General features: G+C 66.3%; 46 protein-coding genes and 1 riboswitch. Of the genes, 17 read left to right on the forward strand and 29 right to left on the reverse strand.

Annotated features, from left to right (window positions below):
- Positions 1-331: 331 nt before the first annotated feature.
- Together EPN59_RS08195 and argC are read left to right on the forward strand one after the other, a co-directional pair.
- Positions 332-922: a YbhB/YbcL family Raf kinase inhibitor-like protein gene (locus EPN59_RS08195; RefSeq protein WP_293036358.1), complete on the forward strand. Its 591-nt coding sequence runs from the start codon at positions 332-334 to the stop codon at positions 920-922.
- 156 nt (positions 923-1,078) lie between these two features.
- On the forward strand, positions 1,079-2,026 hold the full coding sequence (gene argC, locus EPN59_RS08200; protein WP_293036360.1) for an N-acetyl-gamma-glutamyl-phosphate reductase: 948 nt from the start codon (positions 1,079-1,081) through the stop codon (positions 2,024-2,026).
- Between the two features lie 346 nt (positions 2,027-2,372).
- Here the strand turns inward: argC and EPN59_RS08205 are convergent, their stop codons facing one another.
- Both EPN59_RS08205 and EPN59_RS08210 read right to left on the reverse strand, forming a co-directional pair.
- Positions 2,373-2,738: a response regulator gene (locus tag EPN59_RS08205; protein ID WP_293036362.1), complete on the reverse strand. Its 366-nt coding sequence runs from the start codon at positions 2,736-2,738 to the stop codon at positions 2,373-2,375.
- A gap of 277 nt (positions 2,739-3,015) precedes the next feature.
- The gene (locus EPN59_RS08210) at positions 3,016-3,900 is read right to left on the reverse strand and encodes an NAD(P)-dependent oxidoreductase (RefSeq protein ID WP_293036364.1); all 885 of its coding nucleotides are present in this window, start codon (positions 3,898-3,900) and stop codon (positions 3,016-3,018) included.
- 101 nt (positions 3,901-4,001) lie between these two features.
- Here EPN59_RS08210 and EPN59_RS08215 point away from each other — a divergent pair, with 101 nt between their 5' ends.
- The 3 genes from EPN59_RS08215 (at position 4,002) to EPN59_RS08225 (ending at position 6,284) form a co-directional block, all read left to right on the forward strand.
- Positions 4,002-4,772 carry a Mut7-C RNAse domain-containing protein gene (locus EPN59_RS08215; protein WP_293036366.1) on the forward strand — a complete coding sequence of 257 codons (771 nt, stop codon included), beginning with the start codon at positions 4,002-4,004 and terminating at the stop codon, positions 4,770-4,772.
- Positions 4,773-4,850: 78 nt separating this feature from the next.
- Positions 4,851-5,132, forward strand: coding sequence for a hypothetical protein (locus EPN59_RS08220; protein WP_293036368.1), 282 nt, complete (start codon positions 4,851-4,853; stop codon positions 5,130-5,132).
- Positions 5,133-5,339: 207 nt separating this feature from the next.
- Positions 5,340-6,284 (forward strand): DMT family transporter, encoded by a 945-nt coding sequence (locus tag EPN59_RS08225; protein ID WP_293036369.1) that lies wholly within the window; start codon positions 5,340-5,342, stop codon positions 6,282-6,284.
- A 60-nt stretch (positions 6,285-6,344) separates the two neighbouring features.
- On the opposite strand, the gene EPN59_RS08230 is transcribed toward EPN59_RS08225, so the two are convergent.
- From EPN59_RS08230 to norV, 3 genes are all read right to left on the reverse strand, one after another.
- On the reverse strand, positions 6,345-7,091 hold the full coding sequence (locus tag EPN59_RS08230) for a Sir2 family NAD-dependent protein deacetylase (protein ID WP_293036371.1): 747 nt from the start codon (positions 7,089-7,091) through the stop codon (positions 6,345-6,347).
- 436 nt (positions 7,092-7,527) lie between these two features.
- Entirely contained in the window at positions 7,528-8,670 is a 1,143-nt protein-coding gene (norW, locus tag EPN59_RS08235; protein ID WP_293045873.1) for an NADH:flavorubredoxin reductase NorW, read from the reverse strand.
- Positions 8,667-10,199 (reverse strand): anaerobic nitric oxide reductase flavorubredoxin, encoded by a 1,533-nt coding sequence (norV, locus tag EPN59_RS08240; protein WP_293045876.1) that lies wholly within the window; start codon positions 10,197-10,199, stop codon positions 8,667-8,669. Before norV ends, norW begins: the two co-directional genes overlap by 4 nt.
- 161 nt (positions 10,200-10,360) lie before the next feature.
- Here norV and norR point away from each other — a divergent pair, with 161 nt between their 5' ends.
- Positions 10,361-11,887 carry a nitric oxide reductase transcriptional regulator NorR gene (norR, locus tag EPN59_RS08245; protein ID WP_293034366.1) on the forward strand — a complete coding sequence of 509 codons (1,527 nt, stop codon included), beginning with the start codon at positions 10,361-10,363 and terminating at the stop codon, positions 11,885-11,887.
- Positions 11,888-11,913: 26 nt separating this feature from the next.
- Here the strand turns inward: norR and glmS are convergent, their stop codons facing one another.
- The 7 genes from glmS to EPN59_RS08280 all read right to left on the reverse strand — a co-directional run bounded on the left by glmS (position 11,914) and on the right by EPN59_RS08280 (position 18,427).
- Positions 11,914-13,731, reverse strand: a complete 1,818-nt coding sequence (gene glmS, locus EPN59_RS08250) for a glutamine--fructose-6-phosphate transaminase (isomerizing) (protein ID WP_293034365.1) — start codon at positions 13,729-13,731, stop codon at positions 11,914-11,916.
- Positions 13,732-13,778: 47 nt separating this feature from the next.
- Positions 13,779-15,152 carry a bifunctional UDP-N-acetylglucosamine diphosphorylase/glucosamine-1-phosphate N-acetyltransferase GlmU gene (glmU, locus tag EPN59_RS08255; protein ID WP_293034364.1) on the reverse strand — a complete coding sequence of 458 codons (1,374 nt, stop codon included), beginning with the start codon at positions 15,150-15,152 and terminating at the stop codon, positions 13,779-13,781.
- Positions 15,153-15,279: 127 nt separating this feature from the next.
- Positions 15,280-16,191, reverse strand: a complete 912-nt coding sequence (ttcA, locus tag EPN59_RS08260) for a tRNA 2-thiocytidine(32) synthetase TtcA (RefSeq protein WP_293045882.1) — start codon at positions 16,189-16,191, stop codon at positions 15,280-15,282.
- Between the two features lie 126 nt (positions 16,192-16,317).
- Positions 16,318-16,713, reverse strand: a complete 396-nt coding sequence (locus tag EPN59_RS08265) for a dihydroneopterin aldolase (RefSeq protein ID WP_293034363.1) — start codon at positions 16,711-16,713, stop codon at positions 16,318-16,320.
- A gap of 155 nt (positions 16,714-16,868) precedes the next feature.
- Positions 16,869-17,738, reverse strand: coding sequence for an SDR family oxidoreductase (locus tag EPN59_RS08270; protein ID WP_293034362.1), 870 nt, complete (start codon positions 17,736-17,738; stop codon positions 16,869-16,871).
- Between the two features lie 96 nt (positions 17,739-17,834).
- On the reverse strand, positions 17,835-18,149 hold the full coding sequence (locus EPN59_RS08275; protein WP_293034361.1) for a type II toxin-antitoxin system RelE/ParE family toxin: 315 nt from the start codon (positions 18,147-18,149) through the stop codon (positions 17,835-17,837).
- A complete protein-coding gene (locus EPN59_RS08280) occupies positions 18,149-18,427 on the reverse strand; it encodes a type II toxin-antitoxin system ParD family antitoxin (RefSeq protein WP_293034360.1) in 279 nt (92 codons plus the stop codon). The genes EPN59_RS08275 and EPN59_RS08280 overlap by 1 nt, the downstream gene beginning before the upstream one ends.
- A 116-nt stretch (positions 18,428-18,543) precedes the next feature.
- Here EPN59_RS08280 and EPN59_RS08285 point away from each other — a divergent pair, with 116 nt between their 5' ends.
- The gene (locus EPN59_RS08285; protein WP_293034359.1) at positions 18,544-19,764 is read left to right on the forward strand and encodes an SAM-dependent methyltransferase; all 1,221 of its coding nucleotides are present in this window, start codon (positions 18,544-18,546) and stop codon (positions 19,762-19,764) included.
- A gap of 5 nt (positions 19,765-19,769) precedes the next feature.
- A complete protein-coding gene (locus tag EPN59_RS08290; protein WP_293034358.1) occupies positions 19,770-19,964 on the forward strand; it encodes a DUF2905 domain-containing protein in 195 nt (64 codons plus the stop codon).
- Positions 19,965-20,018: 54 nt separating this feature from the next.
- Here EPN59_RS08290 and EPN59_RS08295 read toward each other — a convergent pair whose 3' ends face one another.
- The 4 genes from EPN59_RS08295 to EPN59_RS08310 form a co-directional block, all read right to left on the reverse strand.
- On the reverse strand, positions 20,019-21,257 hold the full coding sequence (locus tag EPN59_RS08295; RefSeq protein ID WP_293034357.1) for a multifunctional CCA addition/repair protein: 1,239 nt from the start codon (positions 21,255-21,257) through the stop codon (positions 20,019-20,021).
- A complete protein-coding gene (locus EPN59_RS08300) occupies positions 21,254-21,901 on the reverse strand; it encodes a glutathione S-transferase family protein (protein ID WP_293034356.1) in 648 nt (215 codons plus the stop codon). The genes EPN59_RS08295 and EPN59_RS08300 overlap by 4 nt, the downstream gene beginning before the upstream one ends.
- Before the next feature lie 36 nt (positions 21,902-21,937).
- Complete coding sequence (locus tag EPN59_RS08305; RefSeq protein ID WP_293034355.1) at positions 21,938-22,885, reverse strand: complex I NDUFA9 subunit family protein; 948 nt, start codon at positions 22,883-22,885, stop codon at positions 21,938-21,940.
- Between the two features lie 130 nt (positions 22,886-23,015).
- Positions 23,016-24,998 (reverse strand): lytic transglycosylase domain-containing protein, encoded by a 1,983-nt coding sequence (locus EPN59_RS08310; RefSeq protein ID WP_293034372.1) that lies wholly within the window; start codon positions 24,996-24,998, stop codon positions 23,016-23,018.
- Between the two features lie 32 nt (positions 24,999-25,030).
- On the opposite strand from EPN59_RS08310, the gene EPN59_RS08315 reads away from it, so the two are divergent.
- From EPN59_RS08315 to pxpA, 4 genes are all read left to right on the forward strand, one after another.
- Positions 25,031-25,645 carry a 5-formyltetrahydrofolate cyclo-ligase gene (locus EPN59_RS08315; RefSeq protein WP_293034371.1) on the forward strand — a complete coding sequence of 205 codons (615 nt, stop codon included), beginning with the start codon at positions 25,031-25,033 and terminating at the stop codon, positions 25,643-25,645.
- A gap of 176 nt (positions 25,646-25,821) precedes the next feature.
- Positions 25,822-26,481, forward strand: coding sequence for a 5-oxoprolinase subunit PxpB (pxpB, locus tag EPN59_RS08320; protein WP_293034354.1), 660 nt, complete (start codon positions 25,822-25,824; stop codon positions 26,479-26,481).
- The gene (locus EPN59_RS08325) at positions 26,478-27,575 is read left to right on the forward strand and encodes a biotin-dependent carboxyltransferase family protein (protein WP_293034353.1); all 1,098 of its coding nucleotides are present in this window, start codon (positions 26,478-26,480) and stop codon (positions 27,573-27,575) included. The genes pxpB and EPN59_RS08325 overlap by 4 nt, the downstream gene beginning before the upstream one ends.
- An 81-nt stretch (positions 27,576-27,656) precedes the next feature.
- Positions 27,657-28,409 carry a 5-oxoprolinase subunit PxpA gene (gene pxpA, locus EPN59_RS08330; RefSeq protein WP_293034370.1) on the forward strand — a complete coding sequence of 251 codons (753 nt, stop codon included), beginning with the start codon at positions 27,657-27,659 and terminating at the stop codon, positions 28,407-28,409.
- Positions 28,410-28,481: 72 nt separating this feature from the next.
- Here pxpA and EPN59_RS08335 read toward each other — a convergent pair whose 3' ends face one another.
- The 13 genes from EPN59_RS08335 to EPN59_RS08395 all read right to left on the reverse strand — a co-directional run bounded on the left by EPN59_RS08335 (position 28,482) and on the right by EPN59_RS08395 (position 41,864).
- Entirely contained in the window at positions 28,482-29,705 is a 1,224-nt protein-coding gene (locus tag EPN59_RS08335; protein WP_293034352.1) for a TraB/GumN family protein, read from the reverse strand.
- Positions 29,698-30,711 carry a peptide ABC transporter ATP-binding protein gene (locus tag EPN59_RS08340; protein WP_293034351.1) on the reverse strand — a complete coding sequence of 338 codons (1,014 nt, stop codon included), beginning with the start codon at positions 30,709-30,711 and terminating at the stop codon, positions 29,698-29,700. Before EPN59_RS08340 ends, EPN59_RS08335 begins: the two co-directional genes overlap by 8 nt.
- A complete protein-coding gene (locus EPN59_RS08345; RefSeq protein WP_293034350.1) occupies positions 30,708-31,787 on the reverse strand; it encodes an ABC transporter ATP-binding protein in 1,080 nt (359 codons plus the stop codon). The genes EPN59_RS08340 and EPN59_RS08345 overlap by 4 nt, the downstream gene beginning before the upstream one ends.
- A gap of 1 nt (position 31,788) precedes the next feature.
- Positions 31,789-32,706 carry an ABC transporter permease subunit gene (locus EPN59_RS08350; protein WP_293034349.1) on the reverse strand — a complete coding sequence of 306 codons (918 nt, stop codon included), beginning with the start codon at positions 32,704-32,706 and terminating at the stop codon, positions 31,789-31,791.
- 51 nt (positions 32,707-32,757) lie between these two features.
- Positions 32,758-33,771 carry an ABC transporter permease subunit gene (locus EPN59_RS08355; protein WP_293034348.1) on the reverse strand — a complete coding sequence of 338 codons (1,014 nt, stop codon included), beginning with the start codon at positions 33,769-33,771 and terminating at the stop codon, positions 32,758-32,760.
- A gap of 136 nt (positions 33,772-33,907) precedes the next feature.
- The gene (locus tag EPN59_RS08360; RefSeq protein ID WP_293034347.1) at positions 33,908-35,539 is read right to left on the reverse strand and encodes an ABC transporter substrate-binding protein; all 1,632 of its coding nucleotides are present in this window, start codon (positions 35,537-35,539) and stop codon (positions 33,908-33,910) included.
- Positions 35,540-35,929: 390 nt separating this feature from the next.
- The gene (gene metF, locus EPN59_RS08365; protein ID WP_293034346.1) at positions 35,930-36,760 is read right to left on the reverse strand and encodes a methylenetetrahydrofolate reductase [NAD(P)H]; all 831 of its coding nucleotides are present in this window, start codon (positions 36,758-36,760) and stop codon (positions 35,930-35,932) included.
- A gap of 21 nt (positions 36,761-36,781) precedes the next feature.
- Positions 36,782-37,135: a phage holin family protein gene (locus tag EPN59_RS08370; RefSeq protein WP_293034345.1), complete on the reverse strand. Its 354-nt coding sequence runs from the start codon at positions 37,133-37,135 to the stop codon at positions 36,782-36,784.
- A gap of 106 nt (positions 37,136-37,241) precedes the next feature.
- On the reverse strand, positions 37,242-38,660 hold the full coding sequence (gene ahcY / locus EPN59_RS08375) for an adenosylhomocysteinase (RefSeq protein ID WP_293034344.1): 1,419 nt from the start codon (positions 38,658-38,660) through the stop codon (positions 37,242-37,244).
- A 33-nt stretch (positions 38,661-38,693) separates the two neighbouring features.
- Positions 38,694-38,810: riboswitch (S-adenosyl-L-homocysteine riboswitch) on the reverse strand.
- Positions 38,811-39,016: 206 nt separating this feature from the next.
- Positions 39,017-39,835 carry a glycosyltransferase family A protein gene (locus EPN59_RS08380; RefSeq protein WP_293034343.1) on the reverse strand — a complete coding sequence of 273 codons (819 nt, stop codon included), beginning with the start codon at positions 39,833-39,835 and terminating at the stop codon, positions 39,017-39,019.
- A 231-nt stretch (positions 39,836-40,066) separates the two neighbouring features.
- On the reverse strand, positions 40,067-40,498 hold the full coding sequence (locus EPN59_RS08385; protein ID WP_293034369.1) for a DUF29 domain-containing protein: 432 nt from the start codon (positions 40,496-40,498) through the stop codon (positions 40,067-40,069).
- Positions 40,499-40,607: 109 nt separating this feature from the next.
- Positions 40,608-41,330: an LrgB family protein gene (locus tag EPN59_RS08390; RefSeq protein ID WP_293034342.1), complete on the reverse strand. Its 723-nt coding sequence runs from the start codon at positions 41,328-41,330 to the stop codon at positions 40,608-40,610.
- 57 nt (positions 41,331-41,387) lie between these two features.
- Positions 41,388-41,864 (reverse strand): CidA/LrgA family protein, encoded by a 477-nt coding sequence (locus EPN59_RS08395; protein WP_293034341.1) that lies wholly within the window; start codon positions 41,862-41,864, stop codon positions 41,388-41,390.
- 111 nt (positions 41,865-41,975) lie between these two features.
- Here EPN59_RS08395 and EPN59_RS08400 point away from each other — a divergent pair, with 111 nt between their 5' ends.
- The 5 genes from EPN59_RS08400 to EPN59_RS08420 all read left to right on the forward strand — a co-directional run.
- The gene (locus tag EPN59_RS08400; protein WP_293034340.1) at positions 41,976-42,905 is read left to right on the forward strand and encodes a LysR family transcriptional regulator; all 930 of its coding nucleotides are present in this window, start codon (positions 41,976-41,978) and stop codon (positions 42,903-42,905) included.
- Between the two features lie 106 nt (positions 42,906-43,011).
- The gene (locus tag EPN59_RS08405; RefSeq protein ID WP_293034339.1) at positions 43,012-43,266 is read left to right on the forward strand and encodes an AbrB/MazE/SpoVT family DNA-binding domain-containing protein; all 255 of its coding nucleotides are present in this window, start codon (positions 43,012-43,014) and stop codon (positions 43,264-43,266) included.
- Complete coding sequence (locus EPN59_RS08410; protein ID WP_293034368.1) at positions 43,266-43,628, forward strand: type II toxin-antitoxin system PemK/MazF family toxin; 363 nt, start codon at positions 43,266-43,268, stop codon at positions 43,626-43,628. The genes EPN59_RS08405 and EPN59_RS08410 overlap by 1 nt, the downstream gene beginning before the upstream one ends.
- 53 nt (positions 43,629-43,681) lie before the next feature.
- Positions 43,682-45,424 carry an isovaleryl-CoA dehydrogenase gene (locus EPN59_RS08415; protein ID WP_293034338.1) on the forward strand — a complete coding sequence of 581 codons (1,743 nt, stop codon included), beginning with the start codon at positions 43,682-43,684 and terminating at the stop codon, positions 45,422-45,424.
- A gap of 70 nt (positions 45,425-45,494) precedes the next feature.
- Positions 45,495-46,537, forward strand: a 1,043-nt coding sequence (locus EPN59_RS08420) for an aldehyde dehydrogenase family protein (RefSeq protein ID WP_293045879.1), incomplete at its 3' end; no start/stop codon positions are given.

Consider the following 46,537-nt stretch of genomic DNA (forward strand, 5'->3'; position numbering starts at 1 on the left):
CAGGCCAACCCCATCACGCAGGTGCCTGTCGACCAGCTTCTGTTTGAACCGCTCATCGTACTTCGTCATGAAAAACACCCCAAAGGCTGGATCGGCGTCCAACTTTTGGGGTGCAGTTCAACAGTGGGTTTTTTATTCGCTTCCCGTTGCGGCCAGGCGCGCCTACGCACACCCGCCGATAACGATTCCCGCCCACGCGCCATACTCTGCAAAGCGAGACGGCACTACGGGATAGCGCTCTATCGAAGCGGTCCCGATCTGGAACACAATTCGAAACGTCACCTCGGCGGTTCGCGGGCGGCATTCGATGAACACACGGGAGAACGGGTCAATGGATCGCGCCCACGCCAGCACGCCACTTTCACGCTGCCTTCGGCTCGTACTCGGCTGCGCGCCGCTGGCGCTCGTCGCTCATGCGGATGTCGCGGCTCATGCAGGCGAGGCGTTCTCGGTTTCGAGCACGACGATGCATGACGGCGGGCACGTCGCCGCAGCGCAGGTCTTCAACAAGGGCGGCTGCGACGGCGGCAACCGCTCGCCGCAGCTGACGTGGCGCAACGCCCCGGCCGGGACGCGCAGTTTCGCCATCACGATGTTCGATCCCGATGCGCCCGGCCCCGGCTGGTGGCACTGGGCCGTCGCAGACATACCGGCGCGCGTGACGGCGCTGCCGGAGAACGCGAGCGCGTCGGGCGAACTGAAGGCGCTCGGCGCCATCGAAGCCCGCAACGACTTCGATGCCGACGGTTACGGCGGCCCCTGTCCGCCGCCGGGCAAGCCGCATCGCTACGTGATCACGGTGTACGCGCTCAGCATCGACCGGCTCGGCATTCCACAAGGACGCCCCGCTGCCCTGTTCGATCACGAAATTTCGGGGGCCAGGCTCGGCAGCGCGCAGCTCACGGTCACGTACGGACGCTGAAGGCCGGTGAATCGGTGGTCGTGCGCGACGCGCCATTTTTTTCCGGGACGGCCTGCACCTCGATGCGCATCAAGTCTTAAAATACCGTTCCGGCGCCCGACGGGTCAGCACCCGTTGCGCGAGCGCCCCGAACCACCCGCGTTCAGAGAGACTGCAATGAGCACGAAAGTTTTTGTCGACGGACAGGAAGGCACGACCGGCCTGAAGATTTTCGAGTACCTGTCAGCGCGCGCCGACGTCGAGATCCTGCGTATCGACGAAGCGAAGCGCAAGGATGTCGAGGAACGCCGCCGTCTCATCAACGCCTCGGACGTGACGTTCCTCTGCCTGCCCGATGCCGCCTCGCGCGAATCGGCTTCGCTGGTCGAAAACGGCCGCACCGTGCTGATCGACGCGAGCACCGCATTCCGCACGAGCGCCGACTGGGCCTACGGCCTGCCCGAACTCACGCGCCAGCAGCGCGAGCGCGTGCGCAACGCGAAGCGCATCGCCGTGCCGGGCTGCCACGCTTCGGCGTTCGTGCTCGCCATGCGCCCGCTCGTCGAGGCCGGTCTGGTCGGCGCCGATTTCGCGGCCCACGCGTACTCGCTGACCGGGTACAGCGGCGGCGGCAAGAAAATGATCGCGGAGTACGAAGCAGGCGGCAACGCGAAGCTGATGAGCCCGCGCCCTTACGCGCTCGGCCTCGCGCACAAGCACCTGCCGGAGATGGCCGCGCACGGCGGCCTGAAGCTCACGCCGGTGTTCACGCCTGTCGTCGGCCCGTTCTACAAAGGTCTTGCCGTCACGACCTTCTTCTCGCCGCAGCAGCTCACGCGCCGCGCGAAGCCGCAGGACATTCAGGCGCTGTTCGCCGAGTACTATGCGGGCGAGGCATTCGTGCGCGTGGCGTCGTACAACGCCGACGAGAACCTCGATAACGGCGCCTTCGACGTCCAGGCGAACAACGACACGAATCGCGTCGATCTGTTCGTGTTCGGCAACGACGAGCAGTTCGTGACCGTCGCGCGCCTCGACAATCTGGGCAAGGGTGCGTCGGGTGCGGCGATCCAGTGCATGAACCTCGCCATCGGCGCGGCGGAAGACACCGGCCTCAAGGGCTGATTTACCGCACGCGTACCGACATCGGCAGCGCAAAGCAAAACAAAGCAAAACCGGCTCTGCAAAGAGCCGGTTCAGATTGCTGACGAACCCCATGTTTTTCGGAACATGGGGTTTTGTCTTTCAGGCGACGGTGCTGCGAATGCGGGAAAAATGCGGGACGAACGCCGCACAAACGCCGCACGATGGCAGCAAAAAGCGTGCAGAAAAAAAAAGCCCGCCAGGTCGGCGGGCTTAATCCATATCAGAGGAGACATGGAGGAGACGAAATCAGTATAGCCACATTCGTGGTGCGACGCAACATGTAAAGTAGCATGGACCCCAATGTTGTAATTCAACAACATCCAGCCTACTGGCCGATCATCGAGAGTATGAACATCAGCTGATCGAGTCCCACCGGGCGCACCAGATGCACATCGAAGCCCGCCGCCAGCGCTTCGTCGCGGTGGCGCGAGTCGCCCCAGCCGGTCAGCGCAATGAGCAGCCGCATGCGCGTGCCGGTCGCCTCCCGCAGCCGGTGGACGATGGTTGCCGGATCCTCGGCCTGCAACGACAACGCGATGATCGCGACGTCCGGCGCAAAGCGCGCAGCGGCCTCGACCGCATCGTCGAGCGTGCGCGCCACGGCAATCGCATAACCGAGGTCCGTGAGCAGCGTGCCAAGCCCCGTTAGCGACTTCTCGTCGGTATCGGCGATCAGAATGCGCGTTTCCACCCGCCGTCTCCTGCCATTGTGGTTGTCATTCGTCCACTGCCCAGCACGATTCGTTCCGGCGCGCCGCAAGGCCCGCTCCAGCGCACCTCGCAATGTGGCCCGACGCGTCGGCTGCCATTGTCCTCGTCTGCTTTAACCCGCATTGTGCGACACCGAGCACGCGTATGAAGATTGCGCTGCGGCCGCTCCGTTGGCAACCCGTGCCTAAGCAGGCAAATCGCATCGACCCGCCGAATCGACCGGTAAAGCGGCTCCATCGTCGCGACACACCGCACCATCACGCCTCACGCGGCGTCTGCCCGGCGCGCCGCGCAGCAACCTCGCCGAGCACCGCGAAATCACGTTCGCCGTCGCCATGCGCGATGGCGTCGAGCAGGCTGTCGCGCACGACGCTCGCCACCGGCATCGGCGCCGCCACTTCGTCTGCCGCCGCCAGCGCAAGCCGCACGTCCTTGAGACCGAGCCGCGCCTTGAAGAGCGCGGGTTCGTAGCGCCGTTCTGCGATCATCGCGCCATAATCCGCGTACACGGGGCCGGGAAACGGCCCGCCGGCCACCACGTCGAGAAAGTCGCGCATCGCCACGCCGTGCCCCGACAGCAGCGCCGACGCCTCGCCGAGCGTCTCCACCGCCGACGCCAGCATGAAATTCGCCGCCAGCTTCATCACGTTCGCCTGCTGCGGCCGCGCGCCGATGCGCCAGGTTTTCTGGCCGATCACGTCGAATAGCGGCTGCACATGATTGATCGCTTCGGCGGCGCCCGCCGCGACGATCGTCAGTTTCGCGGCCCGCGCGGCGTCCGTGCGGCCCAGCACCGGCGCGGCCACGTATTGCAGGCCGCGCTCGGCATGCGCGCGCGCAAGCTCTCCGGCGAGCGCAACCGAAATCGTCGCCATGTTCACGTGGACGAAGCCGCGCGGGGCCTGGTCGAGCAACGCGGCGTCGACCACATCGCGCAACGCCGCGTCGTCGGCGAGCATCGAAATGACGGCATCACCGGCGAAGGCGGCAGCAGGCGTGGCGACCACCTGCGCTCCGGCTGCGGCGAGCGGCTGCGTGCGCTCCGGCGTGCGGTTCCACACGCGCACCTGATGCCCCGCCTTCAGCAGATTGGCGGCAATCGCGCCCCCCATTTCACCGAGGCCGATAAAACCGATATCCATCTCAAGCTCCTTCAGGGTGAGAACCGGCAGTAGAGCACAGCCATGCGCGCAGTGCAGTCAAACGCGCGCCGACGGTCCCCGTCCGGTGCCATACTGGCCGCATGGTTACCGCCACTTTCCGCTTCTACGAGGAGTTGAACGACTTCCTTGCGCGGCCGCTGCGCCGCCGCGCATTCAGTTGCGCGTGCGCACGCAATGCCACCGCGAAGCACATGATCGAAGCGCTCGGCGTGCCGCACACCGAAGTCGAACTGATCCTCGTGAACGGCGAATCGGTCGGGTTCGAGCATCCGCTTGCGGACGGCGACCGCGTCGCCGTCTATCCGAAGTTCGAGGCGCTCGACATCCGCCCGCTGCTGCGCGTGCGCACGGAGCCGCTACGCGAGTTGCGCTTCGTCGCCGATGCGCATCTCGGCGGCCTCGCGCAACTGCTGCGGCTCGCGGGCTTCGATACGCTCTACGACAACAATTTCCCCGACCAGGAAATCGAAGCGCTCGCCGCCGCCGAGCACCGCGTGGTGCTCACGCGCGACCGCGAACTGCTCAAGCGCCGCACGATCACGCACGGCTGCTACGTGCGCGCGCTGAAGCCGAGCGCGCAACTCGACGAAATCTTCGAGCGGCTGGATCTTGCCGCCAGCGCGCGACCTTTCCGGCTCTGCCTGACGTGCAACGCGCCGCTGCGCCCGATCGAACGCGGCGAAGCGCGTGCGCGCGTGCCGGAGGGCGTATTCGAGCGTCAGACGCGCTTTGTCACCTGCGATGTCTGCCGGCGCGTGTTCTGGGAAGGCTCGCACTGGCAGCGCATGCGCGCGCTGATGGACCACGTCACACGCACTGCGCCGCATATTCGAACGCAGACGCGGACATGAAGCGAAACATATCGGCGATGGACGCCCCCGGTCGAATGCGTACAATGCGCGCCACTGCCTAACATCGGAGCCAACAGCATGGCCATGAAGAAAACCGACCTTGAGAAGAACAAGGCACTCAAACTGATGCAAGCGACGAACCAGGCCGGGCCCGAGCGCTTCGGCAAGGGTTCGACCGCGACGCTGGACCGCCGCGAGCGCCGCAAGCTCGACCAGGCGCAGGGGCTCGTACCGTTCGCCTGCAAGCTCAACGCCGACCTGGTCGTGCAGTTGAAGTCGCGTGCCGAGCAGCATCCCGGCGGCCTGAACGGTCTCCTGACCGAATTGCTCGAACAGGGCCTCGCGCACGACGCGTCGTAACACGCGCGGCGCTGCAAAAGGCGCATCCAGCCGCGAATGGCGCGGGTCGTCCGCAAATGGGGCGGTATTCGTATCGATACGCCTGGCAGACAGCCGCCTTTCAATTCGGATACGATCGAGGTCTGCGCGCACCACGCAGGCGTTGCATGCCAACGCCACCACCTTGAAAACGGTGCCGCGGCAGTCCTCGAATAAAGAGAAATCCGCTTGAAATCCGCCTCCCGCCAACACCTGCGCGCCAATCTGATGATGCTGGCGGCCGCCATGATCTGGGGCTCGGCCTTCGTCGCCCAGCGACTGAGCCTCGACGCCATCGGCCCGTTCCTCTTCACGGGTTTGCGTTTCCTGCTTGGCGCCGCCGTCGTCTCGACATTCGTGTTCGTCCTGCGCCGGCCCGCGCGCCGCACGGCAGACGCCGCGCCGCCGCGCCTCTTCGACGCCGCCCTGCTGCGCGCGGGCGTCCTGCTCGGCCTGTTGCTCGCCGTCGCCATTTCCCTCCAGCAGATCGGCCTTCGCTACACGTTGATCGCCAATGCGGGCTTCATCAGCTCGCTCTACGTGGTCATCGTGCCCCTGATCGGCGTCTTGCTGCGTCATCGCACGGGTCCCGGCACGTGGCTCGGCGCCGCGCTGGCCGCAGTCGGGCTCTATCTGCTCAGCATCAACGAGCATTTCTCGATCATGTACGGCGACTGGTACCAGCTCGGCTGTGCAATCGTGATCTCGATCCAGGTGATGCTCGTGGGCCGCTACGCGCCGCGCCACGATCCGCTCGCCCTGTCCATCGTGCAGTTCGTCACGTGCGGGGTCGCGTGTCTCGCGATCGGCCTCGTGCGCGAACCGCTGCAGCTCGCGAGCCTCGTGCGCGCCGCGCCCACGATCCTGTATGGCGGCGGACTTTCAGTAGGCGTCGCCTACACGATTCAGGTGGTCGCCCAGCGCTACGCGGCACCCGCGCATGCCGCTGTGATCTTCAGCATGGAAGGCGTATTCGCCGCGCTGGCGGGTTGGGCCGTGCTCGGCGAAACGATGACGGCGCGCGCGCTCACGGGCTGCGCGTTGATGCTGGCGGGCCTGCTCGCATGCCAGTTGCTTCCCTCAGGACGCATGCTCACCGAATCGGAGCAGCGGCAACCGGCCGAACCGGCCTGATTCACGACGTTTCTCTCCACGAGCGCGCGCTCGCGCGCTTGCTCCGATCATCGCGCGGCATTAGCCGCCAGCCATCATCCGGGTAACCGTATCGGCGAGGTTATGCAGGCCGGCCGTCGCCGGTTTGGCCTCCACCACGCCGAAGCATTCGGTGCGCTTCGGCGCCGGATCGACGACGAAATTGCGCCTGTGCTTCCCGAGGCGTTCGGGCGGCAGCAGCCGCTCGGGCGGAATCACCTCGAACGCCGTCCCGACGGCGATGAACAGATCATCCGCCGTCATCGACTGCTGAACGCGCCAGAGCGTCTCGTATTCGGGCGCAGCCTCGTTGAAGAACACCACGCCGGGCTTCACGCTGTCCGCCTGGCCGCACGACGGGCACGCCGCCTGCGGATCGAGCGTCTCGCCGGTCATCGGAAAGCGGTGGTCGCAGTCGGTGCACAGGAGCGAAACCATGTCGCCGTGCAGGTGCGTGACCTGACGCGCGCCGGCCTGCTCCAGCAGATCGTCGATGTTCTGCGTGATCAGATGCACGCGCTGCGTGCCCCACGTCTCCTGCCATTCGGCCAGCAGCCGATGGGCGTCGTTGGGGCGCGCGCCCGCGCATTCGGCAAGGCGCCGGTTGTAGAAGCGGAACACGGCCGGCCGGTTGCGACGCCAGGTCAGGTAGTTGCACACCTCGTCCATATTCTCGTGCGTCCAGATGCCATCGCCCGTGCGAAACGTCGAGATGCCGCTTTCCGCCGAGAGGCCCGCCCCCGAAAACACGTACATGTGGGGCTTGCGCCGTTGTTGCAGTTCGACCAATTTCGTCTCCAGGTGGGATCGGCGCCATTATGACGCCGCGCCGCGCGCCGGACAGCGCGGCATGCAACGCTTTCGACTGCACGCGCCAATGCGCTTCGCGGGGACGGTTCGAAGGAGATGGGCTAAAGCTTGCGCAGGGCCACGCCCGGCAGCTTTAACGGAAGAGACAACTGATCGGATGATCAGCAAAAAGCAGGGAAAAAAAGGATCGGGCGCAACGCAATGCCACTGCTCCGGGGAAAAGCAGGGACAGCTCGTATTAACGCGAGCCGGATCTGTTCGATACGCGCTGTCGCGGCCCAGGGGAAAACAGCGACAGCGCGTATCGACGCAAACCGGACTCGGGCGCCCGATCAAAGTGGAGAACCGGAATCAGCCGGGCGTGGATATCGTCATTTCCACGCCCGGCCACTCTGTTTACCGGTGTCTTTCCCGCTCACAGGGTGGGTCGGGGAAGTTCACGGAACACAGTAAAAGCCTGACTGATGCGGTCGCCGCCCGCGACGAAGCCGCACAGCTTGCCGGCCGCATCGAACGCACGGGCGAGCATGCCGCTCGCATTCCATTCGGACTGCCACGACAGACCTTCGCCGTTCGTGCGGCCCGCCAGCTGCAGCGGATAAACCGGGGTCTTCACGCGCACCATCATGTGCGGCAGCACGAGCGGCGTCGGCTTGCCGAGCAGCGTTGCCGCGAGTGCGGTCGCGCCGAGCAAGGCGGGCTGCAGGAAAGGCATGAGCTTGCCCTGCTTTTCCGCGCCGTCGCCGAGCGCGTAGATATCGGGCACGCTGGTGCGCAGGTGGTCGTCGACGGCAATGCCGCGCCGGACTTCGATCCCCGCCGCGCGGGCGAGCGACACTTCCGGCGCAAGGCCGACCGCCGCGAGGACGAGGTCATGCCGGCTCGTCGTGCCGTCGGTCATGCTGACGTCGAAACCGTCGTCGGCCGCCGCGATGGCCTGCACGCCACGGCCCAGTTGCAGCCGCACCCCCGCCGTCTTCAGCGCTTCGATCAGCGGCTGGCTCAAGGCAGCGGGCAGCAGCGCGGAGAGCGGGCTCGCGGCGTTGTCGACGAGCGTCACCTCACGGCCGGTCGTGGCGATGTCCATGGCGAGTTCCGTGCCGATCAGGCCCGCGCCCAGCACGAACACGCGGCGCGCCGTCGCCAGTTGCGGCTCCAGCTTCGCGAATTCGTCGAGGCTGTTGAGCGTGTACATCAGATCCGATCCGGGAAATCCAGGCCGCACCGCGCGCGCGCCGGTAGCGAGCACGAGCTGCTCGTAGGCGCTCTCGCCCTCCGACGTTACCAGGACGCGGCGCACCGTATCGATGGACTCGACCCGGCACCGCGCCTGCAGCGTGACGTTCAGCTCGGCGGCGAACGCCTCGCCCGAGCGCGACGGCAAGCCGGTAGCCGTGGTGGCGCGGCTCGCCACGTGGCTCAGGTCCGGCTTGTTGTATTCGTCGCCGTTGCAGGCGGTGATGATGCGTACCGGCACCTCCGCGTCGTGCTTGCGAATGTTGCGGACGAGTTGTTGGGCAGCGAAGCCGCTGCCGATGATCGTAATAGCGCGTTTCATGCTGCAGCCTTCTCCTGAACAGGTTCGAACACGGCTTTACCGATGCCGCAGCCGGGGCAGAGGAACGTATCGGGCACGTCCTCCCAGGGCGTGCCGGGCGCGACCAGTTGATCGGGCTCGCCCAGCGCGGGGTCGTAAATCCACTGGCACACGGTGCACACCATGCAGCCGCCGCAGGACGAAGCAGCCGCGCCGGTGGCGGCGGGCGCCTTGGCTGCGGGGGCAGCGGCGGCCGCAGTGGCGGCGGCTGCTACGGCGGCGGCATTGACCTTGCTGCCGTCGGCGTCGTTTGCCGCAACGGCCGTTTCGCGGCGGCGAGCCGGTTCGATCGGATGCAGCGCCCACTGGCGCGCGATCTGGCGGCCATGCTCACGGCACAGTTCGATCGTCGCGGCATCCGGGCGCCACTTGGCCTTCAGCGAGAGGGCGATGTCGAAACCGGCGTCCATGAGACGCGTCTGGATGCGATCGACCGCACCGCCCGACCACCCGAAGCTGCCGAACGCGGAAGCCTTCTTGCTGCGAAAACGCAGCCCGGTGATCTCCTCCAGCATGCCGGCGACCTTGGGCATCATGACGTTGTTCATCGTCGAGGAACCGACGAGCACGCCCTTCGAACGGAACACGTTCGAGAGGATTTCGTTCTTGTCGTGGCGCGCGACGTTGAAAATCTTCACGGCGACGGCCGGGTCGGTTTCGTGGATGCCCTGCGCAATGGCGTCGGCCATCATCCGCGTGTTGTTCGACATCGAGTCGTAGAACAGCGTGATGCGGTCTTCCTGGTAGTTGTTCGCCCATTCGAGGTACTTCAGGATGATCTGCGTGGGGTTGTCGCGCCAGACCACGCCGTGCGAGGTGGCCACCATGTCGACAGGCAGGCCGAACCCGAGCACTTCATTGATCTTGGCGGTCACGAGCGCGCTGAACGGCGTGAGGATGTTCGCGTAGTAGCGCAGGCACTGCTCCATCAATTCACCCTGGTCGACCTCGTCGTTGAACAGGTGCTCGTCGCAGTAGTGCTGGCCGAAGGCGTCGTTGCTGAACAGCACGGCGTCGCCGGTCAGGTAGGTCATCATGCTGTCGGGCCAGTGCAGCATCGGCGTTTCGATGAAGACGAGCTGCTTGCCGTTGCCGATGTCGAGCTTGTCGCCCGTGCGCACGGTGCGGAAATTCCACTCCGGGTGGTGATGGTGGCCGACGATCGAATCGAGCGCGTTGTTCGTGCAGTAGATCGGCGTGCCCGGAATCAGCGCCATCAGTTCGGCCAGCGCGCCCGCGTGGTCTTCCTCCGCGTGGTTGATGATCACGTAGTCGATCGTGCTGAGGTCGACCTCGGCGGCCAGATCGCGAATGTACTCGCGGCTGAACCGGTGATCCACCGTGTCGATGAGAACAGTCTTCTCTTCGCGAATCAGATAGCTGTTGTAGCTGCTGCCCCGCAGCGTCCCGTATTCGGTGCCGTGGAAGCTGCGGACTTCCCAATCGCGCTGGCCGACCCAATGGACGTTGTTTTTGAGCAGAATGGACATGGTGTTTCCTTTAGTGGGTGAACGGTTGCGGGGAACATCTACTGCAAACTGTGTGCCAGCCCGTCACCCACTGATAAACATACAACTTTTATCCATCAATTGTTTAAAAGACAATTCTCCGGTATTGTTTCGCCGACAAATCCATCGTCAAACCGACAATAATGCTCAGCGCCGACACTCTTACCCGCATCGCACTCGATCTTCAGCGGGGCAATTCGCACCGCGAGCGCTTCGAGCAGCTGATCCAGAGCGTGCGGCAGCTTTTTCGTTCCGACGCCTCCGCGCTGCTTCGTTACAACCGCGGCACCTTCATTCCGCTTGCCATCGACGGCCTGTCGCCCGACGTCATGGGGCGGCGCTTTCTCGTGAGCGAGCACCCGCGTCTGGAAGCGATTGCACGCGCGGGCGACGTCGTGCGCTTTCCGCCGGACAGCGACCTGCCCGACCCGTACGACAGCCTGATTGCCCGGCTCGACCATCTGCATGTGCATGCCTGCATGGGCATTCCGCTGCTCAGCGAAGAGGTGCTGATCGGCGCGCTGACCATCGACGGCCTGAATCCCTCGCAGTTCGACGGCTTCGACGATCAGGATCTCGGCGTGATCGGCGCGCTCGCCTCGGCGGCGCTCGCCAACGCGCTGCTGCTCGAACAGATGGCGAGCGATCCCCACGGCACCGCCAATCCCCCGGTGCGCCAGATTGCCGCGGCGACGGGCGAAGGCGAGATGATCGGCACGTCGGCCGCCATGCAGCAGTTGCGCAGCGAGATCGGCGTGGTGGCCGGGACGGATCTGAACGTGCTGATCCTCGGAGAGACCGGCACGGGAAAGGAACTGATTGCGCGGGCCGTTCACGCGGGCTCGGCGCGGCGCGCGAGCCCGCTCGTTTATCTGAATTGCGCGGCCCTGCCCGAGAGCGTCGCCGAGAGCGAGCTGTTCGGCCACGTGAAGGGCGCCTTCACCGGCGCCATCCACAATCGCACCGGCAAGTTCGAGCTGGCTCACCAGGGCACGCTGTTTCTCGACGAGATCGGCGAACTGCCGCTGTCGTTGCAGGCCAAGCTGCTGCGGGTGCTGCAATACGGCGACCTGCAGCGGATCGGCGACGACAGCCAGCGCAAGGTCGACGTCCGCGTGATCGCCGCGACCAACAAGGACCTCAAGGCCGAAACCGTCACCGGGCAGTTCCGCGCCGATCTTTATCACCGCCTGAGCGTCTTTCCGCTGCACGCGCCGTCGCTACGCGAGCATTGCGAGGACATTCCGCTCCTGACCGGCTTCTTCCTCGAACGCTGGCGCGGCACGATGGGTCTGAATACGCTGTCGATCGACCAGGACACGCTGGAGGCGCTGGCTGCGCGTCCGTGGCACGGCAACGTGCGCGAACTCGAACACGTGCTGCGCCGCGCGGCGGTGCTTGCGCGTGCCGAGCAGGGGGAGAAGGCGGTGATCCACGAGCATCACATCTGCCCGGGCGATCGGCAGCCTGTCGCGGGGCACGCGCCGTTGGCGGCGCAGCCCGAGAATCTGCGCGAGATGAGTCTCAAGGATGCCACCGACGCGTTTCAGCGCACGATGATCAGCAAGGCAGTCGACGACTGTGACGGCAACTGGGCCGGGGCCGCACGAAGGCTCGCGCTCAACCCGGGCAACCTGCATCGGCTGGCGCTACGGCTCGGGTTGAAATAGCGAGCTCAGCACAAACCGCCCCAGCCTCACTCCACCGTGACAGACTTCGCGAGATTACGCGGCTTGTCGACGTCGGTGCCGCGCACGCATGCCGTGTGATACGCGAGCAGTTGCAGCGGCACGACGTGCAGGATCGGCGAAAGCAGCCCGTAATGCTCGGGCATGCGAATGACGTGAATGCCGTCGCCGCTCGTGATGTGCGTATCGGCATCGGCGAACACATAAAGCCGGCCGCCGCGCGCGCGCACTTCCTGCATGTTGGACTTGAGCTTTTCGAGCAGCGCGTCGTTCGGTGCGACCGTCACGACCGGTATCGCCTCGGTCACGAGCGCGAGCGGCCCGTGCTTGAGCTCACCGGCCGGATAGGCTTCCGCGTGGATGTACGAGATTTCCTTGAGCTTGAGCGCGCCTTCGAGCGCGATCGGATAGTGCAGCCCGCGGCCGAGGAAAAGCGCATTCTCCTTGCGCGCGAACTCTTCCGACCACGCGATGATCTGCGGCTCCAGCGCCAGCACGCCGTTGAGCGCGGCAGGCAGGTGGCGCAGCAGCTTCACGTATTGCGCTTCCTGTTCGGCGCTCACGTGGCCGCGCAGCTTGCCCAGCGTCGCCGCAAGAATGAAGAGGCCGACCAGCTGCGTCGTGAACGCCTTCGTCGAAGCCACGCCGATCTCGCGGCCCGCATGCGTGAGGAACTTCAGTTCGGTGAGCTGAACCATCGCGCTCGTCGCGACGTTGCACACCGCGAGCGTGTGCGTCATGCCGAGCGACTGCGCGTGCTTGAGCGCCGCGAGCGTGTCCGCCGTTTCGCCCGACTGCGAAATCGTGACGACGAGCGCGCGCGGATTCGGCACCGACTCGCGATAGCGGTATTCGCTCGCGATCTCGACATCGGTGCGGATCTTCGCGACCGATTCGAGCCAGTACTTCGCCGTGAGACCCGCGTAGTAGCTCGTGCCGCACGCGAGAATCAGGATGCTGTCGATGTCCCCGAACACGGCGCGTGCGTTCTCGCCGAACAGAGCGGGCTCGAAAGCTTCTGCGGCCGGAATCGTGTCGCCGATCGCGCGCGGCTGCTCGAAGATTTCCTTCTGCATGTAGTGACGATACGGGCCGAGATCGACGGTGCCGCCGTAGGCCTGCACTTCGCGCGCTTCGCGCTGGACTTCATGGCCGCTGCCATCGGCAATGCGCACGCGTTCGAGCGTCAATTCGCAGACGTCGCCCTCTTCGAGGAAGATCATGTGGCTCGCGCTGCCCGCGACGGCCAGCGCATCCGAGGCGAGGAAGTTCTCGCCGTTGCCGAGGCCCACCACGAGCGGCGAGCCCGCGCGCGCGCCCACGACCGTGTGCGGCTGATCCTTGTGGACGACTGCAATCGCATACGCGCCGCTCAGTTGCTGCACGGCTTCGCGCACGGCGGCGAACAGATCGCCGCGATAGAGGCTGTGCACGAGGTGCGCGATGACTTCCGTATCGGTCTGCGAAACGAATTCGTAGCCCTTCGCGCGCAAGGCCTCGCGCAGCGATTCGTAGTTTTCGATGATGCCGTTGTGAACGATCGCAAGCGCATCGTGCGAGAAGAGCGGATGCGCGTTGCTCACGGTCGGCGCGCCGTGCGTCGCCCAGCGCGTGTGCGAGATGCCGGTCACGCCTTCGAAGCGCGCTTCGCGCACCTGGTCATCGAGTTCGGCCACGCGCGAGACGCTGCGCACGCGCTCGGCGCCCGCGCTCGTGACGACGGCGACGCCGCACGAATCGTAACCGCGATATTCGAGTCGCCGCAGTCCTTCGATCAGGACGGGCACGATATTACGTTGCGCCACCGCGCCAACAATGCCGCACATAGCTTTCGATCCTTTGCAATAAAAAGTCCGGGGGCTGCGTTATTTCTTTATTTCTTTTTCTTGACCGGTCGCACGTAGCCGGACTTCGAGACCTGCGATTTTTCGTTGAGCACGAGCATGTCGTCGGCGACGTCCTTCCACACCGTCGTGCCCGCCGCGATCGTGACGCCGCGGCCCACGCGCACCGGCGCGACCAGTTGCGTATCCGAGCCGACGAACACGTTGTCGCCGATCACCGTGCGGTGCTTGTTCGCGCCGTCGTAGTTGCAGGTGATGGTGCCCGCACCGATGTTCACGCCCGCGCCGACATCGGCGTCGCCGACGTAGCTCAGGTGATTCGCCTTCGAACCGTGACCGATGTTCGCGTTCTTGATCTCGACGAAATTGCCGACGTGGACCTCGTCAGCAAGCTGCGTTCCCGGGCGCAGACGCGCATACGGTCCGAGCACGGCCTGCGCGCCGACGCGCGCGTTCTCGATGTGCGTGTAGGCGTCGATGCGCGTGCCCGCGCCGATCGCGGCCTGGCGGATCACGCAGTTCGGGCCGATGGTGACGTTGTCCGCCAGCGTCACGTCGCCTTCGAACACGCAGTTCACGTCGATGAACACGTCGCGCCCGCACGCGAGCGTGCCGCGCACGTCGATGCGAGAAGGGTCCGCGAGCGTCACGCCCGCGACGAGCAGCGACTCGGCCACGTTGCGCTGATAGACGCGCTCGAGTTCGGCGAGCTGCTGCTTGCTGTTGACGCCGAGCGTTTCGGCTTCGTCGTCGGGCTGCGCCGTGACGACCGGATGGCCCGCCGCGATGGCGTGCTCGACCACGTCGGTGAGATAGAACTCGCCCTGCGCATTGTCGTTCTTCAGCGCGGCGAGCCAGCTCGCGAGCGGCGCGCTCGGCGTGATGATGATGCCCGTGTTGATCTCGGCGATCCGGCGCTCCGCCTCGCTCGCGTCTTTCTGCTCGACGATGCGCACCACCTTGCCCGCCGCATCGCGCACGATGCGCCCGTAGCCTGCGGGATCGTCGAGCGTAACGGTCAGGATGCCGTAACCGGCCTTCTCTCCGGCCACGCGCGCTGCGTCTGCAAGACGCTTGAGCGTCGAGGCGCGCGTGAGCGGCACGTCGCCGTAAAGCACGAGCGTCGGCACGCTCGTATCGAGCAACGGCAGCGCCTGCGCGAGCGCGTGGCCCGTGCCGCGCTGCTCGTGCTGCACGGCGAACTGGACGTCGGGCGCGGCGACCGCTGCGCGCACCGCGTCGGCGCCATGGCCGATCACGACGACGAGGCGGGTCGGTTCGAGCGTGCGGGCGGTATCGAGAACGTGCGAGAGAAGCGGCCGGCCGGCCAGCGGATGCAGCACTTTGGGCAGCGCCGAATGCATGCGCTTGCCCATGCCTGCCGCGAGAATCACGATGTTCATTGCATCGGTGAAGGGGAATTTGAAGCCGCCGATTCTAGCATGCGGGCCTACCCGCAAGCGGCGGTCTGACGGGGCCGGATGAGCACGGTCGGCCCCGCGCGCGTCGAACGCGGAATCAAACGCGACCTTACAGATCGTCGAGCTTCGCAAACGAAATCGGCGTGCCTTCGGCGGTGAGCGACGGCGTGTCGGCCGAGCACGGATCGTCGTCGAAGGCGATGTCGCCGAGCGGATCGACCACGCCCGTCGTGCGCAGATCCTTGAAGCTGAACAGCGACGCATCCATCAGGTGCGACGGCACGACGTTGCCGAGCGCGTTGAACATGTTTTCGACGCGGCCCGGGAAGCGCTTATCCCACTCGCGGATCAGCGCCTTCATTTCGGCGCGCTTGAGGTTGGGCTGGCTGCCGCAGAGGTTGCACGGAATCAGCGGGAATTCGCGCAGTTCCGCGAATTTCTCGAGATCCGTTTCCTTCACGTACGCGAGCGGCCGGATCACGATGTTCTTGCCGTCGTCGGACTGCAGCTTGGGCGGCATGCCCTTCAGCTTGCCGCCGTAGAACAGGTTCAGCAGGAGCGTCTGGAGAATGTCGTCGCGATGGTGGCCGAGCGCGATCTTGGTCGCGCCCAGCTCGCCCGCCACGCGGTACAGAATGCCGCGGCGCAGCCGCGAGCACAGCGAGCACGTCGTCTTGCCCTCGGGCACGAGGCGCTTGACGATGCCGTAGGTGTCCTGGTTCTCGATGTGGAACGGCACGCCGACTTTGGTCAGGTACTCGGGCAGCACATGCTCGGGAAAGCCGGGCTGCTTCTGGTCGAGGTTCACGGCCACGATCTCGAAGTCGATCGGCGCGCGCTCGCGCAGGCGCATGAGGATGTCGAGCAGCGCGTAGCTGTCCTTGCCGCCCGAGAGGCACACCATCACCTTGTCGCCGTTCTCGATCATGTTGTAGTCGCCGATTGCCTGGCCGACCTGGTGCATGAGCCGCTTGAAGAGCTTGTTGTTCTCGTAGGCGTCCTTCTGCTCGCGGCGCGTCATCGCGGGGCGGCCGCTGCCTTGCGCCTGTGCCGCTTCCGGCGCATCCGGCGCGGTCACGGCTGCGGCGGCGCTGCCGTCCTCGATGGCGCGCGCCTCGACGGAGACGTTTTGGGGGGCGTTCATGACTCAGTCCTCTTTGATGCGAAAGACTTCGACGCCCACCGCGTCGCAGTCCGGATAAACGTCGGGCTTCTCGGTCGAGAGGCGCACCGCGCGCACGAGCGGGTGCGCGAGCAGCGCGGTCGCGAGATCGTCGCAGAGCGTTTCCTGCAGATGGATATGGCCCTGGCTCACGCGCGCGGCCACGGTCGCGCGCATGTAGTCATAGTCGACCACTTCGCGCAGCTTGTCCTCGAGCGGCGTGGTCTGCGCGAGCGGCACGAAGAGATCGACGTTGATCACGACGCGCTGTTCGCCGCGTTTTTCGAAGTCGTGCACGCCGATGTTGATGTTGACTTCGTAGTTGCGCAAAAAGAGCCGGCGGCAATCGGCGAGCCGGGGGTGCAGCAAGACGGCGGACATAGTCGTTCCAGTCGATAAAAAAGCGTGCCTTCGCGGCACGCGCGCGGGCGCCAAGCGCCCGGCGGTTCATACGGTATTCCTTCGTGCGCACGCGCAGGTTTCGCGCTGTGCCGCGCAGGACTCTTGTTCCGGCGCATCGTTTCGCGTGCCGCCGCTCATGCTCCCGTCAGATACATCACGTCGCGCGGCAGCGGCACGAGGTGCTGTCCGCCGTCGACCACGAGCGTCGTGCCGGTCACGCCCGAAGCCCCCGCGAGATACAGCGCGGCCTCGACGAGATCGGCGGGCCGCGACGCACGGCCAAGCGGCGTCAGCTTGTGCGCGGCCTCGAAGCCTTCCGGCGTCTGGTCGGCCGACTGCAGCGTGAGGCCCGGCGCGAGCCCGACCACGCGCACCTTCGGCGCGAGCGCCTGGGCGAGCGCGACGGTGGCGTTCGCGAGCGCGGCCTTCGTCAGCGTGTACGAGAGGTAATCCGGGTTCATGTTGTACAGCTTCTGGTCCAGCACGTTGATCACACAGGTGCGCTGCGATTCGTCGGCCACGGCGGCATCGGGCGTCGCCTCGTACAGCGTGCGCGCCAGCACGAGCGGCGCGCCCACGTTGATCGCCATCAAGTTGAGCAGCTTCTCGTAGCCGATGTCGCGCGCCGTGTCTTCATCGAAGGACGACGCGTTGTTCAGCACGCACGCGGGCCGCCCGAGCGCCGCCGTGCAGGCGGGCACGAGCCGCGCGACGTCGGCCTCGCTCGCGAGGTCGGCATGCAGCGCCACCGCACGCCGCCCGAGCGCCTCGATCTGCGCGACGAGTTCGTCAGCCGCGTCCCCGGAGCCGCCGAAATGCACCGCCACGTCCCAGCCGCGCGCCGCAAAGCCCAGCGACAGCGCGCGCCCGATCCGGCGCGCGCCGCCCGTGACCAGCACCACGCGCGACAAGGCGCCCACGGACGAACCGTGGCCGGAAGGACGGGATGCGGCGGAGGCCTCGGCGGAACCGCTAGACGGGCGGGAACCGGTAGGTGCGCTCATGTGCAATGAAATCTGCAGGGACAAACAAAATTTATATCAATCAACAGGTTGCGCTCCCGCTGCTGCCTGGAGCGTCGCAACATAAGGTGCTATTCGTTAGTCGGCGATCACGGACAGCACAGCATTGTAGTCTTGGCCACCGCAGAACACGCCGAGGATATAAACGGTTGCGTCGATCACAGCAAACGCAATAATCGCGCTCCCGCGGTAGTGGGTGATCCGCAAGCCCGGCCGGATATCGTCGCGCGGCACGCCCCGCTGCGGGAACGATCTCAGGCTCTCGCAATACTCTATGATCGAGTCGACATAAGTAGCAGCAACGCGCGGGGAGCCCTGGCCGGCAATGTAGCCCTCAAGCACTTCGAGTTGCTGCACCGCCTCGGGGGCAAATTCGACGTTGAACGCCGTCATCAGGCTTTCGGCGTGCGGGTCTGACGTTTGGCGGCAAGGCGCTCGCGAACCTGCCCGGTAGTCAGCGCCCGCGACGGATCAGCCTTCAATGCTTCGTATGCCGGTGCGACCGTGCTCAGGAGCCACGATTCGACGGCCCGGTCGCGAGCGGCAAGCGTCCGCAATCCATCTCTGATAACTTCACTGTCCGATGCGTATTCACCGCTCTCGACCTTGGCGCGCACCAGCGCCGCTAACTCGGCGGGCAGCGTAATGCTGAACTGTTGGGTTGTTCGCACGTGATGCCTCCCCAGATTGCAACAGGATTTAATCCTGCATGATACTCGGCAGGCGATGGGGAGGCGCATCCTCCGCTATCCCCAAAAATCACGATAGAGCCATTTACAATGGCGGAATGAATCCGAAAGCTCACGAACCCGATAGTTTACCTGTTCCCGAACCGGCCGCGCTCGCGCAGTCCGAGGCGCTTGCCGCCGCCTTGCGCGCCGAGATCGCCGCGGCAGGCGGCTGGCTGCCGTTCGAGCGCTATATGGAGCGCGCGCTCTACGCGCCGGGGCTCGGCTACTACAGCGGCGGCGTACGCAAGTTCGGCCTCTTCGCCGCCGACGGCAGCGACTTCGTGACCGCGCCGGAACTCTCGCCCCTCTTTGCCTCGACGCTCACGCGCGCGCTCGCCGAAGCGCTCGCGGCGAGCGGCACGCGCGCGCTGATGGAGTTCGGCGCGGGCACGGGCAAGCTCGCGGCTGGCATCCTGCTCGCACTCGACGCGCTCGGCGTCGCGTTCGATTCGTATGCCATCGTCGATCTTTCCGGCGAATTGCGCGCGCGCCAGCGCGAAACCCTCGAAGCGCGCGCGCCGCATCTCGTGGACCGCGTGACGTGGCTCGACGCCCTGCCCGCGCAGTTCGAGGGTGTGGTGATCGGCAACGAAGTGCTCGACGCGATGCCGGTGCGGCTTTTTGCCCGCAAGGACGCCGTGTGGCACGAACGCGGCGTGGCGGTGAACGCGCAGGGCGCGTTCGTGTTCGCCGACCGGCCGGCGGTGAGCGGCGGCAGCGCAGGCAACGGAGCCGACGCGCACTGGCCCGAAGGCGTGCTCGCCGGCATCGAGGGCAGCGACGACTACATCGCCGAAACGCACGACGCGGCGCTCGCGTTCACGCGCACCGTCTGTACGATGCTCGTGCACGGCGCCGCGTTCTTCATCGACTACGGGTTCCCGAGCGGCGAGTTCTATCATCCGCAGCGCGTGCAGGGCACGCTGATGTGCCACTACCGCCATCGCGCGCACGACGATCCCTTCCTCTATCCGGGCTTGCAGGACATCACGGCGCACGTGGAATTCACGGGCATCGCGCACGCGGGCGTCGAGGCGGGCGCGGATCTGCTCGGCTACACCTCGCAGGCGCGCTTTCTGATGAACGCGGGCATTACGGAAGTGCTCTCGGAAATCGATCCGCGCGATGTCGCGCGCTTCCTGCCCGCCGCAAATGCGGTGCAAAAACTCGTCTCCGAATCGGAGATGGGCGAGCTTTTCAAGGTGATCGCGTTCTCGCGCGGCATCGACGGAACCCTCACCGCATTCGCACGCGGTGATCGCAGCCACACACTCTAGCCCCCATGATCCGCTGGTTCATCACCACGTTCATCGCCGTGGCGATCCTCTCGGGTGCGCAGCCGTGGCTGCGCAAGCTCGGCATCGGCAGACTGCCCGGCGACGTCACGCTGCGCCTCTTCGGCCGCGAATACCCGCTGCCGTTCATGTCGACGCTCGTGCTGTCGCTGTTGCTTTCGCTACTCGTGCGCGCGCTCTGAGCAACGTGCGCTGAGGGCGCTGAGGACGCTGCGGGCGCAAGCAACCCGCAGCGCTCACACCTGCGCCAGCGCGTCCTCCACGGCCTTCACGCGCGCGCCGTGCACCGCGTCCTTGATCTTCTCCGCACCACCGCCGCAATCGCGCGCGATTGCGCCCGCGTCGACGCCGCGCGCCGCCGCCAGCGCCGCACGCAGCCGCTCGACCTGCGGATACGGCGCCTGCTCCCAGCCGAGCCGCCCGCGCAGATCCGCCTCGCACGCCTGTAGCGCCTCGGCGAAGCGCGCGGGCTTGCGCAGCGCGTCGCAACGTTCGAGCAGGCGCACGAGCGCGGCCCCGCCCATCTCCGTCACGCGATGCACGTTGCTGTGCTCGCGCGCGACCAGCACGGCCAGATCGCGGCATTCGTTGGGCACGCGCAGACGCTCGCACAGCGGCTTGAGCAGATCCACGCTGCGGCCTTCGTGGCCGATGTGGCGCGGCAGCACGTCCGCAGGCGTGGTCGCCTTGCCGAGGTCGTGCGTGAGCGCGGCGAAACGCACCGGCAGCGTGTAGCCTTGCGCCGCCGCGTGGTCGATCACCATCATCACGTGCACGCCGGTATCGATTTCGGGGTGATAGTCCGCGCGCTGCGGCACGCCAAAGAGGCCTTCGACTTCCGGCAGCACGCGCGCGAGCGCGCCGCATTCGCGCAGCACCGCGAACATGCGCGACGGCTTGTTCTCCATGAGTCCGCGCGCCACTTCCTGCCATACGCGCTCGGGCACGAGCGCATCGACTTCGCCCGCTTCGACCATGCGCCGCATCAGCATCATTGTTGCGGGCGCAACGGTGAAGTCGGCAAAGCGCGCCGCGAAGCGTGCGATGCGCAGGATACGCACGGGGTCTTCGAGAAACGCATCGCTCACATGCCGGAACACGCGTGCTTTCAGGTCGCCCGCGCCATCGAACGGATCGACCACCTCAGCGCCCATGACATCGCCCGGGAGCACTTCGCACGCCATCGCGTTGATCGTGAGATCGCGCCGCGCGAGATCTTCTTCGAGCGTCACCTCGGGCGCGTAGAAGAACTGGAAGCCGTGGTAGCCCGCAGCGGTCTTGCGCTCGGTGCGCGCAAGCGCGTATTCCTCATGCGTGTGCGGATGCAGAAACACCGGAAAGTCCTTGCCCACCGGACGATATCCCTGCGCCGCCATCTGCTCGGGCGTCGCGCCCACCACCACATAGTCGCGGTCGCGCACGGGCAGCCCGAGCATCTCGTCGCGGATCGCACCGCCTACAACGTAGATTTTCATTCGTCGAATTCGTCGTCGGCCACAATGTGCGTTTCGCTGCGCGCCGCCGCGATCCACGCGGCAACGGCGGGCAGCGCCGTCACGCGCCGCGAGTATGCGCCCGCTTCCGGCGAGAGCTGCGGATGATAGCTGTTGAAGCGCATCACGACCGGCGCGTACATCGCATCGGCAATGCTGAATTCGCCGAACAGGAACGGTCCGCCACTGGCGGCGAGGCACTCGCGCCAGATCGCATCGATGCGCGCGATGTCGCTGAGCACGTCCGGCGCCGTGCCCACGCCGGGGCGCTTCAGGCGGATGTTCATCGGCATGGCGTTGCGCAGCGCGAAGAAACCCGAATGCATTTCGGCGCTCACGCTGCGCGCGCGGGCACGCGCATTCGCGTCGCGCGGCCACAGCGCATGCTTCGGGAAACGCTCGGCAAGCGTCTCCGCAATGGCGAGCGAATCCCACACGGCGAAGCCGTCGTCGGGCATCAGGCACGGCACCTTGCCCGACGCCGAGTACTGCAGGATCGCCGCCTTCGTGCCCGGCTCGTCGAGTTCGATCAGCACTTCGTCGAACGGAATGCCGAAATGCGTGAGCAGCAGCCACGGCCGCATCGACCACGAAGAGTAATTCTTGTCTCCAATAGCGAGTTTCATCACGACCATCAGGTTAAGAGTGGATGGAGGAGCATGCTAGCTCGTGTGGAACACCTTGGGCCGCGAGCGCTGCGCCGCGTCGCCCAGATACAGCGGCGCCATCGTTTCGAGGCTCGCGGGCTCGATGCCGAGTTCCGGCGCGAGCGGCCCGGAGAGCACGCTGTCGACTTTCATCGAATCGAGATTGTCGCGCGTGAGCACCGGCACGCCAGGCGCCATTTCGAACGAGAACGCCTGCAACCGCGCAAGCGTGTTGGGCAGCCGCACGATGCGCGCATGCCGCCCCACCACGTCGCCGCAATACGTCAGCAACTGTTCGAGCGTATAGACGCTCGGCCCGCCGAGTTCGTAAGTGTGCCCGCTTGCGGCGTCGAGATCGAGCACATTGACGATCGCCGCCGACACGTCGGCGAGATAGACCGGCTGGAATTTCGCATCGGGCATCGCGAGCGGAATCACCGGAAAGAGTTTTTGCAGGAACACGAAGCGGTTGAGGAACGTGTCGCCGGGGCCGAACACCACCGACGGCCGGAAGATCGTCGTGGCAAGCGACGCCGACGCGTGCACGGCCTTTTCGCCGTCGCCCTTCGAGCGCAGATACATGCTGGGCCCGCGCGGATCGGCGCCGATCGCGCTCACGTGAATGAGCCGGTGGACGCCCTTGCCTTCGCATGCGGCGACGATCTTCGTCGGCAGTTCGACGTGCAGTCGCGCGAAGCCGGGGCCGTAAGGATCGCCGCGCCCGCCGTCGAGCGTGCCGACGAGATTGATGACGGCGTCGGCGTTTTCGACGAAGCTCGCGAGCGCAACGGGATCGAACACATCGGTTTCGATCACATCGATGGGAAGCAGGGTGAGATGGCGGGCGTTGGCGCGTCGTCGGGTCGCGACGCGCACGTCCTTGCCCGCCTCGACGAGCGCGTTGACGAGATGGCTGCCGATGAACCCCGAACCGCCGATAACCGCGATGGCTTGATGTCGCATCTCCGACCTCCCTTGTGCAAGCGGCACGAGAAATCGAGAACCGGATTCGCCCGGCCGGCGCGCGCAAAGCGGGGTGCGGTGCGCGCCGTCGTGGGCCGCCGGCGCCCGGGCGGGCGCGGCGGCGCTGCGCTTAGGGTGCGATGTAGCCGAGACGCGCCTTCAGCGATTGCGGGCGGCCCTCGAACAGCGCCGCGTAGTAGACCGTGTTCGACAACACATTTTTCACGTAGTCGCGGGTTTCCGTGAACGGAATGGTTTCCGCGAAGATAGCGCCCTCGACAGGCTGCTGCAACGACTGCCGCCACGCGCGGGGGCGGCCCGGTCCGGCGTTGTAGCCCGCGGTGGCGAGCACGGCTGAACCGTCGAACTGATTGTAGATCATCGACAAATAGTTGGTTCCGAGAAGAATATTCGTGTCGATGTTGTCGAGTTGCGCGCGCGAGAGCGGGCCGAGGCCGATCTTTCTCGCGACCATCTGCGCCGTGGCCGGCATGATCTGCATGAGACCGCTCGCTCCGACGCCCGAGCGCGCGTTCAGAATGAAGCGCGACTCCTGGCGGATGAGCCCGTAGGCCCATTCGACGTCGAGACCGTTCGACTGCGCATCGCGCTCGACGATATTGCGAAACGGCGAAAGAAAGCGCAGCGAGAAGTCATGCTCGGATTTCGTGCGGTCCGCCGTGTTGACGGTGCGGTCGAGCAGGTCGATACGCCGCGCGTATTCGGCGACGGCAAGCAACTGGCGATCCGTCATGCCGCGCAGCGGCCAGTTCCATTCGCGATTGCCTTCGAACCGCAGATTCATCGCATAGAAACGCTGCGCAAGCGCGAAGCCCGGCGTGCGCCCGGCCTGGGCGATTTCGTCGTCGGTCACGGTGACCTTCGGCGGAATCGTGATCTTCTGGCCGAGCTCTTCGAGCGCGAGCTGGCCGTAGAAGTTATAGCCCGGCGAAATCTGCGCGAACTCCTGGTTCGCCTGCGCCACGTCGGCATTCTGGCCGCTCTGCTTGAGCGCGCGCGCGTGCCAGTAGACCCACGCGGGCTGCGCGCGCAGCGCGGCGGGCATCTGCTCGATCGACCAGCGCACCATGGTCCAGTCGCCGCCGAGCAGCGCCGCGCGCGTGCGCCATTCGTAGGCGGCATTCGAGAGCGGCGCGTTCGCCGAGAGGCGATACCAGTCGAGCGCGCCGGGCAGGCGCTTGAGCGCGGCCTGATAGCCGATCGTGCCCCAGCCGATGGCGCGCTCGGGCGACGACATCGAAGGCGCGACGGCGGCCCAGGTCGCGGCGGCCATCGCCGGATCGTTGCGCGCCATCACCGTGACGGCGAGCAGCGCGAGCTGGTGCGACTGCGGATCGGCGCTCACGCCGCGTGCGAGCGTGAGCGGCGGCGTGCTCGTGGCCTGCGCGGCGGCGGTCGGGTCGGGCTGTTGCGCGAGGCCGCCGAGCAGCCGGTCGCCCGTGGTGGTCTGGTTCTGTTCGTAGGCGAGGCGGATCTGCTGCCACACGTCGTCGCTCGTGAACTGGCCTTTGATGGCCAGCGCCGTCACGAGGTCGACGCAACCGTCGCCGTAGTAACGCGGTTCGGTGAGCAGTGCGCGCGCATCGTTTGCGACGTTCTCGCCGTGCGCCGCGCGCGATTCGAGCGCGTAGCACTTCACCTGCGTGTCGTCGTTGAGGACGAAGCGCGGATACTGCTGATCGAAGTTCGCCCAGTCGTGGCGCGCGCCGAGCACGAGCAGATAGTCGTTGCGCAGACGGTCGGCAATCGCCTCGCCATCGTGGCGCTGCAGGAACGAGAGCACGGGCGCGTCCGGCGCGTCGATGCGCGCGTGACCCTGCGAGTCGAACAACTGCGGCTTGATCTGGAAGTACTCGAGATACGACTGTGCCGGATAGCCCGGAATCGTTGCAGCCAGTTGCGCGGCGCGCGCGGGATCGTTGTTGCGCGCAGCTTCGCGAAGCTGAATGAAAGTCTGGTCGTCGGGGGAAAGTTGCGCGCCCTGGGAAACGGCGGCGGGCCGCACGGCGGACGCCGTGCTGCAGGCAACGAGTGCCGCGGCGGCCAGCGCGAAACCGGCCGCGCGATATACTCGGACAAAGCGTTTGGACATCATTGTTTCTGGAGCACGAGGTGGACCCAAGGATAGCATGCAACCCTCGCCCGGAATCCAAAAAGAGCTACCGTGCGCGACTCCTCGCAACACGTCTGGAAGCCGCATCTGATGGGGCTCTGAACGCCGCGCTCGAAACCCGGCTCGCGGCACTCGTCGAACACCTCGCGCCTCGATCGATCGGCTTTTACTGGCCGTTGCGCGGCGAGTTCGATGCGCGCGCCTGGATCGCATCCTGGCTCGCAGGCGATCCGTCGCGGCGCGCATCGCTGCCCGCGATTCGCGAACGTCATGCGCCGCTCGCCTTTCACCTCTGGACCCCCGATGCGCCGATGCGCGAAGGCCATCACGGCATCCCCGAACCGGCCTCGCAGGTGAGCGCGACGCCCGATCTGCTGCTCGTGCCCTGCGTGGGCTTCGATGCCGACGGCTACCGGCTCGGTTACGGCGGCGGCTATTACGACCGCACGCTGGCCGACTGGCCCGGCGACGCGCTGCCCGTCACGGTCGGGATTGCGTACGAAGCGTGCCGCATCGAGACCGGCCTGCTCGAACGCGAAGCGCATGACCTGCCGCTCGACGCCGTCGTCACCGATGCCCGCACGCACCTCACCGCCCGCATCAAAGTGCGCATCAAGGCCTGCTGATGGCCAGTTGAGTGCGCGCGTCAAGTGTGGATCGACTGCGCGCTGACATCGCGCGCAGTCGCACCGGCTGCACCGCCTGCACCGCCTGCACCGAACGCGCGCCACGCTCACACCAAGCCGACACGTTGCGTGCGCGAAGGGCACAATCCGGGTACGACCCGTCCCCTTGCAACGCCATGTCGAATCTTGCTCCTCGCATCTTTGCGCTCGGCGACGAAGCACTCGTCTGCGAAGTGCCGCCGCCCGCCACGCTCGAAGTCCAGCGCCGCGTCTGGGCCGTCGCCGCGCTGGCGCGCGACTGGGCGTCCGTGCGCGAAGTCGTGCCCGGCATGAACAACCTGACGATCACGTTCGATCCGCTCGCTGCGGACTCCGCCTCGCTCACACGCGCGCTCGAAACGGCCTGGTGCGACGCCGACATCGCGCCGCGTGCAGGCCGCGACATCGAAATCCCGGTCGCATACGGCGGCGCAAACGGCCCCGACCTCGAAGCCGTTGCGCATCACACGGGCCTCAATGCCGCCGATGTCGCCGCACGCCACGCCGCCGGTGTCTACACCGTGTTCTTTCTCGGCTTCCAGCCGGGCTTCGCCTATCTCGGCGGACTCGAAGCCGCGCTCCACACGCCGCGCCGCCGCGAGCCGCGCCTCGCCGTACCGGCCGGATCGGTCGGCATCGGCGGCGAGCAGACGGGCATCTATCCCGCGAAGTCGCCGGGCGGCTGGCAACTGATCGGCCGCACCGCGCTGACGCTCTTCGATCCCACGCACAACCCGCCCACGCTGCTCCTGCCCGGCGACCGCGTGCACTTCACCGTCGCGGAGCTATGCGCATGATCGAAGTCCTGCGCGCGGGCGCGCTCACCACAATCCAGGATCCCGGCCGATACGGCTACCGGCACCTCGGCGTCGCGACAGCCGGGGCGCTCGATGCGCTCGCGCTCGAAGTCGGCAACCGGCTCGTCGGCAACCGGCCCGATGCTGCGGGCATCGAAGTGACGCTCGGCCCCGTCGTGCTGCGCTTCGCGCGCGCGACGCGCATCGCCGTTACGGGCGCCGATTACGGCGCAACGCTCGGTACAAGCCAGGGAACAGGCGCGGAAACGGGCGCGGCGTGGCCCTGGTGGAGCCTGCCCGTCGCGGCGGGCGAAGAACTCGTGCTGAACAACGCGCAGCGTGGGATGCGCGCTTATGTCTGCGTTGCGGGCGGCATCGACGTCCTGCCGATTCTCGGCTCGCGCAGCACCGATCTCACGGCGGGCTTCGGCGGACTCGCAGGCCGCGCGCTCAAGGACGGCGACCACCTCGCCACGGGCGCAAGCGCGGCGCCCGGGCCCGGGCGCGCATCGTTATCGCCGGATGCGCCGCCATTCGGCGTGAAATCCCCCTTGCTGTGCGACTTCGGCTACGTGCACGAGCCGCACCGCCAGCATCGCCGCCGCACGAACGCGGACGCGGACGCATGGAGCGTGGTGCGGGTACGCGTGCTGCGCGGCCCGGAATACGACAGCTTCACGCCCGAAGCGCAGGACGCGTTCTGGTCCGAGGAATGGCGCGTCACGCCGAACAGCAACCGCATGGGCTACCGCCTGTCGGGCACGGCGCTCGTGCGCGAAAGCGGCGCGGACCTGCTCTCGCACGCGGTGCTGCCGGGCACGGTCCAGGTGCCGCCCAACGGTCAGCCGATCGTGCTGATGAGCGACGCGCAGACCACCGGCGGCTATCCGAAGATCGGCTCGGTGATCCGCGCCGATTTGTGGAAGCTCGCGCAGGTGCGTCTGATGGGCGGCGTGTGCTTCGTGCCGACCACGCCCGCACTCGCGCGCAAGGCGCTCGAAGACGAACTGGCGTATTTGCGGCAGATCGACGCCGCAATCGCGATGCATGACGAACACTACGCGCGGCGCTGTGGGATGGCGCAACGCGCGTAGCGGGCATAGCGGGCGTTGCGCGCACAATAATCAGCAGCGAAAAAGAAAAAAGCCGCAGGCAGGACGGAGAAACCCATCATGATCACCATCGACCTGAACGCCGATCTTGGCGAAGGCTGCGGCTCGGACGAGGCGCTGCTCGACCTCGTCAGTTCCGCGAACATCGCGTGCGGCTGGCATGCGGGCAGCGCCCACGCGATGCGCGAATGCGTGCGCTGGGCCGTCGAAAAAGGCGTGTCGATCGGCGCCCATCCGGGTTTCAACGACCCGGAGAACTTCGGCCGCAAGGAGATGGATCTCCCGGTCGCCGAGCTTTATGCGGGCGTGCTCTACCAGTTGGGTGCGCTGTCGGCGATTGCGCAGGCCGAGGGCGGGCGCATCGCGCACGTGAAGCCGCACGGCGCGCTCTACAACCAGGCGGCGCACGACGCGCGGATCGCGGACACGATCGTTTCCGCCGTGCACGACTTCGATCCGACGGTCGCCGTGTTCGCGCTCGCAGGCAGCGCGCTTGCGGCAGCCGCGCGCGCGGCCGGGCTTGTCGCCGTGGAAGAAGTGTTCGCCGACCGCGGCTATCGCGCAGACGGCTCGCTCGTACCGCGCAGCGAGCCGGGCGCCCTTCTGGACGACGAAGACGCCGTGCTTGCGCGCACGCTCGCGATGATCCGCGAGCAGCGCGTGCAGGCGGTCGACGGTACGTGGGTGCCGCTCAATGCGCAAACCGTCTGCCTGCACGGCGACGGACCGCATGCGCTGGCGTTCGCGCGGCGCATCCGCGCGGCGCTGGCCGACGCGGGCATCGGCGTACGCGCTGCGAGACAGGCCAGGGACTGAGCGGGCACGGCGGCAGGTTGAAGCGCGCAAAAGCATACGAAGGCGGCTAAACGCAACCCGGCTCAACCCAACTCAACCCGGCTCGACGGTGAAGCCGCGCTGGCGCAGCAGCGCCAGCACGCCCTTGCGCCCGCCGAGGTGCAGCGCGCCGATTGCGACGAACACCGGCTTGTTGGGCGCCGCGATCTGCAGCATGCGCGAGACGAAGCGCCGGTTGCGCTCGTAGACGATGCGGTTGTCGACCGAATCCGAAACGCGCTTGTCGTGCGCGAGCTTCTCCGAGCGCGCGATCTCCCACGCGGCAATCGCATCCGCATCGCCAAGACGCCACAGATGCAACAGCGTGTTGACGTCGGCGACGTTCTGCGCCGGGGTCTGCGCGAGATCCTGCGCCAGCATCTCGCGCTGCTGCGCAAGTGACAGGTTCGTGAACGAGCGCATCTGCTCCTGAAGCGTTTCGAGCCCGACGACACGCCGCCCCTTCAGCGTCAGGAACACGTTCTGCAACTGCGCCTCGGTGCCGTACTCGGTCTGCAGGCCCGCGCTCAGCGAATCGTAGGTTTCCACGAGGAGCGAGGCGAGCCACGGCCGCATCCGGCGGATTCCGGCAAGCGCCTCGGGATTGCCGCGCAGGCGCGCTTCGAGCTTCTGCCACAGCGGTTCGGGCAGGAGCCCCGGCAGGCAGGGACGCGCGCACACGCCGTACTTCGAAACGTCGTCCTGCGAGACGAGCAGATCGTCGGGCGAGAGTTCGAGCGCGAGCGTCGGCGACGCGTTGAGCGCCGCGAGGATCGGCGGACGAAAGGGCTGGCTCGGGGGATAGTCGACGGGGTCGCCCACATGCAGCGTCCCGAGCAGGTAGAGGGTGACCGCGCCGCGCGTGGCGACGTAGAACGGCATGCGTGCGGGCTGCCTGCGTACGGGGCCTCCAGCGGTCGTGCCCGAGGCGTAGCTCGGCACGACGGGCGGCGAGTGAAAACCCGGCAGGCCCGACCCGCCCGGCATCGAGACGGGCGGACGGGCCCCAGGCGTAGTGGTAGCAACTTCGGCGGCGGCTTCCGCCGCGAGCGCGGCGGGGATGAAGCCGCGCGATTGCGGCGCGGCCACCACCTGAAACGCATTGCCTGCACCGACGGCGAGCCGCGGCGGCCGGTCGAGCGGCGGCCCGAAGGCGATGGCCAGCGCGAGCAATGCGCCTGTGGCGGCACGCACGGCATCACGCAATGTGAAAACGGCACGACGGCCGCTTTCACCCCAGCGGCGCGTAAAACGACGCGCCGCCGTCGCTTCAGGCATCCTCTTCCCCCACCTCCTCTGCACGATGGCAGGATACCTGACGCCCATCAACTTCGCGAAGTACCGGAACTTCTTTACGACACCGCTCGATCGCATACGGACAGCGCTGGTGGAACGTGCAGCCCGACGGCGGGTTCAGCGGCGACGGCAGTTCGCCTTCGAGCTTGATCTTCACGCGGCGGTCCGCCTCGAAGATCGCGGGCGTCGCCGACAGCAGCGAGCGCGTGTACGGATGGCGCGGCCGCTCGATCACGGTCTTCTTGTCGCCCAGCTCGGCCACCCCGCCGAGATACATGACCATCACGTCGTCGGCGATGTGCTCCACCACCGAGAGGTTATGCGAGATAAAGATGTAGCTCGTGCGGAACTGATCCTGCAGATCCATGAAGAGGTTCAGGATCTGCGCCTGGATCGACACGTCGAGCGCGGAGACCGGTTCGTCGGCCACGACGATCTGCGGATCGAGGATCATCGCGCGGGCAATCGCCACGCGCTGGCGCTGCCCGCCCGAGAACATGTGCGGATAGCGCTTCGCGTGCTCGGGCCGCAGGCCGACGATGCGCATCATGTGCGCGATGCGGTCCGCGCGCTCGGCAGCCGTGAGCTGCGTGTTGATCGCGAGCGGCTCGCCCAGCGTCTGCTCGACCGTCTTGCGCGGATTGAGCGAGGCGAACGGGTTCTGGAACACCATCTGCACGCGGCGGCGCAGTTCGGCGATCTTCTCCCGGTTCGCGTGCGCGACGTCCTCGCCGTCGATGACGAGACGGCCCGCCGTCGGCGGCTCGATCATCGTGAGCTGACGCGCGAGCGTGGACTTGCCGCAGCCCGATTCGCCGACCACCGCCAGCGTGCGGCCGCGCACGAGCGAGAACGACACGCCGTTGAGCGCCTTCACGGTGCCCGTGCCGAACATGCCGCGCTTGACGGTGTAGTGCTTCTTCAGATCCTCGGCGACGAGGACGCGGTCTTCATCGCCATGCGGCGCGTGTTGCGGGACTGCGTTCATAGCGCGCCTCCGTGAGTCGGTTTCGCCGCCTGATTGCGCATATCGCGCAGATCACGCATATCGCGCAGATTGAGCGGCTTGATGCAGCGGACTTGCGTGACGGTTACACCACCGGCACCGGCACCGGCGCCCGGCACCGGTTCGAGCGCGGGACGCGTCTTCCTGCAGTCGTCCACCACGTACTTGCAGCGCGGCGCGAAGAGGCAGCCGCCCGGACGGTCGTCGCGTCCCGGCACCATGCCCGGCAGCGCGGCGAGGCGCACGGCGCCCTTGTTGTGCTCGGGAATCGCGGCGAGCAGCGCCTCGGTGTACGGATGATGCGGCTTCGCGAAGATGTCGGGCACGGCGTTCGTCTCGATGATCTCGCCCGCGTACATGACGGCCACGCGCTGCGCGACTTCGGACACCACGGCCAGATCGTGCGAGATCAGCACGAGCGCCATGCCGCGCTCCTTTTGCAGGCGCACGAGCAGTTCCATGATCTGCGCCTGGATCGTGACGTCGAGCGCCGTGGTGGGCTCGTCGGCGATCAGGAGCTTCGGGTTGCAGGCGACGGCCATCGCGATCATCACGCGCTGGTTCATGCCGCCCGACATCTGGTGCGGGAAGTTGTCGATGCGGTTCTTCGCGTCGGGAATGCCCACCTGGTCGAGCAGTTCGAGCGCGCGCGCGTTGAGCGCCGCGCCGCGCAGGCCCTCGTGCAGCTTGAGCACTTCCTTGATCTGGTAGCCGACGGTGTAGCTCGGGTTCAGGCTCGTCAGCGCGTCCTGGAACACCATCGCGATTTCCTTGCCGACGATGCGGCGGCGCTCCTTGCCGGTCGCGTTGAGCAGGTCGCGGCCATCGAACGTGATCGAATCGGCGCTCACCTTGCCGGGCGCATCGATGAGGCCCATCAGCGCCATCATCGTCACGCTCTTGCCGGAGCCCGATTCACCCACGATGCCGAGCACCTCGCCCGGCGCGACCGAGAGATTCACGCGGTCCACGGCGGGCAGGCCGTTGAAGTTCACCGCCAGGTTGCGGATGGTCAGCAGGTCCCGCGTTTGCGTTTGCGTTTGTGTTTGCGTGTTCATGTCAGGCCATCCGTTTCAGCTTGGGATCGAGCGCGTCGCGCAGCCCGTCGCCGAGCAGGTTGATCGCGAGCACCGAAATCAGGATGGAAAGGCCTGGCATCGTGACGATCCACCAGGCGCTGTCGATATAGTCGCGCGCCGAGGCGAGCATCGCGCCCCATTCGGCGGCGGGCGGCTGCACGCCGAGGCCGAGGAAGCCGAGCGCGGCGGCGTCGAGAATCGCCGACGAGAAGCCGAGCGTGGCCTGCACGATGAGCGGCGCCGTGCAGTTGGGCAGCACCTGCGAGAACATCAGGCGCGCCGTGCCGGCGCCGGCCACGCGCGACGCGGTCACGTACTCCTTGTGCAGCTCGCCGAGCGCCGAGCCGCGCGTCAGACGCACGTAGCCCGGCAGCGCGACGATCGCGATGGCGAACATTGTGTTCGTCAGACCCGGGCCGATGATCGCGACCACGGCCACGGCGAGCAGCAGCGAGGGCAGCGCGAGCAGCACGTCCATCAGACGCATGATCGGCGTATCGGCCCACTTCTCGAAGAATGCGGCGACGAGGCCGAGCACGACGCCCGGAATCAGCGCGAGCACCACCGAAACGCAGCCGATCCACAGCGACAGCCGCGCGCCGTACATCAGGCGCGAGAGGATGTCACGGCCGGCTTCGTCGGTGCCGAGCACGAACTTCCAGTTGCCGCCGTCGAGCCAGGCGGGCGGAATCTTCACATAGTCGCGGTACTGCTCGATCGGGCTGTGCGGCGCGATCAGCGGCGCGAAGATCGCGACGAAGATCAGCACGAGCACGACGACGCCGGCCGAGACGGCGCCCTTGTTGTGCGAGAAATTCGCCCAGAATTCGCGCAGCACGAGCGTGCGGCCCGAGGGCGGCGTGACCGCTTGCGGGGCGGCGTTCTGAATGTCAGCCATCACGCCTCCAGATTGCGTTGAAGGTATTGCGGGAATCGGTTCATGACGGGCTTACCTCGTGTGACGGATGCGCGGATTCAGCACGCCGTACAGCAAGTCGACGCACAGGTTCACGACGATCACGAGTGTCGCGATCATGAGGATGCCGCCCTGCACCACCGGATAGTCGCGGCGGCTGATCGCATCGATCAGCCACTTGCCGACGCCGGGCCAGGAGAACAGCGTTTCGGTCAGCACCGCGCCCGCGAGCAGCGTGCCGACCTGCAGGCCGATCACGGTGACGACGGGAATCAGCGCATTGCGCAGCGCGTGCACGACGATCACGCGCAGGGGCGAGAGGCCCTTTGCGCGCGCGGTGCGGATGTAGTCCTCGCGCAGCACTTCGAGCATCGACGAGCGCGTCATGCGCGCGACCACGGCGAGCGGAATCGTGCCGAGCACGATGGCGGGCAGGATCAGGTGGCTCACGGCGGAGCGGAACGAGCCTTCGTCGGTGCCCGGCAGCAGCGAGTCGATCAGCATGAAGCCGGTCACGTGCGGAATGTCGAATTCGACGGCGATGCGGCCCGACACGGGCGTCCAGCCGAGATTCGACGAGAACACCATGATGAGGATGAGGCCCCACCAGAAGATCGGCATCGAATAGCCGGTGAGCGCGGTGCCCATCACGCCGTGATCGACGAGACGCCCGCGCTTGAGCGCCGCGACCACGCCCGCGGGCAGGCCGACGGCGAGCGCGAAGACGAGCGCGCACAACGAGAGTTCGACGGTGGCGGGAAAGCGCGCGAGAAACTCGCCCATCACGCTCGTGTTGGTGATGATCGAGGTGCCGAGATTGCCTTTCAGCGCGTGGCCGACGTAGTGGAGATACTGCATCGGCAGCGGTTCGTCGAGGCCGAGGCGATGCATCGCGTCGGCGTGCATCTGCGGATCGACGCCGCGCTCGCCCATCATCACTTCGATGGGGTCGCCCGGAATCAGGTGGATAAGCGCGAATGCGAGGATGGTGATGCCGATGAAGGTGGGTATCACCATGCCGATACGGCGCAGTACGAAGCGGAACATGGTTTGTTCCCCCGAAAGCTTGAAATGAAATGCAACCGGCGACGGAGGCTCGTGACCCCGGTCGCCGGACCCGATTCGGCCAGTTTTCCAGATCGTGTCCGACCGGGCTAATGCCCGGTCAGGACGCGGCGCGGCATTACTGCATGCCGACGCCGTCGAAGCGCGCATAGCCGAGCGGCTCGATGCGCATGTCGATCACCTTCTTGCTGACCGGCTGATAGACGGTCGAGTGGGCGATCGGCGAGAACGGCAGTTGCTTCGCGAAGATCTGCTGCGCCTGCTCGTAAAGCTTGGTGCGCGCCGCCTGATCGGACGTCGTGCGGCCCTTCTGGATCAGTTCGTCGAACGGCTTGTAGCACCACTTGCCGAAGTTGTTGCCGTTCACGGCCTCGCAGCCGAGCAGCGTGCCGAGCCAGTTGTCGGGGTCGCCGTTGTCGCCGGTCCAGCCGATCAGCATCGCGTCGTCTTCGCCCGCGTGCGCGCGCTTGATGTACTCGCCCCACTCATACGTGACGATCTTCGCCTTCACGCCGATCTTCGCCCAGTCGGCCTGGATCATCTCGGCCATCAGACGCGCGTTCGGGTTGTACGCGCGCTGCACCGGCATGGCCCAGAGCGTGATCTCGAGGCCGTTGGCCACACCCGCCTTCGTGAGCAGCGCCTTGGCCTTGGCCGAATCGTATGCGTTCGACGGCAGGTTCTTGTAGTAGGACCATTGCGTCGGCGGCATCGGGTTCGTCGCGAGCTGGCCCGCGCCCTGGTACACCGACTCGATGATGGCTTTCTTGTTGATCGCCATGTCGAGCGCGTGGCGCACGTCGGCGTTGTCGAGCGGCTTGTGCGTGACGTTGTACGACAGGTAGCCGAGGTTGAAGCCCGGCTGCGACGGCATCGCGACGGTCGGCTCGGCCTTCAGCGGGGCGATGTCGGCGGGACGCGGATAGCTCATCACCTGGCACTCGTCGCGCTTGAGCTTTTGCACGCGCACGCTCGCATCCGGCGTGATCGAGAAGATCAGCTTCGAGAGCTTCACTGCGCCCGGCTTCCAGTAGTCAGGATTGCCGTCGAAGCGGATCGTCGCATCCTTCGTGTAGCTCTTGAAGATGAACGGGCCCGTGCCGACCGGATACTGGTTGATGTCGGCGGCCTTGCCGGCCTTCAGCAGCTTGTCGGCGTATTCCGCCGAGAGAATCGATGCGAATTCCATCGCCATGTTCTGGATGAACGGCGCGTTCGGCTCGTTCAGCGTGAACTTGACGGTGTACGGATCGACCTTCTCGACCTTGGCGATCAGCTTGTCGAGACCCATGTCCATGAAGTACGGGAACGATACCGGGTACGCCTTGCGGAACGGCTGGTTCGGATCGAGCATGCGATCGAACGTGAAGACGACGTCGTCGGCGTTGAATTCGCGCGTCGGCTTGTAGAACGCCGTGGTCTGGAACTTCACGCCATGACGCAGATGGAACGTGTAGGTCTTGCCGTCGGCGGAAACATCCCACGATTGCGCGAGGCCCGGTTCGACCTTCGTGCCGCCGCGCTCGAATTCGACGAGGCGGTTGTAGACGGTGAAGGTGTCCGCGGTGAAGTCGGTACCGGTCGTGTATTGCGCCGGGTCGAAGCCGGCGGGGCTGCCCTCCGAACAGTAAACCAGCGTCTTGTTCGGGATGCCCGCGGCGTGCGCTACGTTGGCGCCCGCAATCGATGCCGCTGCGAGCGCAGCAAGCGACGTGAGTCGCGCAGCTCGCAACAGGTTGTTTCCTTTCATATTTCCTCCAGTTCGGTGCCGGACTGTGCCAGCGTAGCGCGATCTTACAAGACCTGGAGCACCCGTCACAACAGATAACGGGGCCCGGTAGACCATGGAAAACGCCGGGTTGACAGACCGGTTGCACCTCGAACTTGAAGCCGGGTTACCCGATTGGCATGGGTTGCGCCTGCTGCGCGAAGCGAGTGTCGCCGACTCGATATTTTGAGCCGTCACGCGCGCCACCGCCCCGGCTCGCCACGATTTCCCGTGCAATTTCGCGGGCGCTCATCCGCTGCCAATGAAAGCGGCCCGCTCGCCCCCGCGTCTCACACATGAAACGCGGGGGGCGAGCGGGCCGTGCAGGCGATGTACTCGCGGCTGGGGTTTTACGGACGCCTTATAGAAACCTTAGAGTCCGAGCCGCTCGCAGATCGACTTCGTCGCTGCCGCGCCGTTGAGGGTGTAGAAATGCAGCCCGGGCGCGCCGGCATCGGTGAGACGGCGGCACAGATCCGTCACGACGTCGAGGCCGAACGCGCGGATCGCCTCGCGGTCGTCGCCGAAGCTCTCAAGGCGTTTCGCGACCCAGCGCGGCACTTCCGCCCCGCACATTTCGGAAAAGCGCATGAGCTGCGAGTAGTTCGTGATCGGCATGATGCCGGGCACGATCGGCACGTCCACGCCCAGCTTGTGGACGTCGTCGACGAAGCGGAAGTACGCGTCCGCGTTGAAGAAGTACTGCGTGATCGCCGAGTTCGCACCCGCCTTCACCTTGCGCGCGAACGCTTCGATGTCGTGACGCGGCGAGCGCGCCTGCGGGTGATATTCGGGATACGCGGCCACTTCGATGTGGAACGTGTCGCCGGTTTCCTGGCGGATGAACGCAACGAGTTCCGACGCGTAGCGCAGCTCGCCCACTTCGCCCATGCCCGAGGGCAGGTCGCCGCGCAGCGCGACGATGTGGCGGATGCCGTGCGAGCGGTACTGCTCGAGGATTTCGCGCAGCTTCTCTTTGGACGAGCCGATGCACGAGAGGTGCGGCGCCGCTTCGATGCCGTCCTTCGCAATCTCGATGACGGTGTCGAGCGTGCCTTGCTGCGTCGAGCCGCCCGCGCCGAACGTCACTGAAACGAATTTCGGCTTGAGCGCCGCGAGCTGCACGCGCGTGGCGTGCAGCTTTTCGACGCCGTCGTGCGTCTTCGGCGGGAAAAATTCGAATGAAAGTTCGATCGGTTTCATGATGGGATGGCCGCGGCCCGGTTAGCCGAGCGAGCGGTTGCCGAAAATCAGGGCAGACAGCAGCCATGACACGATGCTGTAGAGGATCGAGCCAAAAAACGCCGACCAGAAACCCGACACCTCGAAGCCTTTCAGCAGCGTCGCCGCGAGCCAGAAGCACAACGCGTTCACGACGAGGATGAAGAGCCCGAGCGTGAGAATCGTCACGGGCAGCGTGAGCAGGATCAGCACCGGCCGCAGGATGGTGTTGATGAGCCCGAGCACGACGGCAACGATCAGCGCGGTGCCGAAACTGCGGATGTGAATCGACGGAACGAGCCAGGTGATGATCAGGAGCGCAAGCGCGTTGATCAGCCAGGTCAGCAGCACGGTCATGGGAGCTCCTGTTTCTTGATGGAATGCCGGTGGCCAAAACTTCAAAAACATCCGTACCCAGCGTGCGGCCGGAGTCAGCGCTGACTCCGGCCGACAGTTTCCTGGCTTAGTAGCGGTAGTGGTTCGGCTTGAACGGGCCGCTCTTGTCGACGCCGATGTACGATGCCTGCGCGTCGGACAGCACGGTCAGGTTCGCACCGATGCGCGCGAGGTGCAGACGCGCAACCTTCTCGTCCAGATGCTTCGGCAGCACGTACACCTTGTTCTCGTACTTCTCTCCCTGCGTGAACAGTTCGATCTGTGCAAGCGTCTGGTTCGTGAACGAGTTCGACATCACGAACGACGGGTGGCCCGTCGCGCAGCCGAGGTTCACGAGGCGGCCTTCGGCCAGCAGGATCACGCGCTTGCCGTCCGGGAAGATGATGTGGTCGACCTGCGGCTTGATGTTGTCCCACTGATACTGGCGCGTCGACGCCACGTCGATTTCCGAGTCGAAGTGGCCGATGTTGCAGACGATCGCATTGTGGCGCATCGCCTTCATGTGGTCGTGGCCGATCACGTGGTAGTTGCCGGTGGCCGTCACGAAGATGTCGGCCTTGTCGGCGGCGTACTCCATCGTCACGACGCGGTAGCCTTCCATCGCCGCCTGCAGCGCGCAGATCGGATCGATTTCGGTGACCCACACCGTCGCGCCGAGGCCGCGCAGCGACTGCGCGCAGCCCTTGCCCACGTCGCCGTAGCCCGCGACCACGGCGATCTTGCCCGCGATCATCACGTCGGTGGCGCGCTTGATGCCGTCCACGAGCGACTCGCGGCAGCCGTACAGGTTGTCGAACTTCGACTTCGTGACCGAATCGTTCACGTTGATCGCCGGGAACGGCAGACGGCCATCCTTCTCCATCTGGTACAGGCGGTGCACGCCCGTCGTCGTTTCCTCAGTCACGCCCTGGATGTGCGCGAGGCGCTTCGAGTACCACGAAGCATCGCTGTCGAGGTGCTTTGCGATCGACTTGTAGAGCGCGACTTCTTCTTCGTTCGTCGGCTTGGCGATAACCGAGCGGTCCTTTTCGGCCTTCGAGCCGAGGATCAGCAGCAGCGTTGCGTCGCCGCCGTCGTCGAGGATCATGTTGGCGGACTCGCCGTTCGGCCATTCGAAGATGCGGTGGGAGAACTCCCAGTATTCGTCGAGCGATTCGCCCTTGAACGCGAACACCGGCGTGCCGCCCTGCGCGATGGCGGCAGCGGCGTGGTCCTGCGTCGAGAAGATGTTGCACGAGGCCCAGCGGACGTCGGCGCCGAGCGCCTTGAGCGTTTCGATCAGCACGCCCGTCTGGATCGTCATGTGCAGCGAGCCCGCGATGCGCGCGCCCTTGAGCGGCTGCTGCGCCTTGTACTCGTCGCGGATCTGCACGAGGCCGGGCATTTCGGTTTCGGCGATGTCGAGTTCCTTGCGGCCCCAGGCGGCAAGCGACATATCGGCGACGACGAAATCTTTGACTTGAGCTTGCGGAATTGCGGCGTTCATCACGCCCTCCTTTCTAAAAGTGACTAGAAATTAAAGACGTGAGCGCCGTTTCGATGCGGTTGCCTGACTGTGAAGCAACCGGATTGAGCGCCTCCGAGCCTGGCGGGCTGCATGCGTAATGCGCAGCCCGTCGCAACGCTCCTCGGAGACGAGGCGTGATTGTAGCAAATCGGCATGGCGCTGTCGGAACTACCGCGTCGCACAAATACGCCTGCGGCGAACGGCACTGGCGGATGTGGCGGACCTGGTAGATCTGGCGCACCTGGCGGATGCGCCGCAAACGGCGCTGCGGGTGACGTGAGTAACGTGGCCGCAGCAAGCGCCGCGCGCATCGCAGCGCGCGGGCACGGGAGAAACTAGCCGGCGACGTAGCTGGCGATCTCGCCGGCCACCGCGGCGGCGCGCGGATTCACGGCTTCGCTCACGTTGAGCGCGCGCAATTGCTTCACGGCAGCGAGCGCATGTTCGAGGAACTGGCGCGAGCACTGGACGACGGCCGCGCTGTCGCCCGGATCGGGCGTCTGCAGGCCAGCCTGGATGCGGAAGAAGCGCTCGGCGTGGATGCCGTCGTGATAGTGCATGCGCACGCGCTTCATGTCGTCGAGCCGACGCTGGCCAAAAGTCTCGCGCAGCGCCCACGAGAGCGCGCCGTCCTCGCCGCCGTACTGGCGGAAGAAGTCGTCGATCGGAAAACCGCCCAGCGCGAGAAATGCGCTGCGGCGGATCACGAGACTGCTCGGCACCGTGTTGCTGAGCGTCGCGGCGTGCATGGGGAAGTCGGGATGCGCAAGCACCGATTCGGGAAAACCGGCGAACTCGACGTCGAGCCGGATCGCGGCTTCCCGTGGATGCTGGTCGAGCCACGCGCCCGCATCGGCGAGCGCGCCGGGCATGTATTCGTCGTCGGCGTCGAGAAAGGCGAGCACCGCCGCAGTCGCGTGCAGCGCACCCCAATTACGCGCGCGAGCCGCGCCGCTGTTCATCGGCATCTGCAACAGATGCACGCGCGTATCGTGGCGGGCATAGCCGAACACGATTTCAGCCGATGCGTCGGTGGAGCCGTCGTCGACGACGAGGATCTGCACCGCTTCGCGTTGCGCGATGCAGCTGTCGAGGGCGCGCGCGAGCGTCGGCGCGCTGTTGTAGCACGGAACGATGATTGAGATGGGCAGCATGGGTAACGTCGCCGTCAAGCCGCAACGAGCGCGGCAACGCTGTCCATGATAGACCGGCTGCGATCCGGGAAATCTGAAAATGGTGCGGCGCGCAGCCGCGAAAAGCGCAACCGCGCCGAAGAGTCGCACGGTTGCGCTGTAGTCGCCCGGGGTTGCACCGCGTTCGCACAAGCGATAGAAAAGCCAGCCCCAAGGCTGGCTTCCAGACTTCCGGCGACCCAGAGGCGACCATCAGTCCGGCATGAATTCCTCATCGAGGACCTGCTCGATCGGCCACGGACAGGTTTCGGGGAACACATCAAGACCGGTTTCGCTGACCGCCTGCGCCAGCGCCCTGGCCCACACAACCCGCATCCAGTCGGCATCGGCCAGCCTGGGCTTGAGGCTCGGCGCCTCATCCAGAAGGTAGGCCACGTCCAGCCGTTGAGCCTTGATGGTCCTTTGCCAGCTCGCGCCTCGCCGCGCAGACTGGAACTGCCACTTGAGCAGATGTGCCAGCAGTACCGCCATGCGGCTGATCAGTTCCCGCTGCTCGCTCTTGCCCACGTCCTCGATCTCCTCTGCCAGATGCTCGATGTCCAGCTCCGAGAACTTGCCCGCGCGCAACAACGCCGCCTGTTCGTTCGACCAGGCCACCACGTCCTTCTCGTAGCTCGTTCCCATTTTCCGGCCCTCCAGACCGATCACGTCTGCCGCCATTCTACCGGCCTATGGAACGGACCCTTCACCCGCCTCCGCATCCTTCAGCGCCAGACCGTGCCGCAAGCGCGAGTCAAACCGGCAGGAAGCCGAGCGCCGGCGCGAGCAGCACCATCACGACGCCCGCGATCATCATCGTGAGGCTCGCCACGACGCCTTCCTCGCTGCCGAGTTCGCGCGCCTTCGCCGTGCCCACGCCGTGCGCCGCCGCGCCGAACAGCGCGCCGCGCGCAAGACGCGTGCGCAGCGGCACGAGCGCGAGCACCAGTTCGCCGAACAGCATCCCGCACACGCCGGTCGCGATCACGAAAAGCGCCGTGAGATCGCGCGGCGCGTGGATCTTGTCGGAAACGGCCAGCGCGAACGGCGTCGAAACCGAGCGCGTCATCAGGCTGCGCTGCAGTTCGGGCGACAGGTGCAGGAGCTTCGCGAGCGCGAGCGACCCGCCCACGGCGACGACAATGCCCACGCCCACGCCCGCCGCGAGCGAGATCCAGTGGCGCTTGAGCAGTTCGCGATACTCGTAGATCGGCACCGCGAATGCGACGGTCGCCGGGCCGAGCAGCCACATGAGCCAGCGCGTGTCCTCGAAATAGACCGGATACGGAATGTGCAGCGCGAGCACGATCGCCCCGAGCACGACCGGCACGGCGACGAGCGGCGTGAGCCACGGCGAGCGCACACGCGCGTAAAGCGCCTTCGACGCGAAATAGAGCACGACAGTCAGGATCAGGCAGCCCGCGGCGATCAACCGGGAGGCATCGTCGGCGAACAAGGAGGCAATAAACGTGTTCATGACGCTATCATCCTGTAAAACGATCAATCAATCGGAGCGACATCGCGCGCCGCCGGTTCAGGCATGACGCGCGTGATGCGCATGACGCGTGAGGTGGCGCGCCTGCAGCACGCGGCGCAGCGCGAGGCGGCGCTCGAACCGCGCGGCCTGCTCGACGGCGAACGCCACGGAAACCATCACCATCAGCGTCCCGCCGACCACCACGAGCGCCAGACGCCAGCCGTCGGCGCGGAACAGCCCGCCGTACTGCACGGCCGCCACGGCGGCCGGAATGAAGAACAGCAGCATGTCGGAGAGCAGCCAGTCGGCGCCCGCCTTGACCCAGCGCGGCGCAACACCGCCGCAGAACAGCAGCGCAAGCAGCGCGACGAGGCCGACCACGCCGCCCGGCACGGGCAGATGCGTCGCCCGCGCAAAGCCGTCCGCGACGAACCAGAGCCCGGCGATCAGGGCCGACTGCACCGCGATCAGCCCCATGCGCGCCACTGCGCCCGCTTGCCGCGAGGCTTTCGTCGTTGAGCGTTGAGTGGTCATGGCAAACCCTGGGTGACATTGGTAAGAACCCAGTATAGGGTGCGCCGCTGCATAAACATAATGACTTAGAATTATCCAAACCATTCCATACTGGAATCAGGAGCCGGAACCGTGGAGCTACGCGCGCTGCGCTATTTCATCGAGGTGGTGCGGCAGCAGAGTTTCACCGCCGCCGCCGAACAGATGCACGTCACGCAGCCGACCATCAGCAAGATGGTGAAAGCGCTCGAAGACGAGATCGGCACGCCGCTCTTGCTGCGCGATACGCGCCAGATGGTGCTCACCGACGCGGGCCGCATCGTCTGGCAGCGCGGCCAGGACGTGCTCGCCGCGCATGCGCAGTTGCAGGCCGAAATCGACGATCTGGCGACGCTTGGCCGCGGCGAACTGACGATTGGCGTACCGCCCATGGGCGGCTCGCTCTTCACGCCCGCCATCGCGACGTTCCGCGAGCGCTATCCGAGGATCGAACTGAAGCTCTTCGAGCAGGGCTCGCGCGCGATCGAAGCAGCGCTGATTTCCGGCGAACTCGAACTGGGCGGCGTGCTGCAGCCGGTCGATCCGGCAACGATCGACGTGCTGCCGATCTCGCATGAAGTGCTGTGGCTCGTCGCGCAGAAGGGTTCGCGTTGGGACGGCGCGGCGAGCGTGCCGTTGGCCGAACTCGCCGACGAGCCGTTCGTGTTCTACGGCGAGAGCCTGGCCCTGAACGACGTCGTGCAGCACGCATGCCGCGAAGCGGGCTTCGTGCCGCAGATCGTGGGGCGCAGCGGACATTGGGATCTGATGGCGGCGCTCGTGCTCGCGGGCGTCGGGATCGCGCTGCTGCCCGCCCCGTACTGCCGCAGGCTCGACGCCGCGCGCTTCACCTGCCTGCCCGTGAGCGAGCCCGAAATCACCTGGGATATGGCGATCGGCTGGAAGCGCAATGCCTACCTGTCACACGCGGCGCGCGCGTGGCTCGCGGTGGCGAAAGAAACCTTCGGCAAGCCCTCGTCGTTTCTCGACGATTTCGTGCTGCCGCCCGGGCTGGGCGAATGAGGTGCGCGCGGCACTCCTGTCAAACCGGGAAACCCGTATAAACGCCTTAAAACGTCCACTGGAGTGTGTAGACTTGTTTATACGTCAACACGAGAGGGATTCCATCATGGGAAAAACAGCGACGCTGACGATTCAGCAGTGGGGGAACAGCCTGGCTGTCCGCATTCCCGCTGCTGTCGCACGCGCGGCGCATTTTTCGGTCGGCCAGGAGGTCGAAGTGACGACCGATGAGGTGGGCGTGACGGTGAAACCGGTTGGTCCGCGCAAGCTCACGCTCGCGGAGAAACTGGCTCTGTTCGATCCGGAAAAGCACGGCGGCGAAGCGATGGCAACCTCCCGCGTCGGCGCGGAGGTGTGCTGATGGCCGGGGCAGTGTGGGCGCCCGATCGCCGCGACATTATCTGGATCGACTGCAATCCGCAGGTCGGGCGCGAAATGAGGGACATGCATCCGATGCTGGTCCTGTCACCGAAGCCGTTTAACGAGCGGACCGGCATCGTCATCGGACTTCCCATGACGACCGCCAGATCCAACGACACGAATCCGTTTGCCATCAAGTTTCAGGGGCCGAAAAACGTCACGAGCTACGTGCTTGGACACCAGCCCAAGTCGTTTGACTGGCGAGCGCGCGGCGCGAAGGCACACCCGTGGAAGCGCGTTCCGGATGAGGTGTTTGCTGCGGCGTGCGAACAGTTGAACCAGATTATCGCGATTGGCGAGTAGGACTCAGACAAGGCCGCGCGCACCCGCGCCCAGGGCCCAAAGGAGACAGGCAGATGGAAAGAGCACATCGCCCCGGCACGAGCCACGAGGTCACCAACCAGGCGCCGCCGCTCGCGGACTACAACCTCTTCACCAGCGACGCCGCGCTCACGGAATCGCTCGCGCGCGCGGGCGCCGGGTGGCATCGCGAGGCGCTCGAACGCGACGGCGCGCGCCTCGGCACCGCGGAGGTGATCGCGCTCGCCGATCTCGCCAATCGCCACCCGCCCGAACTCTTCACGCACAGCCCGCGCGGCGAGCGCATCGACGCGCTCGAATTCCATCCGGCCTGGCATCGCCTGCTCGCGCTGCTGCGCGCCGAGGGCCTGCACGCGCTGCCGTTCTCGAACCCGCAGCCCGGCGCGATGGCCGCGCGCTGCGCGGGCTACTTCCTGCACGCGCAGATCGAATCGGGCGCGCTGTGCCCCACCACGATGACCTTCGCGAGCATCCCCGTGCTGCGGCGCGAGCACGCGCTTTTCGAAACGCTGCGCGAGCGCCTTTACGCGCGCGAGCACGATCCGCGCGATATTCCGTGGCAGCAGAAGACGTCGATGATGATCGGCATGGGCATGACCGAAAAGCAGGGCGGCTCCGACGTGCGCAGCAACCGCACCGAAGCGCACGCCGCAGGTAGCGCCACCGGACGCGGCGCCGAGTACCGTCTGACCGGGCACAAGTGGTTTCTCTCCGCGCCGCAATGCGACGCGCATCTGGTGCTCGCGCGCAGCGGCGCGCACGACGGCCTCTCGTGCTTCTTCGTGCCCCGCTTCGCGCCGGACGGCACGAAGAACGCCGTGAACGCGGTGCGCCTGAAGAACAAGCTCGGCAACCGCTCCAACGCAAGCAGCGAGGTCGAATTCTTCGACGCGTACGGCGTGATGATCGGCGACGAGGGACGCGGCGTGCAGACCATCATCGAAATGACGAACTACACGCGGCTCGATTGCGTGATCGGCAGCGCGGCGCTCATGCGCGCGTCGCTCGTCGAGGCGATCCATCATGCGCGCCATCGCAGCGCATTCGGGCGTCGGCTCGCCGATCAGCCGCTCATGCAGAACGTGCTCGCCGATCTTGCGCTCGAATCGGAGGCCGCGACGGTGCTGTTCATGCGCCTCGCGCATGCGTTCGAGGAAACCCCGGGCACGCACGGCACGCAGCACGGCGCCCAGTCGCCCGAAGAGCGGCCCGAAGAGCGGCTCGAAGCGCGCGCATGGCGCCGCATCGTCACGCCCGCCGCGAAGTTCTGGGTCTGCAAGCGCGCGATTGCGTTCACCGGCGAGGCCATGGAGGTGTGGGGCGGCAACGGCTACGTCGAAGAAGGCCCGATGGCGCGCCTCTATCGCGAAGCGCCGGTCAACTCGATCTGGGAAGGTTCGGGCAACGTCATGTGCCTCGACGTCCTGCGCGCGCTCGAACGCGAAGCCGACGCCGCCCAGGCGCTCTTTCTCGCGTGGCGGCGCGACGCGCAGGGGCATCCGGCGCTCACGGCCGCGCTCGATCGTCTGTCGGCACTGCTCAACGGTGCGCCCGGCACGCGCGAAGCGAGCGCGCGACACATCGCGCAGCAGATCGTGCTGATCGCCCAGGCACTGTTGTTGCGCGAGGGCCCGCAGGCAGTCGCCGACGCCTTCATCGCCACGCGGCTCGGCGAACCCGACGGCGACGGTAATGGCAACTGCGGCCGCGTGGCCGGCACGCTGCCTGCGCAGTTCGACCACGCAGCGCTCGTGGCGCGCGCGTTCCCGGCTGTCTGACAGACAGAACCACCGCCCGCCGCGCCATGCACCCTCACTCGAACGTTCAGGTTCCGGGGAGCGACAGACCATGAAGCAGGATCTGCCCGAATCCGTCTCGCGCGATCCCCTCGCTGCCCTGCTCGACGTGCAGCGCGGCGCGTTCCTGCGCGAGCCGTTCCCTGCGTGGGAGGTGCGCGCACGCCACCTAAGGGCGCTGCGCGCGATGCTCTTCGACAATCGCGACGCACTGGCCGAAGCGATGAACGCCGACTTCGGCCAGCGCTCGAAAGCCGAGGTCACGCTCTCGGAATTCGTCGTGCTCAAGCAGGAGATCGATGGCGCACTCAGGCACGGCGCGCGCTGGATGAAGCCGCAGCGCCGCAGCGTCGGCAAATGGCTGCGGCCCGGGCGCGCGCGAATCGTGCCGCAGCCGCTCGGGGTGGCGGGCATCGTCGTGCCGTGGAACTATCCGCTGCTGCTCGGCGCGGGGCCGCTCGTCTGCGCGCTCGCCGCAGGCAACCGCGCGATGATCAAGATGTCGGAGTTGACGCCGCGCACCTCGGCGCTCTTCGAAGCCCTCATCGAAAAGACCTTCTCGCGCGACCATGTCGCCGTGGTCAACGGCGATGCGTCGGTCGGCGCAGCATTCACGGCGCTGCCGTTCGACCATCTGCTGTTCACGGGCTCGACGCGCATCGGCCGCGAGGTCATGCGCGCGGCGGCGGCCAATCTGACGCCCGTAACGCTGGAACTGGGCGGCAAATCACCCGCGCTGATCGGCGAGCACGCGCGTTTCGACTACGCGGTCGACAGCCTTCTGCTCGGCAAGACGCTCAATGCGGGTCAAACCTGCATCGCGCCCGACTACGTGCTGCTGCCGCGCGGCCAGGAGGCGGCGTTCATCGAGCGCGCGCGCACGCGCTTCGCACAGCTTTATCCCGACTTCCCCGACAACCGCGATTACACGTCGATCATCTCGGCGCATCATTTCGAGCGGCTCGTGCGCATCGCCGACGAGGCACTGGCGGCGGGCGCGCAACTGCATCCGCTCGACGGCCAGCCCGGTGGCCAACTCAGTGGCCAACTCAGTGGCCAACTCAGTGGCCAACTCAGTGGCCAACTCAGTGGCCA

The organism is Paraburkholderia sp. (genome assembly GCF_004298475.1).
Classification (GTDB): domain Bacteria; phylum Pseudomonadota; class Gammaproteobacteria; order Burkholderiales; family Burkholderiaceae; genus Paraburkholderia; species Paraburkholderia denitrificans.

Bases quoted from the DNA above. Each gene is read 5' to 3' on its own strand.
- EPN59_RS08195 (WP_293036358.1), top strand. From the start codon at position 332: ATGGATCGCGCCCACGCCAGCACGCCACTTTCACGCTGCCTTCGGCTC.
- argC (WP_293036360.1), top strand. From the start codon at position 1,079: ATGAGCACGAAAGTTTTTGTCGACGGACAGGAAGGCACGACCGGCCTG.
- EPN59_RS08210 (WP_293036364.1), bottom strand. From the start codon at position 3,900: ATGGATATCGGTTTTATCGGCCTCGGTGAAATGGGGGGCGCGATTGCC.
- EPN59_RS08215 (WP_293036366.1), top strand. From the start codon at position 4,002: ATGGTTACCGCCACTTTCCGCTTCTACGAGGAGTTGAACGACTTCCTT.
- EPN59_RS08220 (WP_293036368.1), top strand. From the start codon at position 4,851: ATGGCCATGAAGAAAACCGACCTTGAGAAGAACAAGGCACTCAAACTG.
- norW (WP_293045873.1), bottom strand. From the start codon at position 8,670: ATGAAACGCGCTATTACGATCATCGGCAGCGGCTTCGCTGCCCAACAA.
- norV (WP_293045876.1), bottom strand. From the start codon at position 10,199: ATGTCCATTCTGCTCAAAAACAACGTCCATTGGGTCGGCCAGCGCGAT.
- norR (WP_293034366.1), top strand. From the start codon at position 10,361: ATGCTCAGCGCCGACACTCTTACCCGCATCGCACTCGATCTTCAGCGG.
- glmS (WP_293034365.1), bottom strand. From the start codon at position 13,731: ATGTGCGGCATTGTTGGCGCGGTGGCGCAACGTAATATCGTGCCCGTC.
- glmU (WP_293034364.1), bottom strand. From the start codon at position 15,152: ATGAACATCGTGATTCTCGCGGCAGGCATGGGCAAGCGCATGCATTCG.
- ttcA (WP_293045882.1), bottom strand. From the start codon at position 16,191: ATGACGCGCCGCGAGCAGAAGGACGCCTACGAGAACAACAAGCTCTTC.
- EPN59_RS08265 (WP_293034363.1), bottom strand. From the start codon at position 16,713: ATGTCCGCCGTCTTGCTGCACCCCCGGCTCGCCGATTGCCGCCGGCTC.
- EPN59_RS08270 (WP_293034362.1), bottom strand. From the start codon at position 17,738: ATGAGCGCACCTACCGGTTCCCGCCCGTCTAGCGGTTCCGCCGAGGCC.
- EPN59_RS08275 (WP_293034361.1), bottom strand. From the start codon at position 18,149: ATGACGGCGTTCAACGTCGAATTTGCCCCCGAGGCGGTGCAGCAACTC.
- EPN59_RS08285 (WP_293034359.1), top strand. From the start codon at position 18,544: ATGAATCCGAAAGCTCACGAACCCGATAGTTTACCTGTTCCCGAACCG.
- EPN59_RS08290 (WP_293034358.1), top strand. From the start codon at position 19,770: ATGATCCGCTGGTTCATCACCACGTTCATCGCCGTGGCGATCCTCTCG.
- EPN59_RS08295 (WP_293034357.1), bottom strand. From the start codon at position 21,257: ATGAAAATCTACGTTGTAGGCGGTGCGATCCGCGACGAGATGCTCGGG.
- EPN59_RS08300 (WP_293034356.1), bottom strand. From the start codon at position 21,901: ATGAAACTCGCTATTGGAGACAAGAATTACTCTTCGTGGTCGATGCGG.
- EPN59_RS08305 (WP_293034355.1), bottom strand. From the start codon at position 22,885: ATGCGACATCAAGCCATCGCGGTTATCGGCGGTTCGGGGTTCATCGGC.
- EPN59_RS08310 (WP_293034372.1), bottom strand. From the start codon at position 24,998: ATGTCCAAACGCTTTGTCCGAGTATATCGCGCGGCCGGTTTCGCGCTG.
- pxpB (WP_293034354.1), top strand. From the start codon at position 25,822: ATGTCGAATCTTGCTCCTCGCATCTTTGCGCTCGGCGACGAAGCACTC.
- EPN59_RS08325 (WP_293034353.1), top strand. From the start codon at position 26,478: ATGATCGAAGTCCTGCGCGCGGGCGCGCTCACCACAATCCAGGATCCC.
- EPN59_RS08335 (WP_293034352.1), bottom strand. From the start codon at position 29,705: ATGCCTGAAGCGACGGCGGCGCGTCGTTTTACGCGCCGCTGGGGTGAA.
- EPN59_RS08340 (WP_293034351.1), bottom strand. From the start codon at position 30,711: ATGAACGCAGTCCCGCAACACGCGCCGCATGGCGATGAAGACCGCGTC.
- EPN59_RS08345 (WP_293034350.1), bottom strand. From the start codon at position 31,787: ATGAACACGCAAACACAAACGCAAACGCAAACGCGGGACCTGCTGACC.
- EPN59_RS08350 (WP_293034349.1), bottom strand. From the start codon at position 32,706: ATGGCTGACATTCAGAACGCCGCCCCGCAAGCGGTCACGCCGCCCTCG.
- EPN59_RS08355 (WP_293034348.1), bottom strand. From the start codon at position 33,771: ATGTTCCGCTTCGTACTGCGCCGTATCGGCATGGTGATACCCACCTTC.
- EPN59_RS08360 (WP_293034347.1), bottom strand. From the start codon at position 35,539: ATGAAAGGAAACAACCTGTTGCGAGCTGCGCGACTCACGTCGCTTGCT.
- metF (WP_293034346.1), bottom strand. From the start codon at position 36,760: ATGAAACCGATCGAACTTTCATTCGAATTTTTCCCGCCGAAGACGCAC.
- EPN59_RS08370 (WP_293034345.1), bottom strand. From the start codon at position 37,135: ATGACCGTGCTGCTGACCTGGCTGATCAACGCGCTTGCGCTCCTGATC.
- ahcY (WP_293034344.1), bottom strand. From the start codon at position 38,660: ATGAACGCCGCAATTCCGCAAGCTCAAGTCAAAGATTTCGTCGTCGCC.
- EPN59_RS08380 (WP_293034343.1), bottom strand. From the start codon at position 39,835: ATGCTGCCCATCTCAATCATCGTTCCGTGCTACAACAGCGCGCCGACG.
- EPN59_RS08385 (WP_293034369.1), bottom strand. From the start codon at position 40,498: ATGGGAACGAGCTACGAGAAGGACGTGGTGGCCTGGTCGAACGAACAG.
- EPN59_RS08390 (WP_293034342.1), bottom strand. From the start codon at position 41,330: ATGAACACGTTTATTGCCTCCTTGTTCGCCGACGATGCCTCCCGGTTG.
- EPN59_RS08395 (WP_293034341.1), bottom strand. From the start codon at position 41,864: ATGACCACTCAACGCTCAACGACGAAAGCCTCGCGGCAAGCGGGCGCA.
- EPN59_RS08405 (WP_293034339.1), top strand. From the start codon at position 43,012: ATGGGAAAAACAGCGACGCTGACGATTCAGCAGTGGGGGAACAGCCTG.
- EPN59_RS08410 (WP_293034368.1), top strand. From the start codon at position 43,266: ATGGCCGGGGCAGTGTGGGCGCCCGATCGCCGCGACATTATCTGGATC.
- EPN59_RS08415 (WP_293034338.1), top strand. From the start codon at position 43,682: ATGGAAAGAGCACATCGCCCCGGCACGAGCCACGAGGTCACCAACCAG.